The following is a 40,405-nucleotide window of genomic DNA, read 5'->3' on the forward strand; positions in this document are numbered from 1 at the left end:
CATGCGTCGGAGGATTTCCTTTTTGTGGTCTTTTTCCGGTTCCTGAAAAAAGATGCCAGCGGCTTTGGCCCTTTTCAGCACCTTGGGGTAGGGATCCAGGAAGCTTGTGACGCAGGATCGGATGCCTGCTCTGGCTGCGGCTTCGGCAATGGGAAGAAAGGTCCCGAGGTTGTGGTGGCTCTGCCCCTTGCTGTCCTTCCAGTGGCAGATGGGGTCAAAGCGCCAGACGAGGTTTTCCGGGCCAAAGCGCCGGGCAAGGGCCGCCATCTGCCCGAGCCTTTCATCAAGGGAAGGCAGATCCGGTTCCAGGACGCAGGGTGTATTGAGGGTGAAGTGCAGATAGACCCCCATGCCCCTGGACTCCACCTTCTCCCCGGTGTTTTCCCTTAAAAAGGGTCTGTAGTTTTTGGACCAGAAGACAAGGGCCGCCACTTCGCGTTCTGACACCGGCACATGGAAACGTTTCCCGGACACGGGATTTTCCACCATGAAAAAGCCCTTTTCCAGTCCTTCATGAAACCAGGGCAGGTGAAAGGCGGGAAGATCCGTCCTGCGGGAGACGGAAAGAATGCGGCGCAGGCCCATGACACGGTTCAGGGTTTTTTGAAGTCGGAAAAGGAAATGACCCGGCCTGCTGTTCCCCCATCCTTTTTCCGGTTTTCTGCGGCCTGAGTTTCTTCCTCGCGTTTCCGTAAGGCCTCAGGGGGTTCCAGTTTTTCAAGGCGGATGCGTTTTCCCTGCATGGTAAATTCCACGCCATTGATGTAAGTATCCCGGAGGATCCAAGTGAGGGTTTCCGGTGCTTCGGGAACCTGAAGGAGACGCATGGTGAGGTGATACCAGTCCCGCTTGATATCCGGTTCGATATCTTCAATGCGGGCGTAGGATGTGGGTTCGTCTTCAAAATAGATGCGTACGATGTCGCCGATATCCGTCATGGCTGGATGCTTTCCTTGATGATCCTCAGGGCGGCTGCCCTGTTTTTCAGTATGTTAGGGGTTTTCCGGGAATCCGGTCCGGAAAAGGCCCTGGCCCTGTGGAGCGTCCCCTGAAGTTTTTTTAAAGAAAGGCCCCAGGGACTTCGTTTTGGGACGGATCATCTATGGCACAGGACAGGCTTGACTGTCAAAGAGGAGATTTTGTGATGCTGCTTAAGGATATTTTTTCGAAAAACCCCATGACCTTCAGTTTCGAATTTTTTCCACCGGCCACGGAAAAGGGCTGGGAGAGTCTTTTCCATACCATTTCCGACCTCATGCCCCTGGAGCCTGCCTATGTGAGTGTGACCTATGGGGCGGGAGGATCCACCCGGGATCGCACCCACAGGCTTTTGGCCCGGATCCACAGGGAAACGCCGCTCACCGCCGTGGCCCACCTTACCTGCGTGGGGGCCTCCAGCGCGGAAATTCATGAAATCCTGAGCGGTTATGATGCCCTGGGTGTGCACAATATTCTGGCGCTCCGGGGAGACCCGCCCGCAGGCCAGGCCTTTACTCCGCACCCCGATGGCTTTCTATACGCTGCTGATCTTGTGGCTTATATCAAAAAGCATTTTCCCGGCATGTGCATCGGTGTGGCGGGTTTTCCGGAGGGGCATCCGGGAACGCCCAATCGTCTCCTTGAAATCGAATACCTGAAGGCCAAGGTGGATGCGGGGGCGGATTATATTGTCACCCAGCTTTTCTTTGACAACCGGGATTTCTATGATTTCCGGGATCGCTGTCTGCTTGCGGGTATCCATGTACCGATTCTTGCGGGCATTATGCCCGTGACCACGCGCAAAGGCATGGAGCGCATGGCGGAACTGGCTGCCGGGGCGCGGATTCCCGCAGCTCTGCTCAAGGCAGTCTACCGGGCGGAATCGGACAGCCTTGTGGAAAATGTGGGGGTACACTGGGCCACAGAGCAGGTGCGGGATCTCATTGAGCATGGGGTCCGGGGCATTCATTTTTATACCCTGAATCGCTCACCTGCCACCTTACGGATTTATGAGGCCCTGGGTGTGAAGAATTCGAGAAACCTTGGCCGCTGAAGGAGCTGCAATGAAAGTGTTGTACGGAACCGACGACGGTCGGGAGATGGAAGATCTGGATGCCTTTTCGGATGATGGAGACCAGGATGCGGACGCCTGGGACATGGAAGAGGAGCTGGACGAGACCTTGGCGGAGCATGGGGGAGAGGGCCTGGACGGGGAAGATGAGAGACCCTTTAAAAGCCGTTCCCAGAAGAAACGGGAGGTTAAAGCCCTGGAAGCCCTGGGCTTGCAGTTGGCAGCCCTGGGAGAAGGGGCATGGCGGAAATTCCGTCTTTCTCCGGAATTGTGCAGGGCGCTGGAAGAGATGGGCAGGATCCGGAGCCATGGGGCCCGGTGTCGCCATGAAAAGCGCATTGCCGCCCTCATGCGGGAGCAGGAGGAAGGCCAGCTGAAGGCCATTGTCCGTTTTCTGGAAGACAGGGAAGGAAGGGAAAGACGGGAAAAAGGCCGGATGCAATACCTTGAATCTTTGAGAGATCGTCTGGCCGCAGGGGACAGTGGCCTTGCTGCAACCCTTGCCGCTCTTCCGGGTATGGATCCCCATCATTTTCTTTTTCTTGTGGATCAGGCGGTGAAGGAAAAGACCCAGGGCCATCCCAAAGGAAGTCGGAGGAATCTTTTCCGGTATCTCAAGGATCACCTGCCCGAAGAAAAATTCTGAACGTGGGCCTTTCAGGTCTCAAAATTCCAGGATCGTCCCACAGCCAGGGCGCTGACCTTTGGGCCAAAGGCCTGACGCAGGCGGCAGTAGGCGTTGAGTCCGGTGCAGTGACCTACGGCCATGTGGTCAAAGGAAAAGGATCCAAGACCATCCACAACCTGATCCAGCCGTTTTTCATCCGCTTCTCCCAGATGAAGTCCACCCATGATGGCGTGGAAGTGGGTGGAGCCTGTGAGGGAAGCCACATGGCTGAGGGTGTTGATGAGCCCGCGGTGGGTGCAGCCCAGAAGGAGTACGACGCCCTGGGCCGTATCCAGGATCAGACCCATGTCGTCGGCCATGGTGTCCCCCTGGGCAGGTTCGCCTGCAAAGAAGTAGGACTCCACCTTTTCCCATCCCGTTTTCATGGGAACCTCGCCTGTGGTGCGGATACCCGGTGCGATCTGCAGGCTGGTTTCCGGGGTCTGGATCTGAAAACCCGCCTTTTCCAGGGTTTTCCGGTCAAAGGGGCAGCCGATGGGGATGAGGTTGCCCGGTTGTCTGCCCGCCCACTTGGGTTCAAAGGCTTTGGGATGGGCAATGAGGGTGCGGGCTTTCGGCGGATCGAGAAAAAAGGAAAGCCCGCCTACGTGGTCATAATGACCGTGGCTCAGCACAAGGGTGTCCACAAGACTTAAGTCCTTATGCAGGGCGCGGGCGTTGGAGGCCAGAACCATCCCCTGGCCCGTATCAAAGAGGATGTGGTTTTCAGGGCTTTCCACAAGAAAGGAAAGCCCGTGTTCTCCGGTGAGGGCCACGCCCAGGGTAGTGCTGTTTTCCGCGAGCAGGGTGAGGGTGATCATCCGTAGTCTTTCCTTGAGGGAGGGTTAGGGGGATCCGGTGGAAAAAATGGGGATGGGAAACCGGATCCCCTTGATGTTTTTTCACAAAGCCTTTTTTAGGTTTATCTTTTTTTAAGGCTCAGTGGTCACAGAGATTGATGCCGGTCTGGAGGTTGTTGCTGAGGAACTGGGTGACGAGCAGCTCCGGTGTTTCGCAGGGGGCTCCGGTGAGCACGCGGATGCCCTTTTCCGCAAAGAGCTGCTGGGCCTTGTGACCCATCCCTCCTGCGATCACGACCGTGGCGCCTAAGGATTCCACCCAGCGGGGAAGCACGCCGGGCTCATGGGGAGGCGGGGTGAGGCTTTCGGTTTTTTCAATTCTGCCCTCTTTGACGTGAACCAGGGCGAATTCCTGCACATGACCAAAGTGTACAGCCAGTTTGCCTTCAGCAACGGGAATGGCGACTTTCATGGAAAAGCTCCTTCATGGGGAAAATGAAAAAAAGATCCGATTAAGGAATACCGATCATGCCAGGGATGAATTCCGGAATCCGGAAAAAGGGCGAAGTTTCAGACCCAGTGGCCTTCCACATTGGGGCTTGCGGCCTTCTTGAGCCTGCCGTTCTTGTAATGCTGTACAGCGTCAATGACCCTGCCTGAAGCGCCCACCACCACGGTAATGCCTGCGGCCTGAAGCACATCAAAGGCTTTGGGGCCACAGTGTCCTGTCAAAACGGCCTCGGCCCCTGCGGCGGCTGCGGTTTTTCCCGCCTGGATTCCCGCACCCTGGGGCAGATGGAGATTTTGGGTGTTTTCCACAACGGAATAATCAAGGGTTTCCGTATCCACGAGAAGAAAACAGCTGGCCCGCCCAAAACGGGGATCCAGAGGGGCATCCAGGGTGCGACCCTGGGAGGAAACGAGTACCTTCATGGAAATCTCCTTACTGATTTACCGTGTACACAAAAGACCCGCCTGGGGCAGGCCGTTAAAAGCAGGAATCTTCTGCCTTTCCTTCAGTCATGGGGAAAGGCTTCATTGCATGGGAAGCCGGGATTGTCCCTCCCAGCAGGTCTTCCACTTCCCGCCAGATGCGACGGATGGCCTGACTGGCCGGGCCTGTGGAGACTTCCGTAAGGCTCTTTCCCAGGGTCATGGCGCGGGCAACCTCGGGATCAAAGGGAATGGGGGAGAGCAGAAAAAGACCCCTGGCTGCGGCTTCCCTGCCCATGCTTTCCGTCATCTCCGGGTTGAGATCCCACTTGTTCAGCGTGATACAAGCGGGAATGCCCATCTTTGTGCAGAGGTCTGCAAGACGCAGCATGTCGTGGCGTCCTGAGAGGGTGGGTTCCGTGACCATGAGCACAAGATCCGCCCCTGTCATGGAGGCGATGACCGGGCATCCGATGCCCGGAGGTCCGTCCACAAGAATGACAGGACAGGGTTCTTTTTCGGCGAGAGCCCTTGCCCTTTTGCGGAGCAGGGTAACCAGTTTGCCCGAATTTTCTTCTGCAATGCCAAGCCTTGCGTGGAGGAGAGGGCCTTTTTCCGTTCTGGAATGGAACCAGACGCCGGAGATGCGGGGTTCAAGCCGGATGGCCTTTGAAGGGCAGAAGGCCGCGCAGACGCCGCAACCTTCGCAGCGTACGGGATCGATGCGGGGGGGATGGGTGTCCGCAATGGCCAAAAAGGCGCAGACTTCCCGGCAGAGGCCACAATCGGTGCAGTTTTCCGGATTCAGTACGGGCAGGATACCGCCGGAAAAGGGTTCTTCGATCTCTACGCTGTGGGGGGTGATGAGGTGGAGATTGGCGGCGTCCACGTCTGCATCCACGAGAATGCGGGAAGAGAGAATGTGGGCAAAGGCTGCGGTGAGGCTGGTTTTTCCTGTGCCCCCTTTACCGCTGAGCAGAACAAGCTCTTTCATGGAAGCCTCCTTTCGGAAAGGGAATGCAGCTTTTTTTCAAGATCCCGCCAGAGCTGCTCAAAGGCTTTTTTGAGTTCCGGATCCTTATCCGTGAGTCTTTCTCCCCTGGAGTAGGCTTCTGCATAGCTGCGTCTGTAGGGGATTTCCATGAGAAGGGGGATCGATTCTTTCCGGGCATACTCCTGGATCAGGGTGTTACCCGGTTCCGCGCGGTTCAGCACAATGCCGCAGGGGATGGAAAGGTGACGGGCCGTATCCACGGCCAGCCGGAGATCATTGAGGCCAAAGGGCGTGGGTTCTGTCACAAGAAGGATGAAGTCCGAGTCCCGCACGGCTGCGATCATGGGACAGGAAGTTCCGGGGGGCGCGTCCAGAATGAGGGGACGATCTGCCACTGCGGCGCCCTGCACCGCCTCAATGAGGGGCGGGCTCATGGCTTCTCCCACCCGCAGCTCTCCCCAGATCAGCTCATGCCTTCCCCATTTTGCCTGGATTACCTCGCCGAGCAGACGCTCTCCATGCAGGATAGCCCCTTCAGGGCAGATGCGCAGGCAGCCGAGGCAGGCGTGGCACATTTCCGGAAAAGTCAGAAGTTTCTGGCCGATGGTCACCAGGGCGGAAAAGCGGCAGATGGCCTCACATTGACCGCAGAGGGTGCATTTTTCTGCATCCACTTTGGGAATAAAAACCTTTTTCGGACTGCGTCTCACCTCTTCCGTTTGGATGAAAAGGTGGGCGTTGGGTTCTTCCACGTCGCAGTCCAGAAGGCGCACGGGCATGGGGGCTGTTGCGGCAAGGTTCACGGAAACGGTGGTTTTGCCCGTTCCGCCCTTTCCACTGGCGACACTGAGAATCATGGTAAAGGCTCCCGGTATGGGGTGATTTCCTTGTGGGCGCAGCGGGGACAGGACTCGGGTCGGCCCTCAGGCCCGCTCTGTTCAAAGGCCCTTTCGCAGCCAAGGCAGAGGAATACCCGGGCCTTGTGCAGGGTGTATACCCCTCCTTCCACCCGGATGGCCTTGCCGTGGATCAGGGCATCGGCCACGGTTTTCCTGGCGTTCTGAAGGATACGGCCGAAGGTGGCCCTGGAAACGGCCATGCGTTCTCCTGCTTCTGCGTGGCTGTAGTCTTCGAGATCGGCAAGGCGCAGGGCTTCCCGTTCATCCACGGTCAGGACCACCTCATCAAGGTCCCTTAAGGGAATGCCCCTGGGTTTGAAATAGCTGACTTCGGGGTGGGTGGTGACAATGCGGTTTTTTTTGGGACGAACCATTGGACCTCCTGATATGAGCATATGCTCAATACTTGGGTTCATAAACGGAATGACTGGGCCAAGTCAAGGAAAAACATCGGTGCAGAGCAGGCTTGAGGCAGGGGGCTTTGCCATGGTATGCAGGGGAAAAGGAACAACCCCAACCCCAGGAGGCCCCATGCAGGGAATGTATGATGAAATTCGGGCGCTGGCCCGGGCCATTGTCCGGACTGCCCCGGTTCCCTCTTTTTATGAGGAATGCGGGCCTTTTCTCGTGAAGTCCAGGGTTTTTTTTGAAGAAGACAGGCAAGTGGGAAAAATCCGGGACGCGGTGGTTCTGCAACTGGCCGAGGACTGGGGCCATGGCATGGGCCACAGCCGCAAGGTGGCCGTGGAGGCGGGTGCCCTTGTGCTCATGGAAGGTCGGATTCTGGGGGAAACACCGGAGAACCTCATACGGCTTTTGCGTCTGGCCCATTGCGGCGGCCTTCTCCACGATATCTGCCGCAGGGAAAAGGATCATGCGGAAAAGGGGGCTGCGATGGCGCGCACCCTGCTGGAGACGGAAGGATTCTGTGGTCGGGACATCGGAGCGGTGTGTGAAGCCATTCGCAGGCATGAGGCTTTCCGGGATTATTCCGAAGCCCTTGCACCGGAAGTCTCCCTGCTTTCCGATTGTCTTTATGATGCGGACAAATTTCGCTGGGGTCCGGATAATTTCAGCCATACGGTCTGGGCCATGCTGGAGGCGGGGCGGGTGCCGGTGAAAGCCTTTTTAAAACGCTATCCCGAGGGGATTGCCGGAATCGCCCGCATCCGGGAAACCTTCCGGAGTCCGAGGGGCCGCCGTTTTGGTCCGGAATTCATCGACATTGGCATGGGCATTGCCGCCCGGGTTTATGTGGCCATCCTGGAACGCTACGGCAAAGAAGGGATGTGATGGGAAAGAGCCGCACCGGCAAAGGAGTAAGCAGACAGGAAGTCTTGTTTCCTTTGCCGATGCGCGGATCGGAGGCGGTGGCAGAAAACCGTTTTTGAGGCGGTTTATTTTTTTTCATGCCCCCGCTTTTTGGCGGCAATGATGGGTGTGTTGAGGACAAGGGCTGAAAGATCTTCCTGCCGGGTGATATCCAGGCGCAGGGAAGCCTTGTCAATTTCAAAATACCTGGAAAGCACGTCTACGATGTCATTTTGAAGGTTCTCCAGCATTTCATCGGAAACCTCAAGTTTGTCGTAGATGAGGGCAAACTGCAGCCTTTTTTTGGCCACCTCCCCAGGGGGCGCTTCTTTTTCCTTGAACATTCTGGAGAAAAGGTTGTTCAGCATATTTAAAAACCCCTTTCAGACCGGTGATTTCCCGTGTCGATGCCGGGTGATGTCAGATTCTCCGGAGTCCGATCTTGGAGCCGATGCGGTTCCAGAATCCCTTATTGTCCTCCAGGGGATCTACGATGGGCACTTCCGTGTTTCCGAGAAGGCGCATGGCAATGCGGCGGAAGGCCTGTCCTGCCCTGGAGTCCTTATCCAGCACCACGGGTGTTCCCGTGTTGGTGGAGGTGATGACAAAGTCGTCCATGCAGACAAGACCGATGAGTTCGATGGAAAGCACGTCCACCACATCCTTGTGGCTGAGCATGTCCCCGGACTGAACAAGCCTTGGGACAATGCGGTTGACAATAAGCTTGGGCGTGATGGATCGGGCATAAAGCAGCCCGATGATGCGGTCCGCATCCCGCACGGCGGAAACCTCCGGTGTGCAGACCACAACGGCCTCATCCGCACCCACCACGGAGTTTTCAAACCCCTGTTCAATGCCCGCCGGGCAGTCGATGAGTACCACATCAAACTCCTGCCTGAGCTTTTTGCAAAGACGGATCATATCGTCGGTGCTTAAGGCCGTTTTGTTGTCGCTCTGGGAGGCGGGGATAAGAAAAAGATTTTCGATGCGCCGGTCCTTGATGGAAGCCTGATGCACCTTGCACCGGCCCTTGGCCAGATCCACAACGTTGAAGACGATGCGGTTTTCAAGACCCATGACCACATCCAGGTTGCGCAGACCAATATCCATATCCACCACGGCCACGCGTTTGCCTTCCAGGGCAATGGCGGCGCCAAGGGCGGCTGTGGTCGTGGTTTTACCGACCCCTCCTTTGCCGGATGTGATGACAATGATTTTTCCTTCCAAGGTTCACCTCTTGTGGGTTGTCATGGCGCTGTCATAAGGGTTTGTGTGGGTCGTCCTGTCAGCGGGGTTCCGGCCAGGGCAGTTTGGCAAAGGGTGGCTGATCCAGATATTCGGCCACGACAATGGCACCTTCCCGTATGCATGCATAGTGAGGGCTCCGATTTGCAGACCCATAGGGACCGGTGCTGACCTGGTCGGCAATCTGAATCCGTGTGGGCCGGAAGTCGAGGGCGACAATGATGGCGTCGTTTTTTTCCGGATGTCCGGCCGCAGCGCTGCCGCAAAGACTGCCCAGGACAATGATGTCGCCTCCGGCCATAACTTCTCCACCAGGATTCACATCGCCCATGAGAAGAACATGGCCCTTGTGCTGAATTTTCTGTCCGGAACGGACGCGGCCGCACATCATGAGTACATCGCTTCTGCGGTTTTCCCAGGAACGATCCGCTTCCCGCTGGCGCTTGCGTACCTGCTGACTCTGGCCTGGGGACATGTCTGCAGGGGCTACGTCTGCAACCTGATATTCCCGCACAAGAAAATCTCTCAGAAAAGACACAAGCTCGCCTTCCTTGCCGCAGGCGTCTACGGTAATGCGGGCGCCGGAAGCCAATTGCCGGATGCGGTCAAAGAGGGGGGTGATTTCTGAAAGGATCTGCTCTTTGGGAAGGGGGCTTCCGATGTGGAGCCGGAGCCCGTCTCCCACGCCTTTTAAGGATACCAGCGGGTCCACCATAGGTTCTCGTCGCTTTCCGCAGGAAATAGAAGTCAGGGCAGGCCCCTGGGGCCGGAGGGGTTCAGGGGGAAGATATTCTTCGCCGAGGCTCCGGCTGCGCTTTTCCGTCTTCCTTGTACACCTTTTAAGTAAGGGCAGTGGATAAGCCCCGATCATGAAGCGGTGCAGACAGGAAAACAGGAAAGCCTTTTCCATACAAATTGTGGAAGAATATAGAGAAAGGGGCAAGGGGTGTCAAGCTGTGGGAAGTGCGAGGGGATCTGGAATCTGTTCAGGGGCCTCCCGGACGCCTGTCTCCCAGGGATGTTTTGGGAAAAAACGGCCGGAAGCGGGCATATCCAAAAAAAGTTGGCGCCTTTCAGGTTATCAGCTGGCGGATGGCTTGGGAAAGTCCCGCCAGGGTGAAGGGCTTTTGGATAAAACCCGTATGCTGAAAGGAAAGGGCATCCTTTGCAAGCTCATTCTGCCCATATCCGCTGGAGATCAGCACCGCAAGATCGGGAGCTTTTTTCCGGAGGGCCGTCAGTACGGTGTTGCCATCCATGCCCGGCATGACCATATCCAGAATGACAAGGTCAATGGTTGGGGCATGTTGGTCAAAAAGGGTGAGCGCCTGCTTGCCTCCGGACGCTGTGATGACCTTATGCCCGAGTTCCTCGAGAAGATCTGCGGCCACTTCCCGTACCATTTCCTCGTCATCCACCAGAAGAATGCGTAAGCCCCTGGAAGGCGGCAGGAGGGCCTTTCCACTGGGGTGGGTGCAGGGAAGATGGATAAAAAAGGTGCAGCCTTCGCCGGGAAGACTCTGCACGGAAAGGATGCCCTGATGGTGCTTGATGATGCTGAAGGCCGATGCGAGTCCAAGGCCCGTTCCCCGTCCCTTCTCAAGGGTGGTGAAAAAGGGATCAAAAACCCGTTTGCGTGTTTTCTCGTCCATACCGGCCCCGGTATCCCGGATACGGATGCGGACATACTCGCCACTGGGCAGTCTGTGGGGCTGGACAAAGGCATCGGTGAGAAGAATGTTGTCGGTTTCAACATAGAGATCCCCGCCCTGGGGCATGGCGTGGGAGGCCGCATTGACGCAGATGGCGAGAATGACTTTACGGATCTGGGAGGCATCTGCCATGACAGGTTTGAGATCAGGAGAAAGCCTTGGATGTACGCAGATATTTTTGCAGGTGCGTGAAAAGAAGGCCAGGGTATCCTGCACCAGGATGTTGAGATTGCAGGTGCGGGAGGTTCGGGTGTCGTCTTCTGAAAACCCGAGGAGCTGTCTTGTGAGTTCCGCGCCGTGTCGAATCTGCGCTTCCATTTTCACAAGGCGTTTCCAGGCGGGTGTGTCAGGTTCTGTGTGGAGCATGAGAAGGGAGATATTGCCCTGAATGCCCATGAGAAGATTGTTGAAATCATGGGCAATACCCGCAGCCAGAGTGCCAATGGCCTCAAGCTTTTCTGCCTGCTGCATCTGTTCTGCAAAGGTGGCCCTTTCCTTTTCCGCAAGGATTTTGAGGGAAATGTCCCGTGCAATGCCCCGGAAACCCAGGGTCTCCTGTTCGGAATTCCGGATGGGAGATACGGAAATTTCAAGGGGAAGGGTATGCCCGTCTTTGTGAAAAACATCCACATGGCTGAGCCCCTGGGTTTCCCCCTTTTCCAGGATATGACGAAAAATCATTTCAAGGCGCAGGGCGGATTCCAGTGGGCAGAGATCCCGGGCTGTTCTGCCAAGAAGGGTTTTGTGGCTGAACCCCGTAAGCTGGCAGAAGCTTTGATTAAAAAAGGTCAGTCTGCCCTGACGATCCGTTTCAAAATAAATTTCAGAAATGCTGTCCAAAGTGGTCCGGTAGCGGGCTTCCAGTTTATGGCAGCGGTTGCGAAGGCGTTGATTCTCCCGTTGCAGGATTTGGGTTTCTGTTTCTGGGCTCATGGTTTTTTCCTGCCTTGGATGCAGATTCCGCGCCTTATCAAGGCAGGAACCAAAGGATTCTGGCTTCAATACGGTCTTGGGGCTTTACACCGGAATACGGGGGATGCGCGGCATCAGTCCTGTGACCAGCTCATAGGCAATGGTCTGTACGCTTTCTGCCAGGGTTTCGGCGAGAATTTCCTGTTCCCCGTCCTGGCCGATGAGGGTGACCGTGTCCCCGACTTCAACGCCGGGAATGCCACTTACGTCGATCATGCTCAGATCCATGCAGATGCGTCCGCGTAAAGGGGCTCTGCGACCTCTGACGAGTACCTCACATCCATTGGAGAGCTGTCTGGGAAAGCCATCTCCGTAACCGCAGGCGATGGTGGCAATGGATGAAGGCTTCTGTGCGATCCAGGTGCGGCCATAGCTTAAGGAAAAGCCTGCGGGCACGGTTTTGATCTGTATGATTTTGCTTTTCAGGCTTAAGACCGGTTCCAGGGGAAAGGCCTGCCTGTCCATGGTGCTGGCGGGTTGTATGCCATACATGGCAATGCCGGGACGCACCATGTCGAGATGGCTTTCGGGAAGGCGGATAAGGGCTGCGCTGTTGGCCGCATGGGCGATGGGAGGCCGGACTCCCGCCTGCTCCAGTTTTTCAAGGATCTGACGGAAGGTCTGAAGTTGGGTGAGGGTAAAGTCCACATCATCCTGATCTGCTGTGGCAAAATGTGTGTACACGCCTTGAATGCGGAGACCGGGAAGGGCCCGGATTTTTTTCACAGTGGATACGGGGTCGGAAAGGGGCTGACCTGTGAAACCCAATCTGCCCATGCCAGTGTCAAATTTGAGGTGTACGGGCAGGGTTTTCCCGGAAGCCAAGGCCGTTTCCGACATGCGCTGGGCATCTTCCATGCTGCATATGGAGGGGATGAGACGGTAGCGGATCATTTCTTTGATGTGGCAGGAAAGGGTATGGCCGAAGACGAGTATGGGCGCTGCAAAGCCAGCGGTTCTCAGGCGTATGCCCTCTTCCATGCGGGCGACGCCCAGGCTGGCTGCGCCATGGGCCAGAGCCGTGCGTGCGACTTCCGTTGCTCCATGACCATAGCCGTCGGCCTTGACCACAGCCATGAGAGAAGCTGTGGGGGACGACCTTTTGCGCAGGGCGCGTATGTTACGGGCAAGGGCGTCCAGCCTGATTTCCGCCCAGATCAGATGCTCATCCATTACCGTTCTCCGTGAAAAAAGGCCTGAAAATTGAAAACACTCCTTTCCTTATGGCCTTGTCGGGATGCTGTCAAGGGAGGGGAAGAAGATGAGGGGCTGGGTCTTTTTTTTGAAAAAAGCTCCCTTGCGGATTCTTCCGCAAGGGAGCTTGAGAAAGTTTTCGTCGGTAAGAAGGCAGATCAGATATCCAGGGTCCAGAGGGAACTCACCGCAGGACCACCGCCTACGCAGAGCGAAGCGCCGCCGAGACGCGCTCCCCGGCGTTTCATTTCATGGTAGAGAGAAACCACAATGCGCAGCCCGGTGCAGCCCACGGGATGGCCCAGGGCGATGCCCGAACCATTGGCATTGACCTTTTCCATATCGAGTTTCATGCCGAAATCCGTCTCCAGCATGCGTCCGACTCCCAGCCATTGGGCGGCGAAGGCTTCGTTGATTTCCCAGTAATCAATGGCGTCAAAGGAAAGCCCTGCCTGTTTCAGGCATTTGGGAATGCAGACCGCAGGCCCAAGCCCCATGACCTTGGGATCCACCCCCATGTCACAGATGTTGACCAGTTTCATCAGAGGTTTGAGCCCAAGATCCAGGGCTGCCTTTTTGGACATGAGTACCATGGCCGCGGCCCCGTCGTTGAGCCCTGAGGCGTTAGCCGCTGTGACCACACCGCCTTTTTTGAAGGCTGAGGGCAGTTTGGCCATGGATTCCCCGCTGGCATCGAGGATGGGATGTTCATCCGTGTCAAAGATGAGAGTCTTTTTGCGGGAGGCAATTTCAACGGGCACGATTTCTTCTTTGAAAGTGCCCTTTTCAATGGCCGCCTTGGCCCGGAGGTGGCTGGTGAGGGCCAGGGCATCGCATTCTTCCCGGGTGATGCCGTACTGCTCTGCGATGTTTTCCGCCGTAAGCCCCATATGACCGGGTACCAGCTCATCCACAAGTCCGTCGTGGAGCATCTGATCTTCAATCTGACCAGGCCCCATGCGATACCCCATGCGGCCCTTGGGCAGCAGGTAAGGGGCGTTGGTCATGCTTTCCGTACCCACAATGAGGGCGCTGCGGGTTTTGCCCAGCATGATGCTGTGGGCTGCGACTTCGATGGCTCGCATGCCTGAGGCGCAATTCTGGTTGATGGATACGGCGCTGCTTTCATTGGAAAGACCGATGCGCATGGCCACCTGACGTGCGGGCAGAGAGCCCTGCATGCCGGGAAAGACCTGGCCCATGCAGATTTCATCAATCTGATCTGGGGCTATGCCCGCGCGCGCTATGGCGTGACGACCTGCGGTCATGGCCAGCTCGCGGGCGGAAACATCTTTGAGGCCGCCCATGAATTTGGCGATGGCCGTGCGGCAGGCACTGACTGCAACAACTTCCTGGATTTCCATCTAACGTGTCCTCCATCAGGGTTGGGTATGATATAGGTATATGCCGTATGAGCAGAAAATTGGGATGTGGGAGCTTCATAATCTCTGTTTTTGAGGCGAGTATGGCATCCACAGGGCGTATCCGTCATAAGAATGGAGAACACTAATCAGAAGAAGGGGCTTGTGTCAATACCAGGGAAACCTGGGGCCGGGCCTGTTTGGCCCGGAAGGCAGGGAAGCGGATTTTTTTTAGCGGATGTCGCAGCAGCCGACGTGGGGGGCAATGACCTCCCGGAGTTTTTCCATTTCATCGGGATTCAATCCCCGCCCCTTTTCCAGGAAGAATTGGGAATCGAGGAGGGTGGCCTGGGAAAAGTGCTGAAGCGCATAGCGCTGGGCGCCTCGGATCAGGGGGAGGATGCGCAGGATGCGTTCTTCTGAAATAAAGGGTGCTACACAGGTGCTTCGGAATTCATGGTCAAGGCCGCTTTCAAGGATCAGGCGGATGCTTTTCACAAGGGCTTCGGCCACAGAGAGGCCTGAGAGAAAAGGGGTGTAGTTTTCAGGATCCGTCTTGATATCCATGGCGATGAAATCCACAAGGTTTTCGGAAAGAAGACGGCGGAGCATCTCCGGACGGGATCCGTTGGTGTCGAGCTTGACGGGGTAGCCCAGGGCTTTCACCTTCCTGCAAAAGGAGATGAGGTCGTTATGGAGGGTGGGTTCTCCGCCGGTGATGGCGACACCTTCAATGAGTCCCTGACGTTTTTCAAGGAAAAGGAGGATCTCTTCTTCGGAAAAATCCTGGCTTCCGGCCATGGGGATGAGACTGGGATTGTGGCAGTAGGGGCAGTGAAAATTGCAGCCCTGGGTAAAGAGAAGGGCGGCAATTCTGCCGGGAAAATCGATGAGGGAGTTTTTCTGAAGTCCACCGAAGCGCATGGGATTCCTTAAAAAATCATGAATAGAATGTGCGGGATTTCGCGGGAAGGGGAAGCATGCCTTTACCCCCCTTCTTCTTTACGGCATACATCAGACCTTCGGCTTCCTGCAAGAGCAGATCCGGACAACGGAGGGTTTCATGGGGGGCTGTGGCACCGATGCTGAGGGTGATTTTCAGGTCAGGGGGTTCGGTCCAGTGCAGGCCATGGATGTGCTCCTGGATGCGTAAGGCCACGGAAAGCCCTTCATCCAGAGGCGTTTCTGCAAGGTGAATGGCGAAGGTGTCGCCATCAATACGGGCCAGGGTATCACAGCTTCGGAGGACGGAGGTGAAGGCCTCGGCCAGGGCACAAAGGATTTTATCCCCTGTGATATGCCCATAATCGGCGTTGATATCCCGGAACTGATCCACATTGAGGACCAGAAGGGTGAAAGGCGCGCCGTACCGGCAGAAGCGTCCGGCCTCCCGTACAAGCAGATCCATGAAGCTTCGGCGGTTGGGAAGTTCGGTGAGGCGATCCGTAAGCGCCATGCGGCGAAGCTGGCCTTCCAGCTGGTATTGGCGTGAAATATCTGTAAAAAACCCCCAGATGCTGAAAATACGGCCATCCGGGCCATATTCGGGGTAGGCGGTGATACAGGCGTGGCCGATGGTACCGTTTTTTTTGCGGAATCGGGTGGGAAAATCCAGAATGTGCCCCTGAAGGAGGCGGTTCTGGAGGACTTTGCGATCCTGCTGATCCAGGTACAGCTCCCTTTCGATGTCATGCATGTTGTGTATGAGGTCTTCCGGAGAATCGTATTCAAGGATCTGGGCCATGGCGGGGTTCACCTCTGAAAAGCGGCCCTGGGGGCTGGAGCGGAAAATGCCCATGGGCGCTTTCTGGATGAGTGTATCCAGGCGAGACTGGAGGATTCTGATTTTTTCATCGCCCCTGCGGCAATCCTCGGCCATGCGCGTACAGAGATCCGCAAGGGGGAAAAGGGGGGCCGGGGATGGGGAGGGCAGAGGAGGGGCTTCTGTGCGAAGGACGTTGATGTGGTTCTCAAAGTCAAGGACCTGCTTGTGGATACTGCGGAGTTCAAGAAAGCGCAGGAAAAGGTAAAGTCCCAGGGTGGTCACCATGAGAAAGAAGGCGATTTTCCGGTTGGGGGCGTGGGGGAGTTGCCAGGCGCTCTGGGGAAGACCCTGGATGATGCGCCAATGGGGTTGGGGCAGAAGGCGGGTTGTGATGAGCAGCTGGGTCTCCGGATTTTCATGAAAGACATTGGTTTCACCGCTCATGATGGCGAGAAGGCTGGAGGGGTGGGCCAGGAGGGCCTTCATTTTTTCAGGATGAGAGGAGGCGACCAACTGACCATCCGAAGCGAGGATGCCAAGAAAACTGTTTTCCGGCAGGGGAATGCGGGCTAAGAGGCTTTCCAGTTCCTCAATGCCGAGATCCATGGACAAGACGCCCAGATTCTGGCCGGAATCCGGATCCTGAAGGGCCATCACGGCGCTGAGAACCTTTTTTCCCGTGGGAATTTCCGTGTAGGGAGGCGTCCAGGTCACCCTGCCCGGATTCAGGAGGGCATGGCGGAACCAGGGCCTGCGGCGGGCATCATAGCCTTCCGGGAGATCGGCGTTGGGTTCAAAGAAAAGTTTTCCTTCGTAATTTGCGAAATACACATAGGGCACATGGGCATGAAGACGCAGAAACTGTTTCCAGCGTTCACGGACCTGGGGCTCATGGGCTGTATTTCCACGGAAAAAGGGAAGAAGATCGGCATCGACTGCAAAGGATTCAAGATGGCTGGACAGGTGGTTGAGGTAGGTTTCAAGGCCTGCGGCTATGAAGGTGTCCATCTGAATTTCTGCAGCCCTGTGGGCTTGTTTCATGAAAAAATCCGTATTGTTCATATCTCCGCGTTGTCCCAGGAAAAAGAAGCCAGCCAGGACAAAGGAAAGAAAGGCGAGGGCCTTGGCGCGGTAGAAAAAAGGGAGCATGGCTCATCCTTCAGGGGAAGGGGGAAGTGTCAGAAGGTTTTCCCGAAAATAATGGTTGTAGAGAACCTGGTAAGCCTCGGAATCTTTGAAGGCCCTAAGGGATTCGGAAAAACGGTCCACGGTTTCCTGGGGGACCCGTTTTTTGTTGAAAATCAGGTAAAGCCCATCGGTTTTGATGGGATGCAGGGGAAAGGGCTTGAGATTTTCGAGTTTTTCCTGCTGCAGGAGAAAGCGGCCGTTGTGCAGCTCCGCCACGGCAAGGTCCAGGCGGCCTGCGGAGAGCTTGCGGAAATTGACCTCATCACTGGGAGCTTCCTCAATGATACTGTCGCTCTGGGTGAGTGCTTCCCAGAAGGCCGGGGTGTAGGAGTAGCCGCGGACCACGCCGATGCGTTGGCCACGGAGATCCTGAAGCCCTGCATAGGCGTGGGGGGCGTCCCTGCGGGCCCAGAGCACCCAGGGACTTTTTACCAGAGGCAGGGTCGGATACAAGGCAAAGCGGGTGCGCTCTTCCGTATGATTGGCGGAAAAAAGGCCGTCCACCTGGTCCGTTTCCAGCATGAGGAGGGCGCGTTTCCAGGGATAGGCGTGAATGACAGTAATGGGAATGCCCGCCAGGGCGCAGACTTCCCGGATGAGTTCCGTGCTGAAACCGGAAACTTTCTGGTCGCCATGGACCTGATAGGGCGGCCATATATCGCAGACCAGGGTCAGGGGCTCGGCGGCTGCGGCTGAGAGAGAAAAAAGACAGAACAGAACAAGGAGAAAACGTGGGACCATGACCATCCTCCTGCGGTTCGTATGATGGAGTGAGTATAGAAGATTTTACGCAAGAGGGAAAGCATCGCGTTCCCGACAGATGCCGCAGGTCGCGCAATCCTTCATGGGGCAGGGGGGAGTGGACAGGGCTTGGCTGGCCTTGTGGCGCTCATGCTCCAGAAAGGACCTGCGGATGCCATGGTCAAGGATCTCCCAGGGCAGAAAATCCTGAAGACTGCGGGCTGCAAGGTAGGGGGAGGGATCCAGCTGAATGGCCATGCAGGCTCGTTTCAGGTGTCCCTTTTCCTGCCACAGCGCTGTGATGAGACGGGAGATGTCGCGGTCTCCCCTGGCGAGAATGGCCTGGAGGATGCTGTTTTTCGGATTTTCATCATGGAAACGGACATTGGGTATGGGGCCGAAATCCTTGCGAAGTTCTTTTAAAATGGCCTTGAGCCGGGCTTCACTCTGCATGGCGGCCCACTGAAAGGGGGTGAAGGGTTTGGGAACAAAGGGGGAAACACCCACGGTGATGACGCCCATGAATCCCTTGAGGCGGCTGGCCTCGAGAAAACGGGCCTTGATGGCCATGACGAGGGCTTTGAGTTCGGCAATGTCCTCGGGGGTTTCTTCGGGAAGTCCTACCATGAAATAGAGTTTAAGATTGGGAATGCCTGCGGAAACGAGACGCTCTGCGGCATTGAGCAGGGTGGAGGTGTCCAGGCCTTTGTTGATGACCTGACGCAGGCGCTGGCTTCCCGCTTCCGGCGCGATGGTGGCGGTTTTCACGCCGCCCGCTGCCAGGGTTTCCAGAAGGGCGGGGGTAAGGGCATCGGCTCGGAGGGAGCTGAAACTTAAAACCAGCTCGCCTTCCAGGGCAGTCGCACAGATGCGGTCAATGTCCTTAAGGTCCGAGACCGCAGTCCCCATGAGCCCCACTTTCATCTTGCGGTTTTTACCTTCGGCAATGGCGGCTTCCAGTACATCCATATTCCGGAACCGGGGCGGGCGATAGACAAAGCCTGCGGAGCAGAACCGACAGCCATGGGGGCAGCCCCGGCTGGTCTCCACCAGAAAGGTGTCGGGAAAGGCGCTGTGGGCAGAAGTGATGGGACTGCAGGTGGCTTTTTCTGAAACCCTGGGATCAAAAACCCGGCGCACGCGAAGAGGGAGGCCGGAGGCGGGCGTAAGGCCACAGATTCGGCCCTGGGCATTGCGCAGGGGCGTGTAAAAGTGGGGGGTGTAGATACCGTCCATCTGGGTGGCGAGGCAGTGGAGGAGAGCTTCTTTGGACAGTTCTCGGTGCTTCAGGTAAAGATTAAAAAAAGGGTCCGTGAGTACTTCCGCCTCGCCAATGAGAAAAAGATCGAAAAAGTCTGCCAGGGGCTCGGGGTTGAGAAAGGTGGCGACCCCCCCGGCCATGACGAGGGGGTGATGGGCTTCCCGCAGGTTGTGGAGAAAGGGAATCCCGCTTTTATCCAGAATTTCGGGAATGCGGGGGTAATCGTTTTCAAAGGAAAGGGAAAAGGCAATGATATCGAAATGCCGCAAGGCTGTTCCGGTTTCCAGGCTGCGGAGGGGGGCATCCGGGTTTTCGGGCAGCACCAGGCGTTCACACGCCACCTCTTCTCTCTGGTTAAAGAGCTGATATACGGCCTGAAAGCCGAGATTGGCCATTGCCACGGCGTAGGTATTGGGAAAAACCAGAGCAACCCGTACCCGCCCCCTGTCATCTTTGCGGATGACGCCGGTTTCGGACAGGGGGGCGGAAGCCGTTGGGGCGGTTTTTCTGGCCATGGGCGTTCTGGGTAACCTCCTTTGGGGCGAAGATTCATACCACAGGGATCGGGCTTGTCCCCGGAAGAAGCGGACAGTTTTTTTTCAGGATTTTCTGCGGAAAAGGGTCCGCAGTTTTTCCAGAAAGCTCAGTCCGCTTTGCGGCGCAAAAAAGTGGGGATTTCCAGGTCATCCCGATCAATGTTGCCTTTTTTGATTTCCGGAATATCCTGAAGGGATGTGGAAACATCATCGCCAACGGCTTTTTTACGCTGAATGACCCCGGAGTCATGGAAGCCTGGGTTTTCGAGATCCTCAGGGGTGACATCACGAAGCTTGCCCCTGGGGGAGGAAACGGCGCTTCTGGGGTTCTGGGTTCGATGGAGAATAACGTTGGCGGCCCTGGCCTGCATTTCTTCCCGGGTGCCGATGCCCGTGGCAATGACCGTGATGCGCAGCTCTTCTCCCAGGGTTTCATCAATGGCGTGCCCCCAGATGATTTCCGCATCCTCGCCCACTTCACTGTAAATGCGGTCCATGGCTTCGGTCATCTCGTCCATGGTGATTTCACTGGTGGAGGTGACGTTCATGAGAAGCCCCTTGGCGCCGGCAATGGAAATGTCTTCCAGCAGAGGATGGCTGATGGCACGCTCCGCAGCTTCCACGGCGCGGTTTTCTCCTGAGGCGATGCCGATCCCCATGAGCGCCATACCCGCTTTGCTCATGGTGGTGCGCACGTCAGCAAAGTCGAGGTTCACGAGGCCCGGAACCATAATGAGGTCCGTGATGCCCTTGACGGAATGGTGGAGGATTTCATCGGCTTTTTTGAACATATCCACCATCCGGGCGTTTTTATGGGCAATGCCCCGGAGCCGGTCGTTGGGGATGGTGATGACGGTATCCGCCACATTTTTCAGTTCTTCCAGGCCTTCTTCTGCCTGCTTGAGGCGTTTTTTACCTTCAAAGCTGAAGGGGCGGGAAGCAACGGCCACAGTGAGCGCGCCCAGCTCCTTGGCAATGCGGGCCACCACGGGAGCCGCCCCTGTGCCCGTACCGCCGCCAAGTCCTGCGGTGATGAAGACCATGTGACTGTCCTTCAGGGCTTCCCGGATTTCCGCTTCGCTTTCCGTGGCGGCTTCCCGTCCCACGCTGGGGTTGGCGCCTGCGCCAAGTCCTTCGGTAAGGGTCGAGCCGAGCTGGATTTTGATGGGGGCCTTGGATACATCCAGGGCCTGGGCATCTGTGTTGGCTGCAATGAACTTGACTCCCTGGAGCTGGGCGTCAATCATGTTGTTAATGGCGTTTCCCCCTGCGCCACCCACACCGATCACCTTGATTTTTGCAGTTTTTTCGTTTTCCACATAGGTAAAAGTCATAATCCCTCCTTATTTCACTCCCCTTTAAGGGTTCCAACCGTACCGGTAACGGATGATGGACCTGGAATCGGCATTGTTTTCTTTTTCAGATGGCGTTTTTGAACCATTCTTTTATCTTGGCGATGATGGCGCTGAAAAAACCCTTTTCGCGTACCTTCATCTGGCTGTTTTCATCCTGCTTGGCCCCGTACAGCACAAGGCCGACGGCTGTGGCGTAATTGGGATCCTGGATGACATCCTTAAGCCCCCCGACGCCCATGGGACGGCCGACCCGTGTGGGAAGATTGAAAATGGACTCGCACAGATCCGCAACGCCATGGAGCATGGCACCGCCTCCGGTGAGCACAATCCCGGAAGAAATCCGGCTTTCCATGCCCGCACGATAGATTTCCCGTTTGAGCAGGGTGAAGATTTCCTCCACCCTGGGCTCGATGATTTCGCCCAGAATCTGGCGGGGAAGTTTTCTCGGGTCCCGTCCCGCCATACCAGGAACCTCAATGCTTTCCTCTGGGTGGATTCCCTCGGAAAGGCAGGTGCCGTGCTGGATCTTGATACGCTCCGCATCGGCAATGGGGGCCCTGAGACCAATGGCAATGTCATTGGTGAGGTTGTTGCCGCCCAGGGGCAGGATGAAGGTGTGGCGGATATTGTTTCCTGAGAACACGGCAAGATCCGAAGTCCCGCCGCCAAAATCAATGAGCGCGGTCCCCAGTTCCCTTTCTTCCGGAGAAAGGACGGCTTCTCCCGAAGCCAGGGCTTCGAGAACCACATCAATGACCTCAAGGCCTGCCTTGTTGCAGCATTTGACGATGTTGTGGGCCGAGGCCACAGCGCCGGTGACAATGTGGATTTTGGTTTCAAGGCGCACCCCTGCCATGCCCACAGGGTTCTGGATGCCGAAATGGTCATCCACGATGAACTCCTGGGGCAGCACATGAATGACCTCCCTGTCCGTGGGGATGGCCACGGCCCGGGCCGCTTCAATGACCCGTTCCACGTCTGCCTCCGTAACTTCCGGGCCCTTGATGGCGATGATGCCGTGGGAGTTGAAGCCTGTGATATGACCTCCGGCAATGCCTGCGTAAACCCGGCGGATCTCGCATCCTGCCATGAGTTCCGCTTCTTCCACAGCTTTACGAATGGAGGACACGGTGGACTCGATGTTCACCACCACCCCCTTGCGCAGCCCGATGGAGGGATGGGAGCCAATGCCGATGATATGAATTTCCTTGCCGGACACCTCGCCGACCACGGCGCAGATTTTGGTGGTGCCGATGTCAAGACCTACAATGATGTCGCCGTTTGCGTTCACGCGTCCCTCCTTTTTCTGCCGACGGGCTTTAAGCCGCAGCCGGTATCACGACCACCCGGTCCGGCCGGACGAGATCGATGGTATCCATGGGCGTTGTCTGTCTGTGTTCCCTGCGGTGTTGCAGCAGGGTTCGGAGCTTCAGGTTTTTTTCCCGGAAGTCCGAAAATCCGAAAAGAATACGTGCGGCGATGGCCGTATCGGAAAGGCTGAGGCCAAGGTCCGGATCTATCCATAAAACAGGAGGAGGTCCAGCGGACAGGCTGGGTTCTTCGTTTTCCTGCAGAAGATCCAGCAGGGTGCGCGCCCTGGAAAACCAGAGATGCCGGTTCTGGGTATCTGAAAAGGGCAGATCCCGCATGCGGGGATAGGCATGGACGGGGTCGTCTGCTTCCAGCTCCTTGAATATCCGGCCGTCCCGGTTGGCCCAGAAGGCCTTGTCCGGCATGGTCTCGGGATGCACAATGGCAAAGGGCTCTTCTTCCATGACCGTAATCTCCAGGGTATGGGGCAGCCTGCGGGTGACAGCGGCTTCCCGTATCCAGGGATGGGCTTCCAGGCGAAGGCGGACAAGGCGCAGGTTCAGGGCCATGAGGTTGCTTTTTTCCGGTATGGCCGCCTGCTGGAGAATCCTTTCTCTGTCCAGATATTCCTCACCCTGGATGCGGATGGTGTGAATCTGAAAATAGGCGGACTGCGTGATCAGGTCATGGGTAAAGACAAGACCCAGCGCGAGAAGAAGCACTCCTGCCCCCCGCAGTCCCCAGGTTCTGACCTGACCTGGTACAAGCCAGGGACGGGATTCCTGTTTTTTCCGGTTGGGCTTTGCCCGTCGACCGCCTGGTTTGCGGGAGAGCCTGTCAGACCGGGCTGGTTTCACCGACAATGCGGACCTCCTTTTCCAGCAGGATCCCCTGGGTTTCAAGAATCTGTTCCTGGATCCAGGTTATGAGGGAAAGAATATCCGAAGCCCGGGCCTTCCCTTGATTGATGATGAAGTTGGCGTGCCTTGGAGAAACCATGGCATCCCCCCTCTGCATCCCTTTGAAACCTGCCTCATCAATGAGCCGTCCTGCGGGCATGTCTGCGCAGGGGTTTTTGAAGATACAGCCTGCGGAGGCTGCGGCCACAGGCTGACAGGCCTTGCGGCGACGGAGGGCCTGCCGGATCTGCTGACGCAGAATCTGCGCTTCTCCCTTCCTGAGTCGCCAGCAGGCTTCAAGGAGAATGCGCTTTTCCAGAGGCGTGCCATCTTCCCAGTAAAATCTGCGGTAAGCGAAACGGAAGGCTTCTTTCCCGAGAACCCGGATCAGCCCGTCCGGTTCACAGACTTTAAGGCTTTCCAGGGTTTCGCAGGCGGTGCTTTCCGGAGTACCTGCGTTCATGGCAATGGCGCCGCCCACGGTTCCCGGAATACCGCTTAAACCTTCCAGTCCCGCGAGTCCCTGGCCTGCGGCGTGGAGGCAGACTCTGGGCAGTTTGGCCGCACATCCGGCATAAAGGCAGTCACCGTCCACGCGGATTTCCTTGAATCCCTTCCCCAGACGCAGAACCAGCCCCCGCATACCGCCGTCCTGCACGAGAAGATTGGTGCCATCCCCCATGACAAAAAGGGGGATTTCTTTTTTGTCCGCGTGGGTCACCACAGCACGCAGGGTATCCAGATCCTGGGGTTGGCAGAAGAGATCCGCAGGCCCGCCGACCCGGAAGCGCACAAGGGGTGCCAGGGGTTCCTGCTCCCGGAAAAGACCGGGAAAATCCGTGAGCAGTTTCTGGTATTCAGGCGGCGGCTGCACGGGAAAGAACCTCCGCCAGGGCTTCGCCCACCTGATAAACGTTACCGGCTCCCAGGGTCAGAACCAAATCTCCTTTTTTCACAAAATCCCGGAGCAGGGGCAAGGGGTCGCGCCCCTCGCCCACACAGACCACCTGGCGATGACCATGGGCCTTGACACCTTCACAGAGCCCCATGCCCGTGATGCCGTCAATGGCGGGTTCGCCAGCGGCATAGATGGGCAGCATGAAAAGGGCGTCGGACTCATAGAAGGAGCGGGTGAAGTCATCAAAGAGAGCAGCGGTCCGCGTGTACCGATGGGGCTGAAAAACCACCACCAGACGTCGGTCCGGATAGCTTTCCCGCACGGCATCCAGGGTGGTGCGGATTTCCGTGGGGTGGTGACCGTAATCATCCATGATGGTGATGCCGTCCACTTCCGCCTTGATTTCCATGCGTCGGGCCACGCCGGTAATCTGCTCAAGGGCCCTGCGGATCTGATCAAAGTCAATGGAAAGCTCACAGCCTGCGGCAATGGCGGCAAGGGCATTGGTGACATTGTGGCGTCCCGGCAGGTTCAGGGTGATGTCTCCCAGAACCTCTCCGTGGCGCAACACGGTGAACTGGTTTCTCATCCCGTGGTTGCGGATGTCCCTGGCGCGGTAATCCGCCTGGCGGGAAAGGCCGTAGGTGACAAAGCGTTTGCGGATGCGGGGGATGATGTTCTGGACATGCTCATTGTCCAGGCAGACGACACCCATGCCGTAGAAAGGCACCTTGTTGATGAATTCGGTAAAGGCGTCTTTGATGTCGTCAATGTCCCTGTAGTGATCCAGGTGTTCCAGATCAATGTTGGTGACCACGGCAATGGCGGGGCTCATGCGGAGAAAGGAGCCGTCGGACTCGTCCGCCTCGGCCACGAGAAAATCCCCTTCGCCCAGTCTGGCATTGGTGCCCAGGCTGTGCAGTTTACCGCCAATGACAATGGTGGGGTCGAGGCCTCCTTCGGCGAGAACCGCAGACATGAGGTTGGTGGTGGTCGTCTTCCCATGGGCTCCGGCTATGGCCACGCCATATTTGAGACGCATGAGTTCGGCGAGCATCTCCGCCCTGGGGATCACAGGGATTCCCTTCTGCTGGGCGCTGAGAATTTCGGGATTGTCCGCTTTCACAGCCGAAGAAACCACCAGTACATCCGCACCCTCCATATGGGCGGCGGCATGGCCCTTGAAAATCCGTCCTCCGAGGGCGGTGAGCCTCCGGGTGATATCCGAGGCCACGAGATCCGATCCGGAAACCCGGTAACCAAGGTTGATCAGCAGTTCGGCAATGCCACTCATGCCAATGCCACCGATGCCGACAAAATGGATATGATAGTTTTTTTGATACATAGTCAGTTTACCTCTGGCATACGGGCCATCAGGGCCTCCGTAAGATGGATTGCCGCATGGGGGCGTGAAAGGGTCAGGGCCGCAGAGGCCATGGCTTCGGTGATTTCGGGATGCTCGGCATAGGTCGTCAGGATATGGGTCAGGGTTTCGGGTGTGAGATTTTTTTCCTCCAGGATGACAGCCGCCTGGATATCGCTGAGCGCCTTTGCATTGTAATACTGATGGTTATCCGCAGCGTGGGGAAAGGGAATGAAGATGGCCCCAAGGCCTGCGGCAGCAAGTTCGGCCACTGTGGTGGCTCCGGCCCTGCAGAGCACAAGATCCGCCTCTCTATAGCAGGATTCCATGTCTTCGATAAAGGGCTGAATGCGGGCTTTGATGCCAGAGGCGGCATAGGCCTCCTCCACCCACTGGAGATCCGCGGCTCCGGTCTGGTGCGTGAGGGAAAGGGGCAGGGATCCGAGCCGGGGCAGGGCCTGACAAACGACCCTGTTGAGGCCCCTTGCGCCCTGACTGCCTCCCAGGATGAGAAGATTCAGGGGATCTTGGGGTCTGCGCCTGCGCTTGCGGCACTGGACCAGGTTGGATCGTACGGGATTGCCCGTCACACGGATTCTTTCCGGGGATACGGGAAGCGGAGTGTGGGGAAAGGATACGTGAACTTCCTCAGCAAGCCTGGAAAGGAGACGGGTGGTGAGCCCCGGAAGCTTGTTCTGTTCATGGAGAATCAGAGGAATGCCCATGCATTTTGCGGCAAGGGCTGCGGGTGCTGCGGCGTATCCTCCCACGGAAAGCAGGGCATGGGGTTTGAAGGCGCGGAGAATGGCAAAGGCTTCCCCAAAGGCCCTGGGAAGGCGCATCAGGCTCAGAAGGCTTTGCCAGAGTCCCTGTCCTTTCAGCCCGGATGCGGAAATGGGGGCGAAGGGCAGGCCTTTGGATCCAAGGATTTTCTGGTCCAGGGGTCTTGCCGTGTTGACAAAAAGCACCCCATGGTCCGGAGAGCGGCTCAGGAAGGTTTCGGCCACAGCCACCCCAGGGAAAAGGTGGCCTCCGGTGCCTCCGCCTGCGATGAGGAGGCGTCGTTTTTTCAGGTCCTTGTTCATGCCTTTCTCCTGGCGGCGGCGATATTCATTAAAATGCCCATGGCGGCAAGGTTGACCACAAGGGAGGTTCCCCCATAGCTGAGAAAGGGCAGGGTCAGTCCCTTGGGCGGAAGGAGTCCCAGCGTAACGCCGGTATTGATGAGAACCTGCATGCCCAGGACCACGCTGATGCCAGCGGCCAGATAGGAACCAAAACGATCCGGAGCTTCCAGGGCCACCTGCATGCCCCGCAGAAAAAGGATGGCAAAGAGGATGAGTACAAGAAAGACACCCCAGAGCCCTGTTTCCTCGCCAATGACGGCAAAGATAAAATCCGTATGGGATTCGGGAATATAATCCATTTTCATGCGGCCATTGCCCAGTCCCTGCCCCAGGGGTCCACCATTGCCAAAGGCCATGAGGGCTCGGGAAACCTGAAAACCCTCGTCCTGGGCATGGGCCCAGGGATCGGTGAAGCTGAGGATGCGGCGCATGCGGTAGGGGGCGGTGGCAACAATCCAGGCCATCACAGCGGCCAGGGGAACAATGGGCCATGTGAGGTGCAGAAAGGGAACACCGGCTAAGAACATGAGAACCCAGGCAATGGCCATGAGAATGAGGATGGATCCGAGGTCTGGCTGCTGCATGAGAAAAAAGGCAAAAACCACTAAGAGCAGGAAGTGGGGAAGGAAGCCGATGCTGAACTCCCGGATCCGGGCCTGCTTTTTGTTGAGGGAATAGGCCATATAAATGATGAGAGCATATTTGGCGAATTCCGAAGGCTGAAAACTGATGTTTCCCAGACGCAGCCAGCGCTGGGCTCCGCCAGCGCTGTGACCATAGTCGGTGAGCAGAACAGCGCCTAAGAACACAAAGGCCAGCAGGAGAATGGGGTAGGCCAGTCCGGCAAGAAAACGGTAAGGAAAAAAGCGGCAGCCCAGGAGAGCGAGAAGGCCTGCCCCGCCGTAGGCCATCTGGCGAAGAAGAAAATGATACTCGGATCCGAAAGCCTGGGCAGCCTTGGAGGCGCTGGCGCTGTACACCATGACAAGTCCAGTTCCCAGAAGGAGGAGCAGGGGAACCCAGAGCCAGGGATCTTCCTGGAAGCGGGCCTTCTGTGTGGGGGCGGCCGCTGTCATGAAATTCCTCCGGATGCGGAAAGGGCTGCCACAAGGTTGCGGAATTGCAGGCCCCGGTCTTTGTAGTTTGCGAACATATCAAAGCTGGAACAGGCCGGAGACAGAAGAACGGGAGTGTCGGGGTCTGCGGCCTTCACGGCTTTTTCCACGGCCTCGGCGAGGCTTGAGGCCCTTTCACAGGGAATTTTTTTGCCAAAGGCGGATTCAATGGCCTGGGCGGCTTCTCCGATGAGAATGATTTTTCGGGCATACTGGGAAACGGTATCCGCCATGAGGGCGTAGTCTCCTCCCTTGTCCCTTCCTCCCATAATCAGGACCACCTTGCGGTTGAAGGCCGTGAGGGCTCGGCACACAGCATCGATGTTGGTGGCCTTGGAATCATCGTAGCAGGCAACACCGCACACGCTGCCGCAGAAGGTCATGCGATGCTCCAGACCCTTGAAATGGGCGATGGTGTTCCGGATGCCTTGGTCCGTTGCGCCCATGGCCCTTGCCGCCAGAAGAGCGGCGCTGAGGTTTTCCCGGTTGTGCCGACCGGGCAGGCTGAAGTCTTCAAGGAGGAAAAGATGGCCATCTTCAAGACGCAGCTGGTTTTCTGCAATGCAAAGGCCGCCTGTTTCTCTGTCATACCACAAGACAGGAATGGAAAGCGTTTGGCCAATGGCCCGGACCTTGCGGTCTCTGTGGTTGAGTACGGCAAGCCCTGCTCGCATGTCCTTGAAGAGTCGGGCCTTGGAGCGGGCGTAGGCTTCCATGTCCGGGTAGCGGTCTAAGTGGTCTTCGCTGATGTTGAGAAGTACGGCCACATCGGGTTGGAAGCTTTCCAGGGTGTCCAGTTGGTAGCTGGAGACCTCCAGAACGACCATTTCCGCATCTTCCGGGTTGAGAATGAAATCACAAAGGGGGGTTCCGAGGTTGCCACCGGCAAAAACCCTTTTTCCCGAAGCTCTCAGCATGGCGGCAATGAGCTCGGTGACCGTGCTTTTGCCATTGGTGCCCGTGACGGCTATGCAGGGAAGGGTGAGATGGCGCAGGCCCAGGGCCATTTCTCCGATGATGGGAATCCCCTTTTGGCGGGCGGGTTCCAGCTCCGGTCTGCGAGGATCCACGCCTGGGCTGAGAACAATGAGGTCGGTTTCAAGGAGCATGGCCGCATCCAGGTGGTCTTGTACCTGATCGCAGTGCTTTGGGGCTTCGGAAAGGGATGTGTATTTTTCGTCCATACCCGTGACCCGGAAACCCTGGCGCTTGAGAAGGCGCACCGCTGCCATCCCGGAAAGACCGAGGCCAATGACCGCCGCATGGGAGAAGGTGTGAGCAGGACGCATGGGGTTTCCTATCGGATCTTGAGTGTGCTGATAGCAACAAGGGCGAGGAGGATGGCGATGATCCAGAAGCGGATGGTGACCTTGGATTCTTTCCAGCCCTTGAGTTCAAAGTGGTGGTGCAGGGGGGCCATGCGGAAAATCCTTTTACCCCCTGTCAGCTTGAAAAAGCCCACCTGGAGAATGACAGAAACCGCTTCCATGACAAAGATCCCTCCCACAATGACAAGAAGCAGCTCCTGCTTGGTAATCACGGCCGTGACGCCAAGGAAAGCGCCCAAGGGCAGAGAACCCACGTCTCCCATAAAAACTTCGGCCGGATGGCCGTTAAACCACAGAAAACCGAGACCGGCTCCGGCCACGGCTCCGCAGAGGATGGCCAGTTCGCCTGCACCATTGACAAAGGGAATCTGAAGATAATTGGCAAGGCCCCAGTGCCCGGCCACATAGGCAAAGATCATGAAGGTGACCGCGGCAATGGTCACAGGGCCGATGGCCAGGCCGTCCAGACCGTCGGTGAGATTAACGGCGTTGGAAGCGCCCACAATGATGAAGGTGGAAAAAAAGATATACCCGAGTCCGAGATCCGGGCTGATGTTTTTGAAAAAGGGCAGGGTGACCCGGGTGTCAAATTCGGGCATGAGATAGATGAAAATGGAGGCAAGAAGACCAAAAAGTACCTGAAGCATGAATTTGTTGGCCGATGAAAGGCCGGTGTTGTGTTTCTTGACCTGCATGAGCCAGTCATCCGCAAAGCCGATGAGGCCAAACCCCAGGGTGGTGAGGAGGGCCAGCCAGAGGTAGGCATTGCTGAGGTTGGCCCAGAGCAGGGTGGAGACTGTAATGGCAAAAAGAATGAGGAGGCCTCCCATGGTGGGTGTACCCGCCTTGCTCTGGTGGGATTTCGGTCCCTCTTCCCGGATGTACTGCCCCACCTGCAGGGCTTTGAGCCTGCGAATGGCCCAGGCGCCCAGGAGAATGCAGATGAGCAGGGCCGTCATGGCGGCATAGATGGTGCGGAAGCTGATGTAGCGGAACACATTCAGCGCCGAGAACCAGGTGTGCAGAGGGTAGAGAAGATGATAGAGCATGAACCTTAATTCCTTGAAGATGGGGGAATATCCTGCATCAGTTGTGCGACAAGGCTTTCCATGGTCATGGAACGCGAGCCCTTTACCAGTACCCAGTCTCCCGCCTGGAGTCCGGGGCGCAGCATGGAGGCAAGCGCCTCTTTTTCTCCTTGAACAACATGGTCTAAACCTGCCTTTCGAGCGCCTTGGGCTAAGTCTTGCCCATGGGGGCCGCAGCAGTACAGGGCCGTAAGGCCCGCAGCGGCGGCCAGGGCTCCCACCTGGCGGTGCAGGGCCGCCGCATTGTCCCCCAGTTCACCCATGGAGCCCAGAACGGCGAATCTGCGACCGGAAGTCCCCAGACGGGCCAGCTCCTGGAGGGCGGCTTTCATGGAGTCGGGGTTGGCGTTGTAGGTGTCATTGATCAGGGTGAATCCTCCCTGGGCCTGCATGGGCTGAAAGCGGCCGGGAAATCCCCTGAAATCCATGAGACCCTCCTGAACGACTTCTTCGGAGATTCCCGCGCTGAGGGCGGTGGCTGCCGCAGCCAGGGCGTTTTCCGCCATCATGGCGCCAGGGATGCCGATGCGGATGGGCAGGGGAGGATAGCCCGGACGACAGAGATCAAAGCAAGAGCCTGTGGCATCGGATCCTGGGTTTTTCATGTAAAAATCGCAGGAAGGTTCCAGGCCGAAGCGCAGGACCCGCAGCCCTTCCCTGAGGGGGATGAGGGTAGAGTTGGGGTCTTGTCCATTGACGAGGGCTGTTTTTCCTTGCGCCATGGCGGAAAAGATTTCTCCCTTGGCCCTGGCCACGCCTTCTATGGACCCAAGACCTTCCAGATGGGCCGGGGCGATGCGGGTGATGAGGGCAAAATCCGGCTGACAGATGGAAGACAGCCGGGCCATCTCTCCGGGGTGGTTCATGCCGAGCTCCAGTATGGCCCACTTATCCGCGGGTTTCAGGCGGAAAAGGGTGAGGGGCAGCCCCACCTCATTGTTGAAATTGCCCTGGGTCACAAGGCAGGGGCCTGTTTTACGGAAAATGCTTCCCAGCATTTCCTTGGTGCTGGTTTTACCGTTGGAGCCGGTGACAGCCACCACCTGAGTCTGAAAGCGCTTAAGACGATGCCGGGCCAGTTGGCCCAAAGCTTTGAAGGTATTCTCCACGCCAAAAACGGGACAATCCCTGGATTTGAGATAATTTCTCATCTCCGGCCAGCGGGCCTTTTCCATGAGAATGCCTGCGTAGCCTGCCTGGAGGGCCTTTGCAATGAAATCATGCCCATCATGCACCTCGCCCCTGAGGGCCACAAAAAGGGCAGGGCCTGAAGCCTTCCTGGAGTCTGTTCCGATGTCCGGGAAAAAGGTGTTCGGCTGCCCGCAGAAAAGAGTGGCTCCGGTGGATGAGAGGATGTCTTCTGCCGACCAGGGAGGCGTTTCAGGCATGGGCAAGAACTCCTTTCCGTGCAACCTCCCGGTCATCAAAGGCAAGGATATTGTTTCCCACAATCTGGTAATTTTCGTGGCCCTTTCCCGCAATGAGCACGGCATCACCGGGCCTTGCCTCGGCAATGGCCAGGAAAATGGCGGTTCTGCGGTCCTTTTCCACCCAGATCCTTTCCTGGGAAGGCATTCCCTGGAGAATGTCACGGATGATGGTCTCGGGATCTTCGTTGCGGGGGTTGTCCGATGTGACCACACAAAGATCCGCCCAGGTTGCGGCAATGGTTCCCATGAGGGGACGTTTGCCCCGATCCCGGTTGCCGCCGCAGCCAAAGACCACAATCAGGCGGCCGGGGGTCGTCTCCTTGAGGGTGAGAAGGGCCTTTTCCAGGGCATCGGGGGTGTGGGCGTAGTCCACAAAAATGAAGCGGCCCTTGGGGTCCTGGATGCGTTCCAGACGGCCGGGGACCGCCAGGGGGCCTTCCAGGGCTTTTTTAATGGTGTTGCCGCAGATGTTCAGGGCAATGGCTGCGCCTGTGGCGGAGAGCAGGTTATCCAGATTGAAAGTGCCTACCAGAGGCGAAAGAATGGGGAAGGTATGCGTGGGGGTTGTGAGATTGCAGCGGATGCCTGTGGCGGAAAGCCGGGGATCCCCTGGCCGGATGAGGGCCTCGGGATGGCGTCTTGCCGTGGAGATGAGACCTTTTCCGCCCGTGCGGCTGAGGCAGAGGTTGAGGAGTGCCTCCCCTGCGGGGTCGTCAATGTTGACAACCAGGCTGGCCCCGTCTTTGCCGTTCCGACCATCCAGTACGCTTTCAAGAAACCCTTTTTTGGCGGCCCAATAGGCATCCATGGTTTTGTGGTAATCCAGGTGGTCCTGGCTGAGATTGGTGAATACGGCCACATCAAAGGGTGTATGGACGATGCGGCCCAGATCCGCTGCGTGGGAGGACACTTCCATGACCACGTGGCTGACCCCCGCATCCCGCATGGTGGCCAGACGCGCCTGAAGATCTCTGGATTCCGGAGTTGTGGTGCCAGTGGGCTCCACATGACCGGGATAATGCCAATCAATGGTGCCCATGACACCTGTGGTCCAGCCCGCTTCACGGAGAATGGCTTCCAGGATATGGGTGGTGGTGCTTTTACCGTTGGTGCCTGTGACGCCGATGAGGGTGAGATTTTTTGCCGGAAAACCGTAAAAGACAGCGGAAAGGGCAGCAAGGGCTTTGCGGCTGTCATCCACAAGCAGGGTGGGAAGACCGGCTTCCGGAACGGGGCGTTCAGCCACAAGGATGGAGGCCCCCCTGGCTGCAGCGTCGGGTGCATAGAGGTGCCCATCCGTGGCAAGGCCGGGGACGGCCACAAAGAGATCGCCCGGCCGGACCTGATCGGACCGGTACTGGATGCCGGTGATCTGGCGGTCTCCGGGAAGGCTGTTTTTCAGGGCAAAGGGCATGCCTTTGGGCCAGTGGGAGGAAGAGAAGAGCTGGGCGATGTTCATCATGGCTTTTCTCCATATCCCATGGCCGTGGTGATGGGGGTGGCGGGTCTGGGAGGAATATTCATGTACGCAAGACCTTCGGAAATGATGGTGCGGAAGGCAGGCCCTGCTGCAGCACCGCCATAATGACTTTTTCTGGGTTCATCCAGCATGACGAGCACCACAAGGGCTGGATCTTCCAGGGGGGCAAAGCCCAGGAAAGAAGCGATATATCGGCTTCTTGAGTAGCTGCCGTCGGGTTCGGTCTTCTGCGAAGTGCCGGTTTTTCCCGCAGCCCGGTAACCCCGGGGGGCAGCGGCGGTTCCGGTTCCGCCGGTTTCTGTGACCGTGGCCATCATGGCTTTCACCATGTTGGCGGTTTCCGGGGCAATGACCCTGTGAACGGCCTGAGGCGGAAAGACCTCCGCAGTGCCCGTGAGGGGATCCCGGATTTCCTGGACAAGATAGGGGCGCATGAGAATGCCCCCATTGGCAATGGCTCCGGCGGCTGCAACGAGCTGCACCGCGGAGGCAGAAAGCCCTTGGCCAAAGGCGATGTTGCCCGTATCCACACTGGTCCAGCGTCGCCAGTCCCTGAGGATGCCCCGGGTTTCTCCGGGTGCGTCAATGCCTGTGCGCTCACCAAAACCAAAGGATCTGAGCGTATCAAAAAGGGCCTTTTCTCCCATGACCTCGGAAATCTTGACAGAGCCGATGTTGCTGGAAAATTTGAGAATCTGGGTGACGGAAAGCCACTCATGGGGCTTGGTGTCCCGGATGGTGACAGGGCCGATGCGGTAAGAGCCGTTACCGCAGTAGTAGATGGCGTCGGAGCGGATATAGCCCCTGTCCAGGGCGCCTGCAATGAGAAAGGACTTCATGGTGGAGCCAGGCTCAAAGGGTTCGCTGACGGCCCGATTCCTCCAGAAATCCCTGGGATAAGGCCCGAAGTTGTTGGGGTTGAAGGAGGGATAATGGGCCATGGCGCGGATGGCGCCGGTTTTGGGGCAAAGGACAACGGCCATGCCTGCTGCGGCGTCCGAGCGGCTTGCCGCTTCGCTGAGGGCGGATTCTGTAATGAACTGGAGGGTTTTGTCCAGGGTGAGAACAAGATTTTTTCCGGGAGCGGCTTCTGCTGCGGTATCCTGCTCATTGAACCAGCGGCCCCGCCCGTCCCGGATGATGGTGAGATCCCGGGCTTCCCCCTTGAGGACCGAATTGTAGCGATGTTCCAGACCTTCCAGCCCTTCGCCGTCCATACCTGTAAACCCGATGACCTGGGCGGCCATTTCCCGATTGGGATAGGCCCGGCTGCTTTCTGAAACCACCTGGATGGCCAGAAGTCTCTGGCTGGGGGTAAGGGGCAGGGTGCTGCGGAAGGCAAGGATCTCCTCAGCGGCTTCCGGCCTGACCCTTCGGGCGATCCAGGTGAAACGATCCCCTGAAAACAGAGGCAGGAGATCTTCGCGGGGTTTTCCGAGAATGCGGGCAATGGCTGTGGCCGCGGTTTCCCTGTCCGGAAAAAGATCAGGTCGGATGGCTACGCTGGCCGCTTCCATACTCACGGCCAGAGGTGCGCCATTTTTGTCGAGAATACTGCCCCTTTTGCCATGGAAAACAAGGGATTTCCTGTAATGACGCTCTGCTTTCTGGACAAGCCCTTCCCTTTGCAGCACCTGAACCTGGAAGGCGCGGACGCCGACCGTGCAGAACAGCAGCGAAAAGACGGCAATCACCAGCATGAAGCGTGTTTTCGCGAATGTGGGTTCAGGGGCCTTTTTCATGGACAATTCCACTGAGATCAAAGGTGTTTTCGGCTTTGGGCATCCCAAGCCCGAGACGGGTTTCCCCAAGGTTGCGGATACGTTCCGGCGACCTGAGGCGGGCCTGTTCAATTTCAAGGTTCCGGTTCCGTGTGATCAGTCTGTCTCGATCCGCACGGGTCTGGGTAATGAGAAAGTTGAGACTGGTACACTGGGTCCGGATCCATGTGGCGCTGAAAAGGGTTATGAAAACCATGCTTAAAAGAAAGATCCAGGCATGGGCTCCTGGCGGTTTGAAGGTTCCGGGTGTCATGGCAGACGCTGCATGGCCCTGAGACGCGTGCTCCGGGCCATGGGATTTACCGCAATTTCTTCTTCTCCCGGCCGTATGGCCTTGGATGTCAGTACACGAAATCCGGCCTTTCGGCCACAGGTGCAGATAGGGAATTCCGGCGGACAGACACAGGATGTGGCCAGATCCCGGAAACGCTGTTTGACCCTGCGGTCTTCCAGGGAATGAAAGCTTAAAACCACCATGCGGCCTTTGGGCCTGAGGCGCAGGGGCGCATCTTCAAGAAAACGATCCAGCTGGGCCATCTCCTGGTTCACGGCAATGCGCAGGGCCATGAACACCCGGGTGGCCGGGTGAATTTTCTGTTTAGCGCTGTGCTTTGCCGGAATGACGCGGCGGATGATCTCCGTCAGCTCGCCTGTGGTCTGGATGGGAGCCTGGGCGCGTGCGGAAAGAATGCGGCGGGCGATGGGTCCTGCAAAGCGCTCTTCTCCGAAATCCCGGAAGATTTTTTTAAGCGCTTCCTCGCTTTCCGTATTCACAAGATCGGCGGCGCAGATCTCGGATTCCGGATCCATGCGCATGTCAAGGGGTTCATCGCCTTTGAAACTGAAGCCCCGACCGCTGGCTTCCAGCTGGTGGCAGGAAAGTCCGAGGTCGGCCAGGATGCCGTCCACCGCGTCAATGCCAAGCCTGTCCAGGATGGCGGGTACATCGGCAAAATTTCCCCGGACAATGCAGGCCCTGTCCCCAAAGGAGGCGAGGACCTTGCGGCCCCAGGCAATGGCGTCGGGGTCCTGATCAATGCCGATGACGCGGGTCCGGGAATCCGTGGCTTCCAGAATTCTGCGGGTATGGCCGCTTCCGCCCAGGGTGGCGTCCACATAAATCCCCCCGGGTTCTCCGAGGAGAAAGGCAAGGACTTCCGTGGGCATGCAGGAAACGTGGTGAAAGTTCATGGATCAGATTCCCAGTTTTGCGATTTCGGCCCGCAGGGTTTCTTCGTTCTGTATATCGTCTTCGAGCTGTTGGTTTTCCCTTTCCCACTGTGCTTCGGAAAGGATTTCAAAATGGTCGAGCACCCCCACAAGAACAATTTCCTTTTCCAGCCCGGCGTAGGTGCGCAGGGAGGGAGGAATGAGAATGCGGCCCTGGCTGTCGAGGGGACAGTCGTGGGCTCCTCCTATGAAGACCCTGCGGAAGCGGCGCATGGCGTCATTTTTTTCCGCAAGGTCCAGGATGCGTTGTTCGATTTTGGCCCAATCATCATAGGTATAGGCCACAAGGTTTTTATCCATGCGGGAGATCATGAGGCCGAGACAGTTCTGGCTGTCCATCACCGAGCGGAAACGGGTGGGGATGGAAATGCGTCCTTTGGGGTCCAGTTTATGCGTAGAACTGCCACGGAACATGGTTCTCCTTTTTTAAGCTTCCACTTTCCGCCACTTTGGGCCATCAGACTACAATAAATAGAGAAAAGGTCAAGGGCTGCATGCAGGTTCTTTTTGTGTGCGTGGCAATTGTGGGAATTCTTAAAAAAAGCTGGTATCCCAGAAATGGCGGAGGTTCCGGGAAGATAAGGTTTTCATGGGAAATAAAATTCTGTATGTTAAAAAAAAATATCAGGGACATATCCGAAATCCAGGGGAGGATGTATGAAGGTTCATCAGTTCCGCTACAACGGAGACAATCTGGCCTATCTGCTGGAAGCCGGGGGCGAAGCCCTGGCTGTGGATGGGGGGGCCGTGGATGCCATTTTGCACGCTGTGGAAAAAAGTGGCCTCCGCCTTGTGGGAATCACCCATACCCATGATCACCCGGATCATGTTCAGGGAAGCGGTGCCCTCTGCGCCCGTTCCGGTGCCCCCCTGCTTTCCCACGGGGCTTTGTGCGCCAAAGGGGAGTTGAGTTTGGGGGGAGAGCGGCTGGCTGTGCTGGCCACGCCGGGGCATACCCTGGATTCGGTGTGCTTTGTGGGAGAGGGCTTTGTGATCTCCGGAGATACCCTTTTCAATGGTACGGTGGGCAATTGTTTTTCAGGAGATCTGGATGCATTTTTCCACAGCATGGAAAAACTGCTGTCCCTGCCAGGGGATACCCGGATTTATGCCGGGCATGACTATGTGAAGGAAGCCGTTGCTTTTGCCAGGAGCATTGAGCCTGATAATCCGCATCTTGAAGCTTATCTTGCGGCCTGGAATCCAGGCCACGGTTTTTCCACCCTGGAGATGGAGCTCCGGGTGAATCCCTATCTGCGTTATAACGATCCTGTGATGACAGAGATTCTGGTCCGGCGCGGACTTCCCGTGGATACGGCCCTCAGGCGCTGGTACAGCCTTATGGAAGTGTATTGAGCCTGTCTGTGGTTTCCATGGACTGGGGAGCCGGGAAGACCGGATGCCATCCCTATTCTTGACGAAAGAGGGGCTTCCGTTTAAAGAGGGTTTGCATCGAGAGGGCCGGATACGGACCGAAATGGATGAGAACGGATGGATGAATGGGGTCTAAGAGGCCCGGGAGTGTATATGACAGTCAACAGAGTGGATCAGATTGACGGACAGGTGAAGGTAAAGCGTGTGCTGGTCAGTGTGTCGGATAAACGGAACCTTGACATTCTGGTCCCGGGGCTTCTGGCGATCAACCCCGATGTGGTGTTCTATTCCACAGGCGGCACCTTCAATTATATAGCCGGGCTTCTGGGGGAAGGGGCTGCCAGATCCCTGGTGCAGGTCTCCGACTATACGGGGCAGCCGGAAACGCAGGGGGGCCTTGTTAAAACCCTTGATTTCAAGATTTACCTCGGTCTGCTTACGGAAACCTACAATGAGAGCCACAGGGCGGATCTGACCCGCACCGGGGCCGTTTCTTTTGACATGACCGTGGTGAACCTCTACCCTTTCCGGGAAACCATCGCAAAGGAGGGTGTGAGGGCAGAAGATGCCAGGGCCAACATCGACATCGGCGGCCCCTGCATGATCCGGGCTTCGGCCAAGAACTTCATCCGCGTGGCCCCTGTGGTGGATCCCGATGATTATCCGGCCCTGCTGGAAGAGCTGAAGGCCCAGAAGGGCTGTACCTCCCTTGCCCTGCGCTATCGCCTTGCCACCAAGGCCTTCAGTCATACGGCGGCTTACGATGCGGCCATTGCGGCCTATCTCGGCGGCCTTGATTTTGGCACCCACGTCAACCCCTGTTACCGGAGCATGTGAAAAATGGCCCAGGATTTAAAAGCAATGTACAAGACCGTGATGGATGATGCCTTCACGCCTGCCATGGAAATCTCCTTTGTGGACGGGAGTTCCCGTCAGACCCTTTTTTATGAGAAGGTCTCCTGGATCATTGAGGATCTACGCAAGGGGCTGCGGTATGGAGAAAACCCCGGTCAGGAGGCGGCCCTCTACCGTCTTGTGAACGGTAATCTTATTTTAGGCCAGACCCAGACCCTTCAGCCGGGAAAATACCTGGTGTCGGACATCGAGCTGCTCCAGAGCGGCAAGCATCCGGGAAAGACCAATCTCACGGATGCGGACAATGCCCTCAATATCCTCCGCTATTTTGCGGATACGCCCACGGTGGTGATCGTGAAGCACAACAATCCCTGTGGTGTTGCGAGGGATCTGAGCCTTGAAAAAGCCTATCACAAGGCCTACATGGCCGACCGGATTGCCGCCTTCGGGGGCTGCATTGCCATGAACCGGGCCATGGACAGGGCCACGGCAGAGGCTGTGGCCAGCCAGTATGCCGAAGTGGTGGTGGCTCCGGACTTTGAGGAAGGGGTCATGGAGATCCTGGGAGCCAAGAAAAACCTCCGGGTTATCCGCATCGGCAACATGGCAAGGCTTCATGAGTTTGTGGGTCAGCCTGTGGTGGATTTCAAAAGTCTCATGGACGGAGGTCTCATCGCCCAGTGGAGCTTTGTGCCCACCACCCTTAAAAAGGAGGATCTCCTGCCTGCGGTCTGTGACTACAAGGGCCAGACCTACCGGGTGAAGCGGGAGCCCACGGAAGCCGAATACGCGGATCTGCTTTTTGGCTGGCTGGTGGAGTCCGGCATCACCTCCAACTCCGTCATTTATGTGAAAGACGGGGTCACGGTGGGGATCGGCACCGGCGAGCAGGATCGGGTGGGGGTTGCTGAAATCGCGCGGGATAAGGCGTATAAAAAGCTTGCCGACCGCTATTGCTTTGAAACCTACGGCAAACCTTACAACCTCATGGAAGATGCGGACAAACGGGCGGAAATTGATGCCCGCGTGGCTGCGGAAAAGGGCGGTCTCATCGGTTCTTCCATGGTGAGTGATGCCTTTTTTCCTTTCAGGGACGGCATTGACGTGGGTCTGAAGGAGGGAGTGAGTGCTGTGATTCAGCCTGGCGGTTCCATGAACGATTACCAGTCCATTGAGGCCTGCAACGAGTGCAATGCGGCCATGGTCTTTACGGGGCAGCGTAGCTTCAAGCACTGAGTGAAGGTCTTCGTTTTTCCATGGGAAGGCGGAGGCGTTATTTGTTCTGAATGGTGGCAGGCCTTTGTTGTGAGGCTTGCCACAAGCGGGTAAAGCATCAACCTCCGGGTTGAAGGCTTTGCCCGTTTTTTTTGAAGACGGTCACGGGGGGACTGCCTGGTGTGCGGGAAGACGGGCTTGGGGAACTCAAGTTTTCTTGAGTCCTTTTTTCATGTCAGAAGATTGTCAGATGCCTTTTAGCTGAAGAAAATGATAACATAATTTCAAATATCAGGTGGATTCAGGCGGGGATCCGGGAACCTCCGGGGAACTCCGAAAGATCTGGGCGTACGGCATGGGGTTTTTTGAAGGGGAGCCGGGTGGACAAGGAATCAGCTCCTGTTTTGTCGGTTAAGGAGGTGTAATGGTGCAGAAGAGAGGTCCATGGCTTGCCATGGTGGGGATTTTCTGGATGGGTATGGTTTTTTCCGCAGCCGCAGAAACACAGTTTGATCGGGATATTGTGGTGAAGGATCAGACCCGGGCCATGAAGGTGGAGGCGGTGTTCAAGGAACTCCTTGCTGCCTATGAGGATGAGGATGTGCATGGTTTTCTGGAAAGGGTTTCCGATGAGCGCTTTCGTCAGGATTACATCACCTTCACCGACGCCCTGTACAGTGATTTCAGAAACTATGAAATTCATCGGGTGGATTACTGGATTGACCGGGTGGTGTCCGATCATGTCCGCCAGTTTCTCTTTGTTCGATGGGAAAAACGTTATGAATCCCTGGATTCGGGCCGTGTGATGACCCAGCAGGGATTTTCCCGTTTTCTTTTTGATGAGGTGGATGGGCAGTATCTTCTGGTGGAATTGGCGGGTAACAGCCTTTTTGGTGCCAGCCTGCGGGAATGGCTGGATGAGGTGCC

At 57.0% G+C, this 40,405-nt stretch carries 40 protein-coding genes; 7 read left to right on the forward strand and 33 right to left on the reverse strand.

Annotation, left to right across the window (positions count from 1 at the left end):
* Nucleotides 1-585 (reverse strand): DUF1848 family protein (locus tag RBR60_RS12180; RefSeq protein WP_320357140.1); only part of this gene is annotated, 585 nt, incomplete at its 3' end.
* 8 nt (nucleotides 586-593) lie between these two features.
* Entirely contained in the window at nucleotides 594-938 is a 345-nt protein-coding gene (locus tag RBR60_RS12185; RefSeq protein ID WP_320357142.1) for a hypothetical protein, read from the reverse strand.
* 206 nt (nucleotides 939-1,144) lie between these two features.
* Here RBR60_RS12185 and metF point away from each other — a divergent pair, with 206 nt between their 5' ends.
* Entirely contained in the window at nucleotides 1,145-2,032 is an 888-nt protein-coding gene (metF, locus tag RBR60_RS12190; RefSeq protein ID WP_320357144.1) for a methylenetetrahydrofolate reductase [NAD(P)H], read from the forward strand.
* Nucleotides 2,033-2,042: 10 nt separating this feature from the next.
* On the forward strand, nucleotides 2,043-2,696 hold the full coding sequence (gene yjgA, locus RBR60_RS12195) for a ribosome biogenesis factor YjgA (RefSeq protein WP_320357146.1): 654 nt from the start codon (nucleotides 2,043-2,045) through the stop codon (nucleotides 2,694-2,696).
* Between the two features lie 11 nt (nucleotides 2,697-2,707).
* On the opposite strand, the gene RBR60_RS12200 is transcribed toward yjgA, so the two are convergent.
* The 6 genes from RBR60_RS12200 to RBR60_RS12225 all read right to left on the reverse strand — a co-directional run bounded on the left by RBR60_RS12200 (nucleotide 2,708) and on the right by RBR60_RS12225 (nucleotide 6,717).
* Nucleotides 2,708-3,538: an MBL fold metallo-hydrolase gene (locus tag RBR60_RS12200; RefSeq protein WP_320357148.1), complete on the reverse strand. Its 831-nt coding sequence runs from the start codon at nucleotides 3,536-3,538 to the stop codon at nucleotides 2,708-2,710.
* A gap of 118 nt (nucleotides 3,539-3,656) precedes the next feature.
* Nucleotides 3,657-3,989: a NifB/NifX family molybdenum-iron cluster-binding protein gene (locus RBR60_RS12205; protein WP_320357150.1), complete on the reverse strand. Its 333-nt coding sequence runs from the start codon at nucleotides 3,987-3,989 to the stop codon at nucleotides 3,657-3,659.
* 98 nt (nucleotides 3,990-4,087) lie between these two features.
* Nucleotides 4,088-4,450, reverse strand: coding sequence for a NifB/NifX family molybdenum-iron cluster-binding protein (locus RBR60_RS12210; RefSeq protein WP_320357152.1), 363 nt, complete (start codon nucleotides 4,448-4,450; stop codon nucleotides 4,088-4,090).
* A gap of 55 nt (nucleotides 4,451-4,505) precedes the next feature.
* Entirely contained in the window at nucleotides 4,506-5,444 is a 939-nt protein-coding gene (locus RBR60_RS12215) for an ATP-binding protein (RefSeq protein ID WP_320357154.1), read from the reverse strand.
* On the reverse strand, nucleotides 5,441-6,301 hold the full coding sequence (locus tag RBR60_RS12220) for an ATP-binding protein (protein ID WP_320357156.1): 861 nt from the start codon (nucleotides 6,299-6,301) through the stop codon (nucleotides 5,441-5,443). The genes RBR60_RS12215 and RBR60_RS12220 overlap by 4 nt, the downstream gene beginning before the upstream one ends.
* Nucleotides 6,298-6,717 (reverse strand): DUF134 domain-containing protein, encoded by a 420-nt coding sequence (locus RBR60_RS12225; protein ID WP_320357158.1) that lies wholly within the window; start codon nucleotides 6,715-6,717, stop codon nucleotides 6,298-6,300. Before RBR60_RS12225 ends, RBR60_RS12220 begins: the two co-directional genes overlap by 4 nt.
* 157 nt (nucleotides 6,718-6,874) lie before the next feature.
* Here RBR60_RS12225 and RBR60_RS12230 point away from each other — a divergent pair, with 157 nt between their 5' ends.
* Nucleotides 6,875-7,636, forward strand: a complete 762-nt coding sequence (locus RBR60_RS12230; RefSeq protein ID WP_320357160.1) for an HD domain-containing protein — start codon at nucleotides 6,875-6,877, stop codon at nucleotides 7,634-7,636.
* 104 nt (nucleotides 7,637-7,740) lie between these two features.
* On the opposite strand, the gene minE is transcribed toward RBR60_RS12230, so the two are convergent.
* From minE to mraZ, 25 genes are all read right to left on the reverse strand, one after another.
* Nucleotides 7,741-8,022, reverse strand: coding sequence for a cell division topological specificity factor MinE (gene minE / locus RBR60_RS12235; RefSeq protein ID WP_320357162.1), 282 nt, complete (start codon nucleotides 8,020-8,022; stop codon nucleotides 7,741-7,743).
* 52 nt (nucleotides 8,023-8,074) lie between these two features.
* Nucleotides 8,075-8,881, reverse strand: a complete 807-nt coding sequence (gene minD / locus RBR60_RS12240; protein ID WP_320357164.1) for a septum site-determining protein MinD — start codon at nucleotides 8,879-8,881, stop codon at nucleotides 8,075-8,077.
* Between the two features lie 58 nt (nucleotides 8,882-8,939).
* Nucleotides 8,940-9,614 carry a septum site-determining protein MinC gene (gene minC / locus RBR60_RS12245; RefSeq protein ID WP_320357166.1) on the reverse strand — a complete coding sequence of 225 codons (675 nt, stop codon included), beginning with the start codon at nucleotides 9,612-9,614 and terminating at the stop codon, nucleotides 8,940-8,942.
* A gap of 358 nt (nucleotides 9,615-9,972) precedes the next feature.
* Complete coding sequence (locus RBR60_RS12250; protein ID WP_320357168.1) at nucleotides 9,973-11,544, reverse strand: response regulator; 1,572 nt, start codon at nucleotides 11,542-11,544, stop codon at nucleotides 9,973-9,975.
* Nucleotides 11,545-11,628: 84 nt separating this feature from the next.
* Nucleotides 11,629-12,756: an alanine racemase gene (gene alr, locus RBR60_RS12255; RefSeq protein ID WP_320357170.1), complete on the reverse strand. Its 1,128-nt coding sequence runs from the start codon at nucleotides 12,754-12,756 to the stop codon at nucleotides 11,629-11,631.
* 179 nt (nucleotides 12,757-12,935) lie between these two features.
* A complete protein-coding gene (locus RBR60_RS12260) occupies nucleotides 12,936-14,141 on the reverse strand; it encodes an acetyl-CoA C-acyltransferase (RefSeq protein ID WP_320357172.1) in 1,206 nt (401 codons plus the stop codon).
* 228 nt (nucleotides 14,142-14,369) lie between these two features.
* Nucleotides 14,370-15,062, reverse strand: coding sequence for an anaerobic ribonucleoside-triphosphate reductase activating protein (locus RBR60_RS12265; RefSeq protein ID WP_320357175.1), 693 nt, complete (start codon nucleotides 15,060-15,062; stop codon nucleotides 14,370-14,372).
* 16 nt (nucleotides 15,063-15,078) lie between these two features.
* Complete coding sequence (locus tag RBR60_RS12270; RefSeq protein ID WP_320357177.1) at nucleotides 15,079-17,052, reverse strand: diguanylate cyclase; 1,974 nt, start codon at nucleotides 17,050-17,052, stop codon at nucleotides 15,079-15,081.
* A gap of 3 nt (nucleotides 17,053-17,055) precedes the next feature.
* A complete protein-coding gene (locus RBR60_RS12275) occupies nucleotides 17,056-17,832 on the reverse strand; it encodes a substrate-binding periplasmic protein (protein WP_320357179.1) in 777 nt (258 codons plus the stop codon).
* 45 nt (nucleotides 17,833-17,877) lie between these two features.
* Complete coding sequence (locus tag RBR60_RS12280; protein ID WP_320357181.1) at nucleotides 17,878-19,608, reverse strand: radical SAM protein; 1,731 nt, start codon at nucleotides 19,606-19,608, stop codon at nucleotides 17,878-17,880.
* 128 nt (nucleotides 19,609-19,736) lie between these two features.
* Nucleotides 19,737-20,963 carry a cell division protein FtsZ gene (gene ftsZ / locus RBR60_RS12285; RefSeq protein ID WP_320357183.1) on the reverse strand — a complete coding sequence of 409 codons (1,227 nt, stop codon included), beginning with the start codon at nucleotides 20,961-20,963 and terminating at the stop codon, nucleotides 19,737-19,739.
* A gap of 85 nt (nucleotides 20,964-21,048) precedes the next feature.
* On the reverse strand, nucleotides 21,049-22,275 hold the full coding sequence (gene ftsA / locus RBR60_RS12290; RefSeq protein WP_320357185.1) for a cell division protein FtsA: 1,227 nt from the start codon (nucleotides 22,273-22,275) through the stop codon (nucleotides 21,049-21,051).
* A 28-nt stretch (nucleotides 22,276-22,303) separates the two neighbouring features.
* A complete protein-coding gene (locus RBR60_RS12295) occupies nucleotides 22,304-23,152 on the reverse strand; it encodes a cell division protein FtsQ/DivIB (RefSeq protein WP_320357219.1) in 849 nt (282 codons plus the stop codon).
* The gene (gene murB, locus RBR60_RS12300; RefSeq protein WP_320357187.1) at nucleotides 23,133-24,068 is read right to left on the reverse strand and encodes a UDP-N-acetylmuramate dehydrogenase; all 936 of its coding nucleotides are present in this window, start codon (nucleotides 24,066-24,068) and stop codon (nucleotides 23,133-23,135) included. Before murB ends, RBR60_RS12295 begins: the two co-directional genes overlap by 20 nt.
* A complete protein-coding gene (gene murC, locus RBR60_RS12305; protein ID WP_320357189.1) occupies nucleotides 24,052-25,437 on the reverse strand; it encodes a UDP-N-acetylmuramate--L-alanine ligase in 1,386 nt (461 codons plus the stop codon). The genes murB and murC overlap by 17 nt, the downstream gene beginning before the upstream one ends.
* 2 nt (nucleotides 25,438-25,439) lie before the next feature.
* Complete coding sequence (gene murG / locus RBR60_RS12310) at nucleotides 25,440-26,540, reverse strand: undecaprenyldiphospho-muramoylpentapeptide beta-N-acetylglucosaminyltransferase (RefSeq protein WP_320357191.1); 1,101 nt, start codon at nucleotides 26,538-26,540, stop codon at nucleotides 25,440-25,442.
* Complete coding sequence (gene ftsW, locus RBR60_RS12315) at nucleotides 26,537-27,658, reverse strand: putative lipid II flippase FtsW (RefSeq protein ID WP_320357193.1); 1,122 nt, start codon at nucleotides 27,656-27,658, stop codon at nucleotides 26,537-26,539. The genes murG and ftsW overlap by 4 nt, the downstream gene beginning before the upstream one ends.
* Entirely contained in the window at nucleotides 27,655-28,986 is a 1,332-nt protein-coding gene (murD, locus tag RBR60_RS12320) for a UDP-N-acetylmuramoyl-L-alanine--D-glutamate ligase (protein ID WP_320357196.1), read from the reverse strand. The genes ftsW and murD overlap by 4 nt, the downstream gene beginning before the upstream one ends.
* An 8-nt stretch (nucleotides 28,987-28,994) precedes the next feature.
* A complete protein-coding gene (mraY, locus tag RBR60_RS12325; protein ID WP_320357197.1) occupies nucleotides 28,995-30,074 on the reverse strand; it encodes a phospho-N-acetylmuramoyl-pentapeptide-transferase in 1,080 nt (359 codons plus the stop codon).
* Nucleotides 30,075-30,079: 5 nt separating this feature from the next.
* Nucleotides 30,080-31,501: a UDP-N-acetylmuramoyl-tripeptide--D-alanyl-D-alanine ligase gene (locus RBR60_RS12330; RefSeq protein ID WP_320357199.1), complete on the reverse strand. Its 1,422-nt coding sequence runs from the start codon at nucleotides 31,499-31,501 to the stop codon at nucleotides 30,080-30,082.
* Entirely contained in the window at nucleotides 31,494-33,005 is a 1,512-nt protein-coding gene (locus RBR60_RS12335; protein WP_320357201.1) for a UDP-N-acetylmuramoyl-L-alanyl-D-glutamate--2,6-diaminopimelate ligase, read from the reverse strand. Before RBR60_RS12335 ends, RBR60_RS12330 begins: the two co-directional genes overlap by 8 nt.
* A complete protein-coding gene (locus RBR60_RS12340; RefSeq protein ID WP_320357203.1) occupies nucleotides 33,002-34,765 on the reverse strand; it encodes a penicillin-binding protein 2 in 1,764 nt (587 codons plus the stop codon). Before RBR60_RS12340 ends, RBR60_RS12335 begins: the two co-directional genes overlap by 4 nt.
* Nucleotides 34,749-35,057: a cell division protein FtsL gene (locus RBR60_RS12345; protein WP_320357205.1), complete on the reverse strand. Its 309-nt coding sequence runs from the start codon at nucleotides 35,055-35,057 to the stop codon at nucleotides 34,749-34,751. The genes RBR60_RS12340 and RBR60_RS12345 overlap by 17 nt, the downstream gene beginning before the upstream one ends.
* Nucleotides 35,054-35,995 carry a 16S rRNA (cytosine(1402)-N(4))-methyltransferase RsmH gene (rsmH, locus tag RBR60_RS12350; protein WP_320357207.1) on the reverse strand — a complete coding sequence of 314 codons (942 nt, stop codon included), beginning with the start codon at nucleotides 35,993-35,995 and terminating at the stop codon, nucleotides 35,054-35,056. Before rsmH ends, RBR60_RS12345 begins: the two co-directional genes overlap by 4 nt.
* A gap of 3 nt (nucleotides 35,996-35,998) precedes the next feature.
* Nucleotides 35,999-36,448 carry a division/cell wall cluster transcriptional repressor MraZ gene (gene mraZ, locus RBR60_RS12355; protein WP_320357209.1) on the reverse strand — a complete coding sequence of 150 codons (450 nt, stop codon included), beginning with the start codon at nucleotides 36,446-36,448 and terminating at the stop codon, nucleotides 35,999-36,001.
* A 243-nt stretch (nucleotides 36,449-36,691) separates the two neighbouring features.
* Between mraZ and RBR60_RS12360 the strand changes: the two genes are divergently transcribed.
* The 4 genes from RBR60_RS12360 to RBR60_RS12375 form a co-directional block, all read left to right on the forward strand.
* On the forward strand, nucleotides 36,692-37,390 hold the full coding sequence (locus RBR60_RS12360; protein ID WP_320357211.1) for a hydroxyacylglutathione hydrolase family protein: 699 nt from the start codon (nucleotides 36,692-36,694) through the stop codon (nucleotides 37,388-37,390).
* A gap of 171 nt (nucleotides 37,391-37,561) precedes the next feature.
* Entirely contained in the window at nucleotides 37,562-38,245 is a 684-nt protein-coding gene (locus RBR60_RS12365) for a hypothetical protein (RefSeq protein ID WP_320357213.1), read from the forward strand.
* Nucleotides 38,246-38,248: 3 nt separating this feature from the next.
* Nucleotides 38,249-39,499, forward strand: a complete 1,251-nt coding sequence (locus RBR60_RS12370) for an IMP cyclohydrolase (protein WP_320357215.1) — start codon at nucleotides 38,249-38,251, stop codon at nucleotides 39,497-39,499.
* Between the two features lie 403 nt (nucleotides 39,500-39,902).
* A partial coding sequence (locus RBR60_RS12375; protein ID WP_320357217.1) for a hypothetical protein occupies nucleotides 39,903-40,405 on the forward strand: 503 nt, incomplete at its 3' end.

This window comes from Desulfobotulus sp., assembly GCF_034006065.1.
Classification (GTDB): domain Bacteria; phylum Desulfobacterota; class Desulfobacteria; order Desulfobacterales; family ASO4-4; genus Desulfobotulus.

Coding starts and splice junctions, on each gene's coding strand:
- RBR60_RS12185 (WP_320357142.1), bottom strand. CDS start 938: ATGACGGATATCGGCGACATCGTACGCATCTATTTTGAAGACGAACCC.
- metF (WP_320357144.1), top strand. CDS start 1,145: ATGCTGCTTAAGGATATTTTTTCGAAAAACCCCATGACCTTCAGTTTC.
- yjgA (WP_320357146.1), top strand. CDS start 2,043: ATGAAAGTGTTGTACGGAACCGACGACGGTCGGGAGATGGAAGATCTG.
- RBR60_RS12200 (WP_320357148.1), bottom strand. CDS start 3,538: ATGATCACCCTCACCCTGCTCGCGGAAAACAGCACTACCCTGGGCGTG.
- RBR60_RS12205 (WP_320357150.1), bottom strand. CDS start 3,989: ATGAAAGTCGCCATTCCCGTTGCTGAAGGCAAACTGGCTGTACACTTT.
- RBR60_RS12210 (WP_320357152.1), bottom strand. CDS start 4,450: ATGAAGGTACTCGTTTCCTCCCAGGGTCGCACCCTGGATGCCCCTCTG.
- RBR60_RS12215 (WP_320357154.1), bottom strand. CDS start 5,444: ATGAAAGAGCTTGTTCTGCTCAGCGGTAAAGGGGGCACAGGAAAAACC.
- RBR60_RS12220 (WP_320357156.1), bottom strand. CDS start 6,301: ATGATTCTCAGTGTCGCCAGTGGAAAGGGCGGAACGGGCAAAACCACC.
- RBR60_RS12225 (WP_320357158.1), bottom strand. CDS start 6,717: ATGGTTCGTCCCAAAAAAAACCGCATTGTCACCACCCACCCCGAAGTC.
- RBR60_RS12230 (WP_320357160.1), top strand. CDS start 6,875: ATGCAGGGAATGTATGATGAAATTCGGGCGCTGGCCCGGGCCATTGTC.
- minE (WP_320357162.1), bottom strand. CDS start 8,022: ATGCTGAACAACCTTTTCTCCAGAATGTTCAAGGAAAAAGAAGCGCCC.
- minC (WP_320357166.1), bottom strand. CDS start 9,614: ATGGTGGACCCGCTGGTATCCTTAAAAGGCGTGGGAGACGGGCTCCGG.
- RBR60_RS12250 (WP_320357168.1), bottom strand. CDS start 11,544: ATGAGCCCAGAAACAGAAACCCAAATCCTGCAACGGGAGAATCAACGC.
- alr (WP_320357170.1), bottom strand. CDS start 12,756: ATGGATGAGCATCTGATCTGGGCGGAAATCAGGCTGGACGCCCTTGCC.
- RBR60_RS12260 (WP_320357172.1), bottom strand. CDS start 14,141: ATGGAAATCCAGGAAGTTGTTGCAGTCAGTGCCTGCCGCACGGCCATC.
- RBR60_RS12265 (WP_320357175.1), bottom strand. CDS start 15,062: ATGCGCTTCGGTGGACTTCAGAAAAACTCCCTCATCGATTTTCCCGGC.
- RBR60_RS12270 (WP_320357177.1), bottom strand. CDS start 17,052: ATGCTCCCTTTTTTCTACCGCGCCAAGGCCCTCGCCTTTCTTTCCTTT.
- RBR60_RS12275 (WP_320357179.1), bottom strand. CDS start 17,832: ATGGTCCCACGTTTTCTCCTTGTTCTGTTCTGTCTTTTTTCTCTCTCA.
- RBR60_RS12280 (WP_320357181.1), bottom strand. CDS start 19,608: ATGGCCAGAAAAACCGCCCCAACGGCTTCCGCCCCCCTGTCCGAAACC.
- ftsZ (WP_320357183.1), bottom strand. CDS start 20,963: ATGACTTTTACCTATGTGGAAAACGAAAAAACTGCAAAAATCAAGGTG.
- murC (WP_320357189.1), bottom strand. CDS start 25,437: ATGTATCAAAAAAACTATCATATCCATTTTGTCGGCATCGGTGGCATT.
- murG (WP_320357191.1), bottom strand. CDS start 26,540: ATGAACAAGGACCTGAAAAAACGACGCCTCCTCATCGCAGGCGGAGGC.
- ftsW (WP_320357193.1), bottom strand. CDS start 27,658: ATGACAGCGGCCGCCCCCACACAGAAGGCCCGCTTCCAGGAAGATCCC.
- murD (WP_320357196.1), bottom strand. CDS start 28,986: ATGCGTCCTGCTCACACCTTCTCCCATGCGGCGGTCATTGGCCTCGGT.
- mraY (WP_320357197.1), bottom strand. CDS start 30,074: ATGCTCTATCATCTTCTCTACCCTCTGCACACCTGGTTCTCGGCGCTG.
- RBR60_RS12330 (WP_320357199.1), bottom strand. CDS start 31,501: ATGCCTGAAACGCCTCCCTGGTCGGCAGAAGACATCCTCTCATCCACC.
- RBR60_RS12335 (WP_320357201.1), bottom strand. CDS start 33,005: ATGATGAACATCGCCCAGCTCTTCTCTTCCTCCCACTGGCCCAAAGGC.
- RBR60_RS12340 (WP_320357203.1), bottom strand. CDS start 34,765: ATGAAAAAGGCCCCTGAACCCACATTCGCGAAAACACGCTTCATGCTG.
- RBR60_RS12345 (WP_320357205.1), bottom strand. CDS start 35,057: ATGACACCCGGAACCTTCAAACCGCCAGGAGCCCATGCCTGGATCTTT.
- rsmH (WP_320357207.1), bottom strand. CDS start 35,995: ATGAACTTTCACCACGTTTCCTGCATGCCCACGGAAGTCCTTGCCTTT.
- mraZ (WP_320357209.1), bottom strand. CDS start 36,448: ATGTTCCGTGGCAGTTCTACGCATAAACTGGACCCCAAAGGACGCATT.
- RBR60_RS12360 (WP_320357211.1), top strand. CDS start 36,692: ATGAAGGTTCATCAGTTCCGCTACAACGGAGACAATCTGGCCTATCTG.
- RBR60_RS12365 (WP_320357213.1), top strand. CDS start 37,562: ATGACAGTCAACAGAGTGGATCAGATTGACGGACAGGTGAAGGTAAAG.
- RBR60_RS12370 (WP_320357215.1), top strand. CDS start 38,249: ATGGCCCAGGATTTAAAAGCAATGTACAAGACCGTGATGGATGATGCC.